At 34.3% G+C, this 57671-nt stretch carries 44 protein-coding genes (1 of these 44 running past the window's edge); 38 read left to right on the forward strand and 6 right to left on the reverse strand.

The annotated features are described in order from the left end of the window. Positions 1-42 precede the first annotated feature (42 nt). The 14 genes from GX308_08345 to GX308_08410 all read left to right on the forward strand — a co-directional run bounded on the left by GX308_08345 (position 43) and on the right by GX308_08410 (position 20218). Complete coding sequence (locus GX308_08345) at positions 43-567, forward strand: hypothetical protein (GenBank protein ID NLK22066.1); 525 nt, start codon at positions 43-45, stop codon at positions 565-567. 85 nt (positions 568-652) lie between these two features. After that, the gene (locus GX308_08350; GenBank protein ID NLK22067.1) at positions 653-1069 is read left to right on the forward strand and encodes an HIT family protein; all 417 of its coding nucleotides are present in this window, start codon (positions 653-655) and stop codon (positions 1067-1069) included. Positions 1070-1342: 273 nt separating this feature from the next. Next, entirely contained in the window at positions 1343-2518 is a 1176-nt protein-coding gene (locus GX308_08355; GenBank protein NLK22068.1) for an ROK family transcriptional regulator, read from the forward strand. Between the two features lie 85 nt (positions 2519-2603). Continuing rightward, a complete protein-coding gene (locus GX308_08360; GenBank protein ID NLK22069.1) occupies positions 2604-4187 on the forward strand; it encodes a response regulator in 1584 nt (527 codons plus the stop codon). Between the two features lie 10 nt (positions 4188-4197). Beyond that, positions 4198-6006: a histidine kinase gene (locus GX308_08365; GenBank protein ID NLK22070.1), complete on the forward strand. Its 1809-nt coding sequence runs from the start codon at positions 4198-4200 to the stop codon at positions 6004-6006. Next, the gene (locus GX308_08370; protein NLK22071.1) at positions 5999-7516 is read left to right on the forward strand and encodes a response regulator; all 1518 of its coding nucleotides are present in this window, start codon (positions 5999-6001) and stop codon (positions 7514-7516) included. The genes GX308_08365 and GX308_08370 overlap by 8 nt, the downstream gene beginning before the upstream one ends. Positions 7517-7648: 132 nt before the next feature. Beyond that, on the forward strand, positions 7649-9358 hold the full coding sequence (locus GX308_08375; GenBank protein ID NLK22072.1) for an extracellular solute-binding protein: 1710 nt from the start codon (positions 7649-7651) through the stop codon (positions 9356-9358). A 62-nt stretch (positions 9359-9420) separates the two neighbouring features. Next, positions 9421-10395: a sugar ABC transporter permease gene (locus GX308_08380; protein ID NLK22073.1), complete on the forward strand. Its 975-nt coding sequence runs from the start codon at positions 9421-9423 to the stop codon at positions 10393-10395. Positions 10396-10408: 13 nt separating this feature from the next. Then, complete coding sequence (locus GX308_08385; GenBank protein ID NLK22074.1) at positions 10409-11323, forward strand: carbohydrate ABC transporter permease; 915 nt, start codon at positions 10409-10411, stop codon at positions 11321-11323. Between the two features lie 121 nt (positions 11324-11444). Further along, positions 11445-12440, forward strand: a complete 996-nt coding sequence (locus GX308_08390; GenBank protein ID NLK22075.1) for an endo-1,4-beta-xylanase — start codon at positions 11445-11447, stop codon at positions 12438-12440. A gap of 50 nt (positions 12441-12490) precedes the next feature. Further along, positions 12491-14548: an alpha-glucuronidase gene (locus GX308_08395; protein ID NLK22076.1), complete on the forward strand. Its 2058-nt coding sequence runs from the start codon at positions 12491-12493 to the stop codon at positions 14546-14548. Positions 14549-14558: 10 nt separating this feature from the next. Continuing rightward, complete coding sequence (locus tag GX308_08400) at positions 14559-16121, forward strand: glycoside hydrolase family 43 protein (protein NLK22077.1); 1563 nt, start codon at positions 14559-14561, stop codon at positions 16119-16121. Positions 16122-16213: 92 nt separating this feature from the next. Then, positions 16214-17326 (forward strand): xylanase, encoded by a 1113-nt coding sequence (locus GX308_08405; protein ID NLK22078.1) that lies wholly within the window; start codon positions 16214-16216, stop codon positions 17324-17326. Between the two features lie 60 nt (positions 17327-17386). Next, complete coding sequence (locus GX308_08410) at positions 17387-20218, forward strand: glycosyl hydrolase (GenBank protein NLK22079.1); 2832 nt, start codon at positions 17387-17389, stop codon at positions 20216-20218. A gap of 8 nt (positions 20219-20226) precedes the next feature. Here the strand turns inward: GX308_08410 and asnB are convergent, their stop codons facing one another. Then, the gene (gene asnB / locus GX308_08415) at positions 20227-22062 is read right to left on the reverse strand and encodes an asparagine synthase (glutamine-hydrolyzing) (GenBank protein NLK22080.1); all 1836 of its coding nucleotides are present in this window, start codon (positions 22060-22062) and stop codon (positions 20227-20229) included. A 274-nt stretch (positions 22063-22336) separates the two neighbouring features. On the opposite strand from asnB, the gene GX308_08420 reads away from it, so the two are divergent. The 7 genes from GX308_08420 (at position 22337) to GX308_08450 (ending at position 30704) form a co-directional block, all read left to right on the forward strand. Further along, positions 22337-23491: an NADP-dependent malic enzyme gene (locus tag GX308_08420; protein ID NLK22081.1), complete on the forward strand. Its 1155-nt coding sequence runs from the start codon at positions 22337-22339 to the stop codon at positions 23489-23491. A gap of 55 nt (positions 23492-23546) precedes the next feature. Continuing rightward, positions 23547-24614, forward strand: a complete 1068-nt coding sequence (locus GX308_08425; GenBank protein NLK22082.1) for an undecaprenyldiphospho-muramoylpentapeptide beta-N-acetylglucosaminyltransferase — start codon at positions 23547-23549, stop codon at positions 24612-24614. Between the two features lie 90 nt (positions 24615-24704). Further along, positions 24705-25733 carry a LacI family transcriptional regulator gene (locus GX308_08430; GenBank protein ID NLK22083.1) on the forward strand — a complete coding sequence of 343 codons (1029 nt, stop codon included), beginning with the start codon at positions 24705-24707 and terminating at the stop codon, positions 25731-25733. A gap of 24 nt (positions 25734-25757) precedes the next feature. After that, positions 25758-26918: a galactokinase gene (locus tag GX308_08435; protein NLK22084.1), complete on the forward strand. Its 1161-nt coding sequence runs from the start codon at positions 25758-25760 to the stop codon at positions 26916-26918. A gap of 12 nt (positions 26919-26930) precedes the next feature. Next, a complete protein-coding gene (locus tag GX308_08440; protein ID NLK22085.1) occupies positions 26931-28499 on the forward strand; it encodes a UDP-glucose--hexose-1-phosphate uridylyltransferase in 1569 nt (522 codons plus the stop codon). Between the two features lie 104 nt (positions 28500-28603). After that, positions 28604-29344, forward strand: coding sequence for a peptidylprolyl isomerase (locus tag GX308_08445; GenBank protein ID NLK22086.1), 741 nt, complete (start codon positions 28604-28606; stop codon positions 29342-29344). 118 nt (positions 29345-29462) lie between these two features. Then, positions 29463-30704 (forward strand): MFS transporter, encoded by a 1242-nt coding sequence (locus GX308_08450; protein NLK22087.1) that lies wholly within the window; start codon positions 29463-29465, stop codon positions 30702-30704. On the opposite strand, the gene GX308_08455 is transcribed toward GX308_08450, so the two are convergent. Then, entirely contained in the window at positions 30693-30878 is a 186-nt protein-coding gene (locus GX308_08455) for a hypothetical protein (protein ID NLK22088.1), read from the reverse strand. The two genes, GX308_08450 and GX308_08455, sit on opposite strands and share 12 nt — an antisense overlap. Before the next feature lie 144 nt (positions 30879-31022). Between GX308_08455 and trxA the strand changes: the two genes are divergently transcribed. Further along, complete coding sequence (gene trxA / locus GX308_08460; protein ID NLK22089.1) at positions 31023-31340, forward strand: thioredoxin; 318 nt, start codon at positions 31023-31025, stop codon at positions 31338-31340. Positions 31341-31439: 99 nt separating this feature from the next. Here trxA and GX308_08465 read toward each other — a convergent pair whose 3' ends face one another. Further along, a complete protein-coding gene (locus GX308_08465) occupies positions 31440-32192 on the reverse strand; it encodes a copper amine oxidase N-terminal domain-containing protein (protein NLK22090.1) in 753 nt (250 codons plus the stop codon). Positions 32193-32522: 330 nt separating this feature from the next. Here GX308_08465 and GX308_08470 point away from each other — a divergent pair, with 330 nt between their 5' ends. The 5 genes from GX308_08470 (at position 32523) to GX308_08490 (ending at position 38468) form a co-directional block, all read left to right on the forward strand. Then, complete coding sequence (locus GX308_08470; protein ID NLK22091.1) at positions 32523-34739, forward strand: copper amine oxidase N-terminal domain-containing protein; 2217 nt, start codon at positions 32523-32525, stop codon at positions 34737-34739. Between the two features lie 74 nt (positions 34740-34813). Further along, positions 34814-35569, forward strand: a complete 756-nt coding sequence (locus GX308_08475; protein ID NLK22092.1) for a hypothetical protein — start codon at positions 34814-34816, stop codon at positions 35567-35569. Between the two features lie 19 nt (positions 35570-35588). Further along, positions 35589-37133: a TolC family protein gene (locus GX308_08480; protein NLK22093.1), complete on the forward strand. Its 1545-nt coding sequence runs from the start codon at positions 35589-35591 to the stop codon at positions 37131-37133. 83 nt (positions 37134-37216) lie between these two features. Continuing rightward, positions 37217-38053, forward strand: a complete 837-nt coding sequence (locus GX308_08485) for a hypothetical protein (protein ID NLK22094.1) — start codon at positions 37217-37219, stop codon at positions 38051-38053. Positions 38054-38132: 79 nt separating this feature from the next. Continuing rightward, on the forward strand, positions 38133-38468 hold the full coding sequence (locus tag GX308_08490) for a hypothetical protein (GenBank protein NLK22095.1): 336 nt from the start codon (positions 38133-38135) through the stop codon (positions 38466-38468). Positions 38469-38516: 48 nt separating this feature from the next. Here the strand turns inward: GX308_08490 and GX308_08495 are convergent, their stop codons facing one another. Continuing rightward, on the reverse strand, positions 38517-41645 hold the full coding sequence (locus GX308_08495; protein ID NLK22096.1) for an Ig-like domain-containing protein: 3129 nt from the start codon (positions 41643-41645) through the stop codon (positions 38517-38519). Positions 41646-42150: 505 nt separating this feature from the next. Here GX308_08495 and GX308_08500 point away from each other — a divergent pair. From GX308_08500 to rlmH, 10 genes are all read left to right on the forward strand, one after another. Next, complete coding sequence (locus GX308_08500) at positions 42151-44172, forward strand: S-layer homology domain-containing protein (GenBank protein ID NLK22097.1); 2022 nt, start codon at positions 42151-42153, stop codon at positions 44170-44172. Between the two features lie 295 nt (positions 44173-44467). Further along, a complete protein-coding gene (locus tag GX308_08505; GenBank protein ID NLK22098.1) occupies positions 44468-46903 on the forward strand; it encodes a glycosyl transferase in 2436 nt (811 codons plus the stop codon). A 157-nt stretch (positions 46904-47060) separates the two neighbouring features. Further along, positions 47061-48425: a peptidoglycan DD-metalloendopeptidase family protein gene (locus tag GX308_08510; GenBank protein ID NLK22099.1), complete on the forward strand. Its 1365-nt coding sequence runs from the start codon at positions 47061-47063 to the stop codon at positions 48423-48425. 108 nt (positions 48426-48533) lie between these two features. Further along, on the forward strand, positions 48534-49232 hold the full coding sequence (locus GX308_08515; protein ID NLK22100.1) for a response regulator transcription factor: 699 nt from the start codon (positions 48534-48536) through the stop codon (positions 49230-49232). Between the two features lie 5 nt (positions 49233-49237). Further along, positions 49238-50998 (forward strand): cell wall metabolism sensor histidine kinase WalK, encoded by a 1761-nt coding sequence (locus tag GX308_08520; GenBank protein NLK22101.1) that lies wholly within the window; start codon positions 49238-49240, stop codon positions 50996-50998. A gap of 100 nt (positions 50999-51098) precedes the next feature. Continuing rightward, on the forward strand, positions 51099-51578 hold the full coding sequence (locus GX308_08525; GenBank protein ID NLK22102.1) for a hypothetical protein: 480 nt from the start codon (positions 51099-51101) through the stop codon (positions 51576-51578). Between the two features lie 52 nt (positions 51579-51630). After that, positions 51631-53022 carry a hypothetical protein gene (locus GX308_08530; protein ID NLK22103.1) on the forward strand — a complete coding sequence of 464 codons (1392 nt, stop codon included), beginning with the start codon at positions 51631-51633 and terminating at the stop codon, positions 53020-53022. A 15-nt stretch (positions 53023-53037) separates the two neighbouring features. Then, positions 53038-53919 carry a hypothetical protein gene (locus tag GX308_08535; protein ID NLK22104.1) on the forward strand — a complete coding sequence of 294 codons (882 nt, stop codon included), beginning with the start codon at positions 53038-53040 and terminating at the stop codon, positions 53917-53919. A gap of 147 nt (positions 53920-54066) precedes the next feature. Continuing rightward, a complete protein-coding gene (locus GX308_08540; GenBank protein NLK22105.1) occupies positions 54067-55323 on the forward strand; it encodes a UDP-N-acetylglucosamine 1-carboxyvinyltransferase in 1257 nt (418 codons plus the stop codon). Positions 55324-55458: 135 nt separating this feature from the next. Beyond that, positions 55459-55938, forward strand: coding sequence for a 23S rRNA (pseudouridine(1915)-N(3))-methyltransferase RlmH (gene rlmH / locus GX308_08545; GenBank protein NLK22106.1), 480 nt, complete (start codon positions 55459-55461; stop codon positions 55936-55938). 128 nt (positions 55939-56066) lie between these two features. On the opposite strand, the gene GX308_08550 is transcribed toward rlmH, so the two are convergent. Together GX308_08550 and GX308_08555 are read right to left on the reverse strand one after the other, a co-directional pair. Then, complete coding sequence (locus GX308_08550) at positions 56067-56948, reverse strand: YihY/virulence factor BrkB family protein (protein NLK22107.1); 882 nt, start codon at positions 56946-56948, stop codon at positions 56067-56069. A gap of 109 nt (positions 56949-57057) precedes the next feature. Continuing rightward, a complete protein-coding gene (locus GX308_08555; protein NLK22108.1) occupies positions 57058-57441 on the reverse strand; it encodes a YdgA family protein in 384 nt (127 codons plus the stop codon). Between the two features lie 167 nt (positions 57442-57608). On the opposite strand from GX308_08555, the gene cls reads away from it, so the two are divergent. Further along, a protein-coding gene (cls, locus tag GX308_08560; protein NLK22109.1) for a cardiolipin synthase crosses the window boundary here: on the forward strand, positions 57609-57671 show its 5' portion. The gene runs 1359 nt beyond the window's last position; the window shows 63 of its 1422 coding nt (coding positions 1-63); it begins with the start codon at positions 57609-57611; its stop codon lies off the right edge, out of view.

Consider the following 57671-nt stretch of genomic DNA (forward strand, 5'->3'; position numbering starts at 1 on the left):
AAATAAGAACAAACAAGATAAAAAAGATAGGAGGTACATAATATGTATTTTCAGCAGCCCTTTCCTACATCCTCTCCATATATGTCTACCCAAAATCCTCAAAAAAATATTATGGGGCAAATGCCCCAGACAGAACAAATTCCTCAAATAAGACAAGATATCAAGGGAGCGGAATTAATTGAAGAAGCTATAAGAAGGGAAAAAAAGCTAGTTTATTATGATGAAGTCATTATGCAGGGCTTTGAAAAGGAACAGGATTCAAGAAGAATCCGCCATATTTCCTTTAATCAAAGAAAACATGAAAAGATGTTTGGTGAAATTTATCAGGGAATGACAGGAAAAAGGTCATCCTGTGACATAAAAGAACCAAGTTTTCAAAAATCTTTAAATGAAATTATAGAAGAAAGAATATTTTTAGGATTTGAATCTATTGAGCTATATCGAAAGATTTATTTTTCTGTTATTCCCGTAGAATGGAAGCAAATGATGTATGAAATAATTGGAGACGAGCAAAACGATATAATAAAGTATTTGCATTATTTAACAAAGTTTAAAAGTCAAAATTAAAGGGCATTTATAGATGCCCTTTAATTTTTTATAAGATGTGTTATAATACAGAATATGGAACCAATAATCTAAGGGAGGCAGTAACTTGAACTTTGATGAGTGCTTATTTTGTAAAATTGCCAACGGAAAAATGTCTTCGGCAACAATTTTTGAAAATGGAGAGTTTAGAGTCATTTTGGATAGATTTCCAGGGAATCGGGGCCATATCCTAATTATGCCCAAGGAACACATAGAAAATATTTATGAAATGGATCCGGATAAGGGAGGAAGACTATTTGCCTTAGCTATCCATATAGCAAAAGCATTAAAAAAAGAACTTAATATGGAGGGGCTAAATATTGTACAAAACAATGGAAAATTGGCAGGACAAACAATATTTCACTTTCACCTTCATATAATTCCTAGATATAAAGGCGATACAGTTAATATCGGATGGAAAGCAACGGAGCCTACAGAAAAGGAACTAGATAATTTAGCCGAAATCATATATAAATCCTTATAGGAGGCTTTTTAAAGAGAAATATAATAATAAGGGCATATATGGAAGGTTTCAAGGGTTTTCCCTATGAAAATGAAAACAGGTTTATTTCTTCATCCATCTGTTCCCTATTTTTTGTTTGATATACTTTTTAAACCCTCTTGAAAAAGTATTGTTATTATGTTATCTTTAAAGTATAATCTATTGAGCATACTATGTGTAAGGGCAGGCATGGAAACCTGCCCTACATATATAATATACTTTATAATAGGATATAAAAAATTGCAGGGTGATATAATGATAAAAATAGACATAGTAGACCAGGAAATCATAAAAGATTCCAATCGTAAAAAGATAGTGCAGCTTTTATATAAAAAAAAGGAACTTACCAAGCAAGATATTTCTAAGGAACTAGAAATAAGTATTCCAACCGTTACCAGCAATATAAATGCCTTAATTAAAGAAGGTATTGTTGAAGAAGCTGGGATGGCAGAATCTACAGGGGGGAGGAAGCCAATTATTATAAGATTTCTTCCTAATTCCAGATATGCCTTTGGAGTTGACTTTTCCTTAGAGATAATTCGTATAGCCTTAACAAACTTGAATTCAGAAATTATATATGAAACATCCATGGATATTAAGGGATTTTATAATATTGATGAAGCAATTAGAAAAATTGAAATGGAAATTAAACATATATTAAATGAAAAAAAGATTTCTATTGATAAAGTTCTAGGAATTGGTTTTTCCCTTCCAGGTACAGTTAATGAAGAAGACATGGTACTTGAAATGGCCCCGAATCTAAAAATCAAAAATATAGTCTTTAAAGAGTTTACAGATATCCTAAAGCTTCCAGTATATATTGAAAACGAGGCAAATGCTGCAGCCTTTGCAGAACTTACCTTAGGTATTGCTAAGGAGATGAGAAACTTAGCATATATTTCTATTACAGAGGGAATAGGAACAGGAATAGTTATCCAAGATTACTTATATAAAGGAAAAAATAAAAGAGCTGGGGAATTTGGTCATATGACCATAGTAGCCGATGGCAAACCCTGTAATTGTGGGAAAAAGGGTTGCTGGGAATTATATGCTTCCGATAGGGCTTTGATAGAGGGCTATTGTAGTAGAGCAAATCAAAAAAAAGTTTCATTAAAAGACTTTTTCTATAAATTAAAATGTGAGGATCCTATAGCAAAGGAAGCATGGGAAAGTTATTTGGATTATTTAGCCATAGGAATACAAAACATTATTCTGCTCTTAGATCCCCATTATGTGGTAATCGGAGGGAAAATAGGACAATACCCTGGAATCCTAGAATCCCTAAAGGAAAAGGTATTTATACAAAATACCTTTTACAATGAAAATGATATAAAAATATTAATATCGACCTTAAAAGAAAATGCATCAATCCTAGGGGCTGCCCTTTTGCCCATGCAAAAGTTGTTTTTTATTAAAAGAAAAATAATTTAAACTTTGGAATTGAAAATGTATAGACCGCATTGATATACTAAAACTATAATCAATAGCGGTTTTGTGCTTTTTAAAGGAGGTCACTATGTTTAAAGTTTTATTAGTGGACGATGAACCTTTGGTTCTTGAAGGATTAAAAACTATGATTGATTGGGAAAAATTTGATTTTAGCATATGTTTAGAAGCCACTAACGGTGAAGATGCCTTAGAAATTATAAGGGAGGTAAATCCTCATCTAGTTGTAACAGATATTAATATGCCGATTATTGATGGACTTAGGCTTATAAAGGAAGCAAACGAAATCCCTAACTTAAGAACGAAATTTGTCATTTTAAGCGGATATAGTGATTTTGAATATGCTAAAGCTGCCATGTATTATGGTGTGAACCATTATATTCTAAAACCTATTGATGTAGATGAAATAGAAGAAATTCTAGAAAAGTTAAATAATGAATTTAAATCCTATAGATTGACCCAAGAGGCCAATGAAGAGGCAATAGCATTTATCACTGAAAACACAATCAACCGAATTACCAATGGAGAAGGTAATGAAGGTTTATTTAAAAAAGCCGAGATTTTATTAAATATAAAAAAGGGTATCCATCTTAGATATATTTTATTGGAAATAGACGATTTTAATAAGTGGATGAATGATTTAGATGATAGAGAAATTAAACAAGGAAAAGATAAGATTAAAGGAATGATAAAAGAGATATATATGAAAAACTATGACTTTGGGGAGCTTTTGTATATATATGAAAAAGACATGGAACAATTAGGTATCATCATTTTAGATAAAACAAAAGATGATAGTGATTTAAAGAAATTCCTAAGGGAAATAAGGCAAAAACTTATGGATGTATATGGGATTAGTATTTTGTTCTTCATAAGTAATTTAGGAAAAGGCATAGAAACCTTAAGAAATATTTATAACGAGGCTAATGAAACAAGAAACTATCGTTTTTTTAATAGGACTAAAAGCATTCTATTTTACAAAGATATTAAAAAATCATATGGAGATTATGAGTTTAATAGGGAAGATTTGAATATTATACTAGAGTGCATCTATGACAATAAGAAAGAAGATATCAAAAATGGTGTAAGACATATTTTTAATAAATTTTATAATCAAAAAACAGATATAGGAATAATAGAATCTTATATCACATTCCTAAAGGTTGAAATGTTAAAAAAGATTTATGAGTACAACGGGGATGCAGAGGAATTTACTCAAAACCTTTTAAACATAAAAATAGACATAAAAAAAGATTGTTTTATAGATATCATAGAAATAACAATTAGGCTATGTCTCTATGGGGCAGAATATATTTCACATTCAAGGACTAAAGATTCATCCAATATAATTTATGAAATTAAAAAATATATTCAAGAAAATTACCCAAAAAACTTAAAGCTACGGGAGATATCAGAAAAGTTTTATATGAATCCTATGTATTTAGGACAATTGTTTAAAAAAAGCACGGGCATGTACTTTAATGAGTATCTCCACCATATAAGAATAAAAGAAGCAAAGCGGTTGTTACAAACAACTGATATGAAGATTTCAGATATTGCAAGGACCATCGGATACAAGGATGCAGAGTATTTTTCGAACAAGTTTAAAAGTTATACTCAGGTTGTACCCTCCGCGTATAAAAATCTGAAGTGAGTGATAATTAATGAAAAGACATAAAAAGATATTTGATGTTGTAAATAATATTCCCCTTAATAAGAAGCTTTTTCTAATATACATGGTTTGTGTGTTAATACCTATTATTATCACCAATGGCTTTTTCCTAAATTCCGTAAGAGCCTATGTACAGGAAAGAGAAAACCAAAACCTTAAAATCTCATTAAACAGATCCTCTAATGAGATAGAAGACATTTTAAGAGCAGGTATGGACATTAGCCAAACTATTTCCATGGATCAATCTTTACATGAGCTATTAAATAATAGATATGAAAGCGATACGGAATATTATCTTTCTTTCTATAGATATATGCGAGATAGGGTGGATTTATATATGCTTGTTAATAGGGATATAGAAGATATAAAAGTATACACTTTTAATCCAACTATTATCAGCGGAAGAAATTATTTTTATGTTAGTGAAGAAATAAGAAATGAAGAATGGTATAAAAAAATATATGAAGAAGATCAAGATATGTTTGTATATCCATACAAGTCCTCCTTACCTCAATACCCTAATAGTATTGCTTCTGCTATAAGTATTTTTAAGAAATTGAATATCTATTCCTTTTATTCGGAAGATAGAAACATAATACGACTGGACATCAATATGAATAGTATCCATGACATAATGGAGAGAGAAAGAGAATATATGGATTTAATCTTGGTCGATAATTTGGGTAGAATTATCTGCTCCACCGGAAAATATGAGGAGGACTTGGTAAACTTTAAAAACTTTGATGAAATTACCTTTGGTAAAGATAAACAACTTATGCGTAAAAGTTTTGAAAAGAATCTAGTAAGCGACTGGGAAATCATAGGAGTCATAGACACCACCATTTTAAATAAGGAAATTAACTCTGCCAGGGGGTACATATTTATTTTAATGATTATTACCACCTTGGTATCTAGTTCGCTTCTTATAATTCTTCTTAGATCTTATAACTATAGAGTTATGAATTTATCAAAGCATATGCTAAAAGTAAAGGAAAAACATTTTGATAATATCAAGACCATAGAAATAAATGAAGGAAAGGATGAGATAGGGGATTTAATCAGAAGTTTTAATGTTATGGCTTCGAAAATCAATTCCCTTATTAATGATGTTTATAAATTACAACTTCAAAAAAAGGATACTGACTTAGAGAGGGTTAAGGCAGAACTTAATTTCCTTCAGGGACAGATAAATCCCCATTTTCTCTTTAATACCTTAAATGCTATTATGGTTGTATGTGTAAAAAATAATTATACAAATGTAGTAGAAATTATAAAATATTTATCTAAAATAATTAGAAGACTCTTAAGCTGGAAAGAGGATATGATTACTATAGAAGAAGAGATAAATTTTACGGAGATGTATCTTAAAATAGAAAAATTTAGATTTGGGGAGCAGTTCGGATATGATTTTATCATAGAGGAACATACTATGGACTATAAGGTGCCTAAAATGAGCATCCAAACCATTGTAGAAAATGCCTGTAAACATGGTTTGCAGGCAATAAAGGGAAAAAGAAAAGTAACAGTAACAGTTAAAACAAATCCCGAGTATTTAATCATTGCAGTAAAGGACAATGGGCAAGGCATCGAAAGTTATCGATTAAAAGATATCATTGAAAATATGAAAAACAACAATTCTATTAACAATATAGGTATTTCTAATGTATACAGAAGATTAAAGCTTAGCTATGGTGAAGAAGCCGAACTAAAAATAGATAGTAGTTTAGAAGGGGGAACAAAGGTTTCTCTTATGATTCCTATTCCTAAACTATCCAGGGAAGGAGATAATATGGATGTATAAGGTTTTATTGGTAGATGATGAACCGGCAGCATTGGAAGGTATGGAAATAATGATTCCTTGGAAGGAATGGGGTTTTACGATTTGTGGTAGATGCAGCAACGGGAAAGAAGCAATAAATGAAATTAAAAAAACAGCCCCCCATGTAGTGGTTACGGATATAAAAATGCCTGTTATGGATGGATTAAAACTTATTGAATATATAAGGAAAAATATAAGTGACCCTATAGTAATTATTGTCATCAGCGCCTATAGTGAATTTGAGTATGCAAAAAAAGCCATGGAATACGGGGTTAAATATTATTTATTAAAGCCAATTATAGAAGAAGAAACACTTGGGATTCTAAAAGAAATAAATAAAGAATTAGAAAAAAGACTAGGGATAAAAGATATAGAAAAAGATTTTGATTATCAAATATCTGCAAATATCATTTCAAAACTTACCAAGGGGAAATATGTAGAGGAGGCTCTAAAAAACAAACTTCAACAAGAGTACAAGTCCAAGGCTTGGTATTATATCCATATAGAGACAGGGACAAAGAATATCTCTAAAATAATAGAAATAGCAGACAAGCAGAAAAAAACTAAAAAATATATATTCATCGTAAATATTGCTCCTACAAGTTTAGGTATTGTTATGGGGACAGAAAATAAGGAAGAGGTTTATACCTTTACAAAAAAACTCCTTAAAGATGTTTTAGATAAAGATAAATTTGGGGTATATATTAGTATTGGAAATGAAGTTTTAGATATATTAGAAATAAGGCGAGCCTATACCTTGGCTATGAAGGCTATAGAATTTAAACCTTTTATGAAAAGCTCAGGAATATTAACTTATGAAGAGATTAAAGATAAAATGATAACCTACGAATTTGAAAGAATCTTATATGTTGAAACCCTTTTTGAGGCCCTAAGAAACCTAGACTATGAAAAGGTAGATAGGATTATTAACAAGGTTGAAGAAGAATTCTATAATAAACTCATATCTCCAGAAATTTTCAAGATGTTTGTTATAAATGTCTTATATCAGGGAATGCGGTTAATGAGGGAGGATGAGGAAAATTATAAACTTTTCCTTAGCAAATATGATGTAGAGGGACTTTCAAAAAGTCATTTAACTATAAGGGAAATGAAACAGATTCTTATAGATTATTCTATAAATATTATGAATCATATGGATAACCTAAGAGACAAAAAAGCTAAAGGAGTACTATATGATATAGAAGGGTATATAAAGAGCCATTTTTATGAAAGAATAACCCTTAAAGAAATTGCTAAAAAATTCTACATTAACCCTGTTTATCTTGGGCAAGTTTTTTCGAAGACCTATGGCATGAGTTTTAATGAATACATTCATAAATTAAGAATAGAAGAAGCAAAACAGCTACTAGAAAATACAGATATGAAACTAAATGAGATAGCCCAACATCTAGGATACTCTAATTACAGTAGGTTTATCAATAAATTTGAGTCATACCTAAAAGTTAAACCTTCAGACTACAATGAAAGATAATATAATTTTTATAGGGGGTAAAACTTTAATATTGTAAATGGATTGTTCCTCTAATTATTGTACAATAATAATAGTTACAAAGATAAATTACATTTATTTTTGTAATAAATCATAAACTAAGGGGGAAGACCAATGAAGCTAAGTTTTAAAAAACTAGCTAGCCTAGCTTTAGTAGTTGTTATGAGCACAAGTGTTCTTTTATCTGGTTGTGGGAGTAAAAAGGTAGAACAACCTAAAGACACACAAAAAACTGAAAACAACGGAAAACAAACAGAAGAGAAACTAGAGCCGATAGAACTAGACGTTTATATTAATGCTCCAGGACAACAACCACCTAAAGATAATAAGATATACAAGCTTATTGAGGAAAAATTAGGGGTTAAATTTAACTTTGAATTCTTAGTAGGAGATAGCAAACAAAGATTTGGAGTTATGATTGCCAGTGGAGAATACCCTGATGTAATAAATGGAGGAACAGAATTAATCAATGCAGGGGCATTTATTCCTCTAGATGACCTCATTAAGGACAATGCTCCAAATCTTTACGAACATTACAAGCCATATTGGGAAAAGATTAAGGACCCAGATACCGGACAACTTTATATTATGCCAAACTATGGGGCATACAGTGGTGAATACAAACCAAGTTCACACTATGGACCGGCATTCTGGATTCAAAAAGAAGTATTGGCAGATGCAGGATATCCTGATATTACTACAATAGATACTCTTGATGAATACTTTGATCTTATCGAAAAATATGCTAAAAAATACCCAGAAATCGATGGGAAACCAACAATAGGATTTGAAATTATCTCCTATGACTGGAGAAACTTCGGACTTGTTAACCCACCTCAACACTTAGTAGGTAAACCTAATGAAGGTGGAGTGGTAGTAGACTATGATACAAATGTAGCAGAAATTTTCGCGGATAAAGATTATGCTAAAACTTATTACCAAAAATTAAATGAAATCAATGCCAAAGGATTATTAGACAGAGAAACCTTTACACAAAACTATGACCAATATCTTGCAAAACTATCCACAGGTCGTGTACTTGGAATGTTTGACCAAGGATGGAACTTTGGAGATGCTAAAAACTCTCTTATTGAACAAGGTTTAGATAATAGAACTTGGGTTCCTCTACCTGTTGTACTAGATGAAAGCTATGTAGGACAAGATTGGTATGCTGACAGAAGCGTTGTAAATGTTAACTCAGGATTTGGCATTTCTGTTAGTGCAAAAAATCCAGAAAGAATTATCAAAATGTTCGATACTTTGGTAACAGAAGAATGGCAAAAGCTACTTCAATGGGGAGTTGAAGAAGAAGACTATATGGTAGATGAAAATGGTAGATTCTACAGAACTCCTGAACAAAGAGCAAATGCAAAAGACCAAACCTGGATACTTCAAAACAAAGCCCAAGCAGTTTGGGAATCCTCTCCTAAACTAGAAGGACTATATAGTGATGGAAATGCTACAGGGGTTGGGGAACAACCTGAAGAATTCTTTGCTGGTTTATCCGAATATGATAAGGAATTCCTTGAAGCTTATGGTAAGAAGACATGGGGAGAATTCCTAAGAACACCACCAGAAAATCCAATTGCATATCCAGCATGGCAAATCAACATCATAGATGGTTCAGAAGCTAAGATTGCATCCACTAAATTAAATGATTTATCTATGAAATATTTACCAACTGCTATTTTGGCAGAGCCAGGCAAGTTTGATAATGCTTGGAGTGAATATGTAAATGAAATTAAAAAGCTTAACATTAAATCATACGAAGATAGAATCAATGAACAAATCCAGTGGAGATTAGAAAACTGGACCAGCAAATAAGAGTTAATAGCTGGGCGATGGAGGACCCATCGCCTAGTTTATTTTAGAAACGGAGGGGTTATATGGCTGAAGCAGCGGTGGTAGAAAAAAAGATAAGAAAAAAGACAAAGAAAGAGCCCATTAGGGATAAAATAACATTGAAAAATATAAAGGCTCAAAAGCAGCTAATATTTATGTCCTTTCCATTCCTACTTTATATTATTTTGTTTAATTATGTTCCTGCTATAGGATGGGTAATGGCATTTCAAGACTTTAAACCAGCAAAAGGATTATTTGATCAGACTTGGGTAGGATTTAAACATTTTAATTTTCTGTTTTCTGATTCATCTTTCCTTAGGGTTCTTAGAAATACTTTGGCTATGAGTTTTATAAACCTAATTTTAGGATTTGTTTCCGCAATTATTCTTGCTTTATTATTAAATGAAATTAAAAGTATGTTTTTCAAAAGAACTGTTCAAACGATTTCATACTTACCTCACTTCTTATCCTGGGTAATTGCTGCAGGGATTGTGGCAAATGTATTATCTACAGAAGATGGTATTATAAATGTGCTATTAATGAATTTTGGACTTATTGAAAGTCCTATATTATGGCTTGGTAAAGGTGAATATTTCTGGGGTATTGTAGGGGCCGCCGGAGTATGGAAATCTGTAGGATGGAATACAATCATATATCTTGCAGCCATGTCTGCTATAAATCCAGCCTTATATGAGGCGGCAGATATAGATGGTGCTAATCGCTATCATAAAATGTGGTATATTACATTACCAAGTATAAAATCAACCTTTGTAATACTTCTTATTATGAGTATAGGTAATATCTTAAATGCAGGTTTTGAGGTTCAGTATCTTCTTGGAAATGGAATGGTTATGGATTACTCGGAAACCATAGATATATTTGTACTGAAATATGGAATTAGTCAGTTTAACTTCTCTCTTGCTACGGCAGCCGGTATGTTTAAGACAGTTGTAAGTGTTATACTTATTTACTCAGCTAATCTAGTTGCTAAAAAACTTGGGGAAGAACAGCTTATCTAAAGGGGGTTAAAAGATGAAAGCAATAAAATGGGATAGGGTAGAAGAGTATGCCTTTAAAACTTTTAATACTATTTTCATGGTTTGTCTTGTTATAGTTACTTTATATCCCTTTTTAAATACAATAGCAGTATCCTTTAATGAAGGGCTTGACACCATTAGGGGTGGAATATTTTTGATGCCTAGAAAATTTACTTGGCAAAATTACCGGGCGGTATTTTCAACAGGGACGGTATACCATGCCTTTTATATATCCCTAGTTAAGACAGCACTGAATACAATTTTAGGGGTTTTCCTTTGCACTATGCTTGCATATCCTTTAAGTAGAAAAGAATATATATTTAGAAAACCGATTACAACTGTGCTGGTCCTTACTATGTATTTTAGTGCAGGATTAATACCAGGATATATGTTAATAAAATATTTACATCTAGTAAATAACTTTTGGGTTTATGTTATCCCTAGTTTAATCAGTGCCTTTAATGTTATTGTTATAAGGACTTATATAGGAACAATCCCAGAAAGCTTGGTAGAATCTGCAAGAATAGACGGAGCAGGAGAATTTAGGATATTTCTCCAAATAATATTTCCTTTATGCAAACCCGTTCTTGCAACTGTAGCATTGTTTATTGCAGTAGGTGCATGGAACTCTTGGTTTGATACATTTTTATATGCACCGTCAAAGCAAGAATTAAGTACTATACAATATGAGCTTATGAAACTTTTGGCTTCCACAACAGCAAATAATGCAGATCCAGGATTAAGAGCAGGGGTATCTGCTGGAGGAGAGGCAGTGGCTAAGGCAATGGTCACTCCAACTTCCATAAGGGCAGCCATTACCGTTGTTGCAGCTGCGCCTATTTTGATGGTATATCCATTTTTACAGAAATACTTTGTAGTGGGGCTTAACGTAGGTGGAGTAAAAGAATAAAAAATACATCTTTCGATGTGTTTTTTATTCTTTTTTATATAAATAGGAGCCAAATTATTCAAAATTGTAGGGAAGACTTTAACAATCTAATAAATGACAAAACCTATGAAGGAGAGATACCATGAGTAGTCAAAATCAATCACTTTTTATGGCATATAAAGACTATTTTCCTATCGGGGCAGCAGTGAATACCAAAACTATAAAAACCCATGGGGATATTTTAATTAAGCATTTCAATAGTATAACTGCTGAAAATGAGATGAAATTTGAATCTCTTCACCCTAAAGCTGGGGAATATAATTTTACAGATTCAGATTTGATATATGATTTTGCCCAAAGAAATAATATGAAATTAAGAGGACATACCCTTGTTTGGCATAATCAAACCCCTGCTTGGGTATTTGAAGATAATGAGGGAAAAGAGATATCTAAGGAGGCACTGCTTAAAACCTTAGACGAACATATTTATGTTTTAGCAAATAGATATGGTGATGGCATCTATTGCTGGGACGTGGCTAACGAAGTAATAGAAGACAAGGAAGAAGAATACCTAAGGGATAGTAAATGGCTTCGTATCATAGGAGAAGACTATATTATGAGGGCTTTTGAAATGACACATAAAAAACTACCTAATACCCTTTTGTTTTATAATGACTATAATGAGAGCACTCCCAAAAAACGCGAAAAAATTGTAAGGCTGGTATCATCATTAAAAGAAAGCGGTACTCCAATTCATGGGGTGGGCCTACAAGGCCACTGGAATATTTTTGAACCATCTTTTGATGAAATAAAAAGGAGCTTTGAAATATATGCATCCTTGGGGTTAAAGGTCCAAATAACCGAGATGGATATTTCAATGTTTGGCTTTGAAGATAAAAGGATGGATTTAACCAAACCAACAGCTGGGATGATAGAAAAACAAGCAATGATTTACGAAAAGGCATTTAGGATGTTTAGGGAGTATAAAGAAGTGATAAATGGTGTTACCCTATGGGGGATAGCCGATGACGAAAACTGGCTGGACAATTTTCCGGTAAGGGGCAGGAAAAACTGGCCTCTCCTATTTGATGAAAATCATGAACCTAAGGAAGCGTTTTATAGGATTCTCCAATTTTAGTAATACTATTATTATAAAAATACTATAAATTAAATCAAGGGAGGAAGATGATGAAAAACATAACTTATAACTGCTGGCTAAGATACAATAAGATTACTAATCAAAGACTTGTAAATACTTATGAAAAATATGCAAAGTATCTTTGGATAGAGGGTTCTTCAGAAATCCTTACTTCTGCGGTGGACGAACTTAAAAGGGGCATATTAGGGCTATTAGAAGTCAAAATGGACATTGAAAAAGAACCCCCATTGGAAGGCTTAATTTTAGGAAATTTTGATACCATTGAAAGAATTTTCAAAGTGCAGTTTAGCAAAGAAGAAAAGGAAAGCCTAGGGGAAGAGGGTTTTTTAATTAGAAAAATATTGAAAGATGAAAAGGATTTAATCATAATTTCATCCAACAATGACAAGGGGATATTACATGGGGTTTTTCATTTTCTAAGACATTTAAGTTTAGAAAGAGATATAAACAACATAGATATTAAAGAAACTCCCCAAAACCCTTTAAGATTTCTAAATGAATGGGATAACATGGACGGCAGTATCGAAAGAGGTTATGCTGGGGAATCTATTTTCTTTAAAAACAATGAAATAGGCCATGACCTTAAAAGGGTTAAAGATTATGCAAGACTCTTAGCTTCCATTGGAATTAATAGTATAGTTATTAATAATGTAAATGTAAGGGGAGAGGCTCCAAAACTTATAACTTCTAAATTTCTTCCTAAGGTTAGTAAGATTGCTAATATTTTTGGAGCATATGCAATCAAGACATATCTGAGCATTAATTTTGCAAGTCCTATGTATCTAGGAGGATTAAAAACCGCTGACCCCCTAGATAAAGAAGTAGAATCTTGGTGGAAGGAAAAAACAAAGGAAATATATGATTATATCCCTGATTTTGGAGGGTTTTTAGTTAAAGCAGATTCGGAGTTTAACCCAGGACCTTATGTATACAATAGAAACCATGCAGATGGGGCAAATATGTTAGGAAGAGCCTTGGCACCCTTTGGAGGAATTGTTATATGGAGGGCATTTGTGTATAACTGCCTACAGGATTGGAGAGATAAAAAGACTGATAGGGCAAGGGCAGCTTATGATAATTTTATGCCTTTGGATGGTGACTTTGATGAAAATGTAATCATTCAAATCAAAAACGGTCCCATGGATTTTCAGGTTAAGGAACCGGTATCCCCACTTCTAGGAGGAATGACTAAGACCAATCAACTTCTAGAACTACAGATAACCCAAGAATATACTGGGCAACAAAAACATTTATGTTACTTGGTTCCCATGTGGAAAGAGGTTATGGATTTTGATACCTATGCAAAAGGGAAGGGTTCAACCATAACAAAAGTAGCAAATGGTTCACTTTTTGGGCGAAGATATGCAGGGGTTGCTGCGGTATCTAACACTGGAAATGACACTAATTGGACAGGGCATACCTTAGCCCAGGCAAATTTTTACGGATACGGAAGACTCATATGGAATCCTGACCTAACGGCAGAAGAAATTGCAAGGGAATGGGTAATACTTACCTTTGGCAATCATCCTAAGGTGGTTAATGGGATTTGTGAAATGCTACTTTCATCCCTTCAAATTTATAGAAACTATAATGCCCCTTTAGGTATCGGGTGGATGGTAAATCCAAATCATCACTATGGGCCTAATGTAGATGGATATGAATACGATAAATGGGGAACTTATCATAGGGCTGATTATCAAGGAATAGGTGTAGATAGAACAAATAAAGGAACAGGGTATACTTCCCAATATTATAAGGAAAATAGGGATATATACGAATCTATAGATACCTGCCCTGAGGAGCTTTTATTATTCTTTCATCATGTACCCTATACCTACCTTCTAAAATCGGGGGAAACCATAATACAGTATATATATAATACCCATTTTGAAGGGGCAGAACAGGCAGCCAAGTTGCTGGATAAATGGATAAGTCTAGAAGAATATATGGATAAAGAGATTTTTGAGAGGGTGTTAGAGCGTCTAAAAATCCAAAAAGAGCATTCAAAAGAATGGAGAGATGTTATTAATACTTATTTTTATAGGAAAACAGGAATTGAAGATAAACTAAAAAGAAAAATATACTAAGGAGGCAGCTATGTCTAAAAGAAAATATAAAAACCCGATTATCCCAGGATTTTATCCGGACCCTTCCATATGTAGGGTAGGAGAAGATTATTACTTGGTTACATCAACATTTTCTTATTTCCCCGGGGTTCCCATATTCCATAGTAAGGATTTAGTAAATTGGGGGCAGATAGGAAATGTGTTAGATAGGAATTCTCAAGTAAACCTTGATGGGGGAGGCCACTCTGCAGGAATCTTTGCTCCCACCATCAGATATCATGAAGGTACATTTTATATGATTACAACTAATGTAAGTGGTGGAGGTAATTTTATAGTAACAGCAAAAGACCCCAAGGGGCCTTGGTCCGAACCCTATTTCTTGGAAGGGGCAGAAGGTATTGATCCCTCACTATTTTTCGACGACGATGGAAGAGCCTATTATGTAGGTACAAGGGAGAAAAAAGAAGGGGCAAAATATTACGGAGATAATGAAGTTTGGCTTCAAGAACTAGATTTAAATACAATGAAGTTAGTAGGGCAAATCCATATAATATGGGAAGGAGCCCTAGTTAATGCTGCTTGGCCAGAAGCGCCCCATATATATAAGAAGGATGGGTATTATTATATTATGATTGCCGAGGGGGGAACAGGACCTGATCATGCCGTGACCATAGGAAGAAGTAAAAAGATAAATGACTATTATGAAGGATATCCCTCTAATCCAATTTTAACCCATAGACATTTAGGACAAGAATATCCTATTGTTAATGTGGGTCATGGAGATTTAATAGAAACCAGCAATGGGGAATGGTTCATGGTAGTACTAGCTTCAAGGCCTTATGGGGGTTATTATAGAAATCTCGGCAGGGAAACCTTTATGGTTCCACTGATTTGGGAAAATGGATGGCCTGTAATAAATCCTGGAAAAGGAATAATAGAAGAAGAACATATTGCACCTACTTTACCACTCCATAAGCTATCAAAACCCTCCCCCTGTGATAATTTCGAAGGGAAGGAATTAGATTATAAATGGCTATTTATCAGAAATCCAAGGGAAGACTTTTATAGTTTGGAAGAAAGACATGGGTATATAAGGATAAAACTTCGTCCCCAAAAACTATCGGAATTGGTTAACCCTAGTTTTATAGGATTAAGACAGCAACATATGGATTTTGTTGCAGAAACTGCGATGGAGTTTAATCCCCAAAATGAAAAAGAATCTGCAGGGATTGCCATAGTCCAAAGTAATGAATTCTACCTAAGCATGGAATATACAAAGGAAGAGGGCCAAAACATATTAAAGCTTATAAGATGTCAAAAGGGGAAAGAAGAAGTTTTAGCAAAGTCTAGAGTTAATGCTAAAAGATTATATCTAAAAATAGAGGCCTGGGGCCAAGAACTTAGATTTTCCTATAGGAGTGTTTTAGATTCCAACCAGTCCATAATACTTGCAGATAATGTAGATGGAAGAATATTAAGTACCGATGTAGCAGGAGGCTTTGTAGGAAATACCATAGGAATGTATTGTACAAGTAACAACACCCCCAGTGAAAACTATGCAGATTTTGACTGGTTCCAGTACTACGAAAATTAGATATAAATACTTGTCATTTGAGCACTGTATACCAGAACTAACCTTTTACTTAATATGGCAGCTCACCACCCATAGCCCTAAGGAGGATAACAATGAAAAAAACAAATTATCGCAACCTATTCAAAGAATTAGGCTATACCGATATCCAAATCAAACAAAAAGTCGAAAATACCTTTAAGGATTTATTCTATGGCGATGAAAATACAAGGTTTTACTATCCCGTAGGAGATGATATGGGATATATGCTAGACACAGGAAACATAGATGTACGAACTGAGGGTATGTCCTACGGAATGATGATATGTGTTCAATTGGATAAGCAAGAAGAATTCGATCGCCTATGGAAATGGACCAAAACATATATGTGGCATAGAGAAGGGAAATATACAGGTTATTTTGCTTGGTCTTGTAATACCGATGGCACAAGGAGGGCCCAAGGGCCAGCTCCGGATGGAGAAGAATTTTTTGCTATGGCCTTATTCTTTGCATCAAATAGATGGGGAGATAAGGAAGAACCCTTTAACTACAGCCAACAGGCAAAAGATATCCTAAAGGCATGTATCCATAATGGGAAAGATGGAATAGGGGATCCCATGTGGGATTCCACCAATAAACTCATTAAATTCGTTCCAGAAACCCCATTTTCTGATCCATCCTATCATCTTCCCCATTTCTATGAATTATTTAGCCTATGGGCGAATAAGGAAGATAGACAGTTTTGGAGTGAGGCGGTGCTTGCTAGCAGGGAATATCTAAAAAAGACTTGCCACCCTGTTACGGGCTTAGCCCCAGAATATGCGGAATTTGACGGTACCCCTCGAAAAGAAGAAGGGCACGGTGATTTTTATAGCGATTCTTACCGAGTAGTTGCTAATATTGCCTTAGATTATGAATGGTTTAGGGAAGATAAATGGGCAGTAGAACAATGTAATAGAATCCAAGACTTTTTCATAGATAAAGACACCTCAGATTATCATAAATACCAAGTAGACGGTACCCCTTTTGAAGAAAGGGCTCTGCACCCCACAGGGCTTTTAGCTACCCTTGCTATGGCATCTCTAGCAGCTACAGGAGAAAATGCAAAGACCTTCGTTCATAGATTTTGGCACCTTCCTGTTCGAAAAGGGATAAGACGTTATTATGATAATTGCTTATACTTTTTTGCCCTATTAGCCTTAAGTGGAAATTATAAAATGTGGTATTAAAATAATAAATTTTATTCATATTTTATAGGGTATAAAATCCAAAGCACAGGAGGTAATAATATGTTCAATAAAAAATACATCACTAATATATATACTTCTGATGGATTTTTATTAGCTCATAATCAAAAAACCTCAGATATTTATGTATCTTCCCAAGACTATGAAGGAGTTATAAGGGCAGTTCATGATTTGAAATATGATATACACAGAGTTACATCTCTACTCCCGAAAATTAAAAATAAGGTCTCCTACTTATCTGGAAGTTCAGTCATAATAGGAACTATAGGAAAATCTCCCATCATAGATGCTCTGATTTCTGAAAACAAATTAGATGTTTCAAATATTACGGGAAAATGGGAAGCCTTTGTAATACAAACTATCACCAATCCACTACCTAATATCGAAAAAGCCCTAGTAATAGCAGGCAGTGATAAAAGAGGTACTATATTCGGAATATATGATTTATCTGAACAAATAGGAGTATCCCCATGGCATTATTGGGCAGATATAAAGGTTCCATATAAAAGTACTTTAGTTGTTGAAGATGGAACATATAAACAAGGAGAGCCCAGTGTAAAATATAGGGGAATATTTCTAAATGATGAGGGGCCTTCTCTTATGGCCTGGGTTAGGTCAAACTTCAGGGATTTTAGTCATGAATTTTATGAGAAAGTTTTTGAGCTAATCTTAAGGCTTAAGGCTAATTATCTTTGGCCTGCTATGTGGGATAATGCCTTTAATGAAGATGATCCTCTAAATCCGAAGATGGCAGATTATTACGGTATTATCATGGGTACCTCCCATCATGAACCTATGTTAAGATCTCAAAGAGAATGGAAAAACAATGGTCACGGTCCTTGGGATTATTCTGCAAATAAGGACTTTTTATATGAATTTTGGAAGTATGGAATAGAAAGAAATAAGGACTATGAAAGTATAATAACATTAGGTATGCGGGGAGATGGAGATGAGCCCATGGCTGAGGATATGGGTATTGAAGAAAAGATTGAATTACTTCAAGAAATAGTTAAAAATCAAAGGGAGATAATAAAAGATACAACTAATACAGATATAAGAAAAACACCTCAGCTTTGGGCCCTTTATAAAGAGGTTCAAGAGTATTATGAAAGAGGAATGAGGGTTGATGAAGATATAACTTTATTATGGTCGGATGATAATTATGGTAACTTAAGACGGGTACCCAGTAAAACAGAAAGAAAAAGAGTAGGGGGAGCAGGTATATATTATCATCTTGATTATGTAGGAGGACCTAGATCTTATAAATGGATAAATACAGTACCAATCCATAAGATATGGGAACAAATGCATAAAGCCTATGAATATGGAGCTGATAGGATATGGATTTTAAATGTAGGTGATCTTAAACCCATGGAATTTCCTATGGAATACTTTTTGCGTATGGCATGGGATATAAAGGCTTACACAAAGGATAATATAGAAGAATATAGTATACTTTGGGCAGAAAAACAATTTGGTCCTGAATATGCTAAAGAAATAGCATATATCATCAATATGTATTCAAAATTTAATGGAAGATTAAAACCTGAACTTCTTAATTCTGTAGAATTATACAGTATCACCAATTATAAAGAGGCAGAAAGGATTCTCCTTGACTTTGAAAAAATAGTGACAAAAGCAGAAAATATATATGAGAAGATTTCTAAGGATTTGAAAGATGCTTTTTATCAATTGGTTCTTTATCCTACAAAGGCTTCTTATAATATTAATAAGCTATATATTTATATTGAGAAAAATAGGCTTTATGGAAAACAAAAAAGGACAATAACTAATGATATAGCGAATTTGGCAGAGCTAGCATTTAAAGAGGATGAAGAACTTACTTATTATTACAATAATATAATGAGTAAAGGCAAATGGAACCATATGATGGATCAAACCCATATAGGATATACTTATTGGAATCAACCAGATAAAAATATATTTCCAGATGTTATAAGGATTATGCCAAAAGAAGGACCCTATATGGCAGTAGCTATAGAAGAGAGTACTGATACTTGGGATACTTCTGATAAAAAGTGTGTTTTACCACAGTTTAACCCGATTCTTAAAGAAAAGAGATATATAGAAATATTCAATAAAGGAAATAAACCTTTTGAATTTAATATATATCTTAATGTGAAATGGATCAAATTAAACAAGAATACGGGTATTATAGATAAACAAGAAAGAATATGGGTAGATATAGATTGGGATAGTATTCCTAAAGAAGAAAATCCTGAAGGAATATTAAAAATAGTAAGCTCATGTGGGCAAGAAGTTAAAGTTAATATTGAAGTGTTCAATCCTCAAGGTTTAGATATTGATTCCATAGATGGTTTTATAGAAACCAATGGCTATATCTCTATAGAAGCGGAACAATTTACTAATAAAACAGAAGTGGAAGATATTGGATGGGAAAAGATAGATAATTATGGGAGAACATTATCTTCCATGGCTATTTTTCCTGTAACAGCAGAAATAGCACACACACCTAAAAATTCCCCGTGTTTAGAATATAAGCTATATATCTTTAATCCAGGAGAAGTTGAAGTTAATGCCATTTTAGCCCCTTCCTTGGATTTTGTTCCAGAGGGAGGTCTTAGGATAGGGATATCCTTTGATGATGAACCCATACAGATTATAGATGTGGTTAAAAAACAAAAGGATGGAAGCTTTGATGAAGCTGATTGGGCAAGAAGTGTTATATATAATATAAGAGTAATCAAAAGTAATCATATTATAAAAACAAAGGGATATCATACTCTTAAGATATGGATGGTTGATCCCATAGTGGTATTACAAAAACTAGTAATCGATATGGGTGGATTAAAACCTAGTTATCTAGGTCCGCCATCACAAAAAAAGGCCTAGGATTTCCCCTAGGCCTTTTTTTCGTCTTCAAAATATTCCTTATACCAAAGCAAAAACATATATACAGTCCAAACCTTCCTGCTATTATCCTTTTTGCCATCATAATGTTCCTTGAGTATTGAAAGCAGCCTTTCCGTATTAAAATACATCTCTGCCGCAGGGGAAGAAAACTCCTCTTTAACTATTTGGTAATATTTTTCTTCCCTAAGCCAAATTCTAATAGGCACAGGAAAACCCAATTTCTTTTTATTAGCGACATTTTCAGGCATATTCTTCTTAGCTGCCAATCTTAGGGCATACTTTGTATTTTGTTTATTAACCCTATATTTAGTGGGTAATTTACTTGCTAAATTAAACACTTCCTTATCTAGGAAAGGAACCCTAAGTTCTAGGGAGTGAGCCATACTCATCTTATCTGCCTTTAGAAGAATATCCCCCCAAAGCCACATATGGATATCAATGTACTGCATTTTCGTAATATCATCTTTTAATTTGATTTTATCATAAAAAGGTTTAGTAAGTTCATAAGGGGAAGGGGCGGTAGTTTTGTTTTTAAGAAGCTCTTTCCTCTCTTTTTCGGTAAACATAAAGGCATTACCTATGAATCGCTCCTCTATGGACTTACTGCCGCGGATTAAAAAGTTCTTTCCTTTAATATTAAAAGGAATCATGGAAGCTAATCTCCCAAGAAATTTTCTGATAGGCATGGGGAGACTGGTTAGAATCTTTAAATCGAGGGGTTCTTTATATATATTATAGCCCCCAAATAGTTCATCAGCACCTTCCCCAGATAAAACCACCTTAACATGTTCACTGGCTAGTTCACTCACAAAATAAAGAGCAACCGCCGCAGGGTCAGCTAGGGGTTCGTCCATATAATATTGGACCATAGGGAGTATGTCCCAGTATTCCTTTGTAGAAATAAGCTTATGATAATTTTTGATACCTACTTTTTCAGAGAGGGCCTTAGCATAATCTATTTCATTGTATTTGTCATAATCAAACCCAACGGTAAAGGTTTTATCCCCTTTAAAACATGCTGCTACATAACTGGAATCAACCCCACTAGATAAAAACGAACCAACTTCAACATCACTTATTTTATGGGTTTTGATAGATTCTTTCATCCTGTTATCTATTTCTTCTACATAATTTTCTAGGGGCTTATTTTCAGATTCAAAAACAGGCTCCCAATACCTTTTTATATCTATATTGCCCCCCTGATATATAAAAAAGTGGGCAGGGGGAAGTCTATAGATATTCTTAAAGAATGTTTCTTCTAGAGCAGAATATTGGAAAGTAAGGTAAGTTTCTAAGGCATCAAGATTTAAGTCCTTTTTAACTGCGTTATGTTTTAAAATACTTTTTATTTCTGAAGAAAAAACCAAAGTGTCATTTTCCTTGTAATAGTAGAAGGGCTTAATGCCGAAGTAATCCCTAGCCCCAAATAAACTTTTGTTTTTATTGTCCCATATTACAAAAGAAAACATACCCCTTAGATGACTTAGCATTTCTGTCTTAAACTCTTCATAAGCATGAACCAAAACCTCAGAATCCGTGCGGGTCTTAAAAATATGTCCCTTTTCCTCTAAAACGCTACGGATGGACTGATAATTATAGATTTCTCCATTAAAGGCCAAAACCAAACTACCATCCTCATTATAAAGTGGTTGAGAACCATCCTCTAAGTCAATAATACTAAGCCTTCTAAACCCTAATGCAGCATTCTCATCTATATATTTACCATCACTATCAGGTCCTCTATGAATAATGGAATCCATCATATCCTTTAATATTTGTTCCTTATTATCTATTTGATCAATAAAACCACAAAAACCGCACATAGTGCTTTCTCCTTTCAAGAATAAAAAAATGTAGAAAAAACAAACATATGAAAACTTTATCACAACTTATTTTATAAATCAATAAAACTTTACCTAATATTATATCCAAAAAATCCTCCATCAATAATTGAAACTATCAAAAATCCCACACATCATTCTAAGTATGGTAAGGAATTTTACCCCCAAGGCCTTAGGTACAAAAATATAGACGGATTCTCTTTCCTTATGCTATAATTTACCTTAGAACAATAACAAAATCATAAAGGAGAACCTCATGGATATAGAAGAAAAGTCCCTAGATGCCCATAAAAAATGGAAAGGTAAATTAGAAATAACTTCAAAGTCAAAAGTAAAAACAAAGGAAGATTTATCCATAGCATATACCCCGGGAGTTGCAGAACCCTGTAGAAGGATTCATGAAAACCGAGATGAAGTATACATATATACTATAAAAGGCAATACCGTAGCAGTAGTGTCCGATGGTACAGCAGTTCTAGGATTAGGAGATATAGGTCCTGAAGCAGCTCTGCCAGTAATGGAGGGGAAAGCCGTTTTATTTAAGGAATTTGGAGGCATTAATGCTATTCCTATTTGCCTTGATACAAAGGATACAGAAGAAATAATAAAAACAATAAAAAACATTGCCCCTGTTTTTGGGGGAATTAACTTAGAAGATATAGCAGCCCCTAGATGCTTTGAAATAGAAGAAAGGCTAAAAAATGAGCTAGATATTCCTGTATTTCATGATGATCAACATGGTACAGCCATAGTGGTTTTAGCCGGAGTAATAAATGCCCTAAAAATAGTAAAAAAAGATAAAAAAACTATGAAGGTAGTCATAAACGGCGCAGGCTCAGCGGGCATAGCCATAACAAGGCTCCTTTTAAACTACGGTTTTGATAATATATTACTTTGCGATAAAAATGGAATACTACATAAAGATGCTAAGCAGATGAACTGGGCCCAGGGAGAAATAGCTAAAATCACGAACAAAGAAAATGTAAAAGGAAACCTAAAAGATGCCCTGAAAGGTTGTGACCTATTTATAGGAGTATCTGCCCCGGGTATAGTTACGGAAGAAATGGCATCTACCATGAATAAGGATTCAATCATATTTGCTATGGCAAATCCAATACCGGAAATAATGCCTGATTTAGCAAAAAGGGCAGGGGTTAGAATTATAGGAACAGGCCGTTCAGATTTCCCCAATCAAGTAAATAATGTATTAGTTTTCCCGGGGATTTTTAAAGGTGCCCTAGAGGCAAAAGCAAAACAAATTACTGAAGAAATGAAGCTGGCAGCAGCTAAGGCAATAGCTTCTATGATAAAAGAAGAAGATCTAAATGAAGAAAACCTACTCCCTAAACCATTTGACGAAGGAGTAGCAAAAAAGGTTGCCCAAGCCGTAATCAATACTTACAATATATAATCCTGAGGTAGTTTTATACTACCCCATAAATACACCATATAAAGGAGTGACCCCTTTGAAAAGAATCATCCTAACTGGCGGCGGTACCGCTGGTCATGTAACCCCTAATCTGGCCCTAATCCCAAGACTCCAAAAAGAGGGCTGGGATGTAAGATATATAGGCAGTAAAAACGGCATAGAAAAAGAACTAATAGAAGAACTAAAAATACCCTACTATCCCATATCTTCAGGAAAACTTAGAAGGTATAAAGATATAAAAAACCTAACGGATCCTTTTAAAGTTCTAGCAGGGGGGGCAGAAGCATTAAATCTTATTGCAAGACTAAAACCAAGCATAATATTTTCAAAAGGAGGCTATGTAACAGTCCCTGTAGCGGCAGCAGGATGGTTTTTAAGAGTCCCTATTATCATTCATGAATCCGATATAACTCCGGGACTTGCTAATAAACTGGTCTTTCCTTTTGCAAAAAAGATATGTGCAAACTTTCCAGAAACCCTAGAATATATCCCAACAAAGAGAGGAATTCTAACAGGAACACCAATAAGAGAAGAATTATTTTTAGGAAATGCCCAAACAGGACGTAAAATATGCGGATTCGATAATAATAAACCCGTTATAATGATGATGGGAGGGAGTTTAGGCTCAGTTATTATGAACTCTATACTCCGCAAATTAGTCCCTATACTAACGGAACCATTTAATATCATACATATTTGTGGAAAATATAATAAAAAAGATTCCTTAGAGGGTACTAAAGGATACAAACAATTTGAATATGTAAAGGAAGAACTACCCCACCTATTTGCAGCAGCAGACCTTATCATATCGAGGGCAGGGGCAAATTCCATATCGGAGATACTAAGTCTGAAAAAACCAAATATCCTAATTCCTTTATCTGAAAAAGCCAGTAGGGGCGACCAAATTTTAAATGCCCGTTCCTTCTACAAACAGGGATTTAGTGAACGATTAGAAGAACAAGAACTAACAGAAGAAAGTTTATTTCAAACCATAATGGAGTTATATAGGAACCGCCAAAAGTATATAACTGCCATGGAAAAAAGTGATACCGTAAATGGAATTGAAAAAATAATGGAATTAATCCGTACCCACGGAAAAAAGTAATAATTAAAATACCCGAATATTTTATTGCAAAGAAAAATCGGGTATGTTATGCTGAATTTAGAAAAGGCTTTCTATAAAGGAGGTATATACTTGGAAGTCCCTACCATACTAGATGTAGCAAAACAGGCGGGAGTTTCTATAACTACCGTATCTAGGGTAATCAATAATAATTATCCTGTGAAAAAGGAAACAAGAAAAAAAGTAGAAACAGCTATAAAAAACCTGAACTTTAAACCAAACCACCTAGCTAGAAGCCTAATTAATAAAAGTACGAATACACTGGGAGTAGTGATTCCTAGTATTACCAATCTCTTTTTCCCCATAGTAGTAAAGGGAATTGAAAATATATGTAATAAAAAAGAATATACTCTTTTTCTATGCGATACCGATAGCAACGAAGATTCCGAAAAGAACCAAGTCAAAAACCTAATGGACAAGCAGGTGGACGGAATCCTAGTTATAGATCCCCAGTATAAAAATATAGAAAACGGTTTCTATGAAGATATAGCCCTAAAGGTACCCCTAGTATTAATCAATGGCTACCATAGGGGGATTAAAGCCAACTTTGTCCTAAATGATCAAGAAATGGGGGCATTACAAGCTATAGAATATTTAATAAATTTAGGCCATAAAGAGATAGCTTTTCTTAGGGGTAAAAAAAGTTACTCCTATGACCTAAAAGAAGAAGTATATTATGAAACCCTAAAAAAGCATCAAATCCCCGTAAAAAAAGAAAACATATTAGTAATAAACGATGGTAATGGCATAGAGACTGTGGAACTAAGTATTAATAAAGTTCAAAAGAGACTAAGAGAAGGTCAGCCCCCAACAGCAATTTTTGCCTGCAATGACTGGATGGGGGTAGGAGCAATTCAAGCTGCAAAAAAACTGAATAGGAAAATCCCAAGGGATATTTCAATAATAGGATACGACAATATCGTAATCACTGAACTCAGTGAACCAAAGCTTACAACCGTAGACCAAAACATGTATACCCTAGGGGAAGTAGCAGCAAACCTACTTTTAAAAACAATAGAAAATCCTCAAAAAGGTTTTAAAAAAGTAATCCTAGATACCAACCTAATTATCCGGAATTCTTGCACCACTCTGCATCCTTAAAAAATAAAAAAAGGAGGACCCAAAATGAATAATGAGCAATTAAAAACCCATTTCACCAAAACCTTTGGTGAAGGGCCACGCCCATCCCTATTTTTTGCTCCAGGGCGTATCAACCTAATAGGGGAGCATATCGACTACAACGGGGGTCATGTATTCCCCTGTGCCTTAGACTTTGGAACCTTTGCCCTAGCTAGAAAACGAAATGACAATAAGATAAAACTAGCATCCCTAAATCTGCCACTAGAAGTCACTGTAGATTTGGATAACATCCAATACGATGAAAAAGATGATTGGGCAAACTATCCTAAGGGAGTAGTGCATGAATTCCTCAAAGAAGGCTTTAAACTAGGGGGATTTGAAGTCTTATATTATGGGAATATCCCCAACGGTGCAGGACTTTCTTCCTCAGCTTCTATAGAAGTACTTACAGCAGTTTTTCTTAAAGATTTTTTCACCTGTGATATTGAACCAATAGAAATGGTAAGGCTTTCACAGAGGGCAGAAAATCAATTCGTAGGTGTCAACTGCGGAATTATGGATCAATTTGCCATAGGCATGGGCAAAAAAGATATGGCAATGTATTTAAATTGTGACACTTTAGAATATACTTATGTACCAGTAGTTTTAAAGCAAATGAAATTAATAATATCTAATACTAATAAAAGAAGGGAATTGGCAGATTCCAAATACAACGAAAGGCGAAAAGAATGTGAGATAGCTCTAAAAGCTCTTAAAACCTGTCTTAATGTAGATAATCTTGCAGCTATCACCCCAGAAGAATTTGAAGAAAATAAACTTACAATAACCGATGCAGTTATAAGAAAAAGAGCAGAGCATGTCATATATGAAAATACCCGAGTAAAAGAGGCTGTAAAAAAACTCAAAAAAGGGGATATCACAGCTTTTGGAAAACTCCTAAACCAATCCCATGAATCCCTGAGGGATTTATATGAAGTAACGGGTGACGAACTAGATGCCATGGTAGAAGAGGCATGGAAAGTAGAAGGGGTCCTAGGCTCCCGTATGACAGGAGCAGGTTTTGGAGGATGTACTATATCCATAGTTAAGGAAGAAGCAGTAAATAAATTTATACGGCAGGTAGGAGAAAACTATAAAAGAATAACTGGTTTAAATCCAGAATTTTACATAGCCAATATCAAAGATGGAGCAAGAAAAATTGATTAGAAAGGAGCACCCATGGAAAACCTTTACCCACAAAAGGATATAGAAAATCTCATACAATATGCCCTAGATAAAGAACTTATAACAAAATACGATACTATTCCTATAAGGAATGCTCTGATGGAAGTGTTAAAAATTAAGGAACCTTATGGCGCTAAGGGATTATCAAATAAGGGGAGTGAAAATGTCACCTCTCCTAAAAACTACGATATATATCATATACTAGATAATCTCTTAGACTACGCCTACCAAAGGGGAATCATAAAGGAAAACACCATTACCCATCGGGATTTATTTGACACCAAAATTATGGGTATACTAACCCCTAGGCAAGGAGAGGTAATAAAAGATTTCGAGTATCTAGAAAAAGAAGAAGGCATAAAAAAAGCCACAAATAAGTTTTATGACTTTTCCAAGAATACCACATATATCCGTATGAACCGTATAAACAAAAACCTATACTGGAATATCCCTACAGAATATGGAAGGATGGAAATGACAGTTAACCTATCAAAACCAGAAAAAGATCCAAAAGAAATAGTAGCAGCAAAAAGCTCCCCTCAAAGTAGCTACCCAAAATGTCTTTTATGCATAGAAAACATAGGATACTCGGGAAGAGTAAATCATCCCGCAAGACAGAATCACAGGGTAATACCCCTGAATCTAGGAGGGGGAAACTGGTATTTTCAATACTCCCCCTATGTATATTATAATGAACACTGTATCGTTTTTAATGGAAACCACACTCCTATGAAGCTAACAAACCAGAGTTTTATCAGGATGTTTGATTTTATTGAGAGATTCCCCCATTACTTTGTAGGCTCCAATGCAGATCTTCCCATAGTGGGAGGCTCAATTCTAACTCACGATCATTATCAGGGGGGAAGACATAGATTTCCTATGGAAATGGCGGAAACTATAAAAAGCTTTACCCATCCTGAGTACAAAAACGTAAAAGCTGGAATTATTAAATGGCCCCTATCTGCCATAAGATTAAATAGTTCTAACAGGGTTGAGCTTGAGGATTTGTCATTTTATATTCTAGAAACCTGGAGAAATTATACTGATAAAGAAGCAGGCATCATAGCCCATACTGATATGCCTCATAACACCATAACACCTATAGTGCGCAAAAATAAAACAGGAAATTGGGAAATAGATTTAGTACTTAGAAACAATAGAACCAGTGACCAATACCCAGATGGTATATACCACCCCCATAGGGAAGTCCATCATATAAAAAAAGAAAACATAGGCTTGATAGAAGTTATGGGTCTTGCAGTACTTCCAGGCCGCCTAAGCCTAGAGCTTAATTTGATAAAAGAGATATTAACAGGGAGGGTATCCTTAGAAAACCAATTGTTACTTAATCCAAAACTAAATCAGCATATTCCTTGGATAAAAGAATTAACATTTATTTATGGTATATCGAATTCCCAAACAGAAGCCAAAACCATTCTAGAAAAAGAAACTGCCCTAAAATTTAAAACGGCCCTAGAACACGCAGGGGTTTACAAACAAACTAAAGAAGGGCAGCAATCCTTCCAAAGGTTTCTAAGCCATATGAATTTTAGACAATCATAATACTGTGGGGCCTATATACTGCCAAAGATAACAAGCCCTTTTCTTCCCTTTATTTCCCTAAAAACTGCACTACCTATTTTCTCTATTTATGCTATAATAACTAGATGATAATCAACAAATTAAAACAAGAAGAAGGGAAGAAAAGCATGAAAAAATCACTATGGCTCCTATGTATACTTATCATAGCCCTTACAGGGTGTTCAACTAAGCAATCTGAAGATAAAAATGACAATCAGCCTAAGCAAATTATCCAGTTTGATACCCCACAGGTAGGGGAAGAAATAGCTATAATGACTACCAGCATGGGGATAATAAAAATCCGTCTTTTCCCGGAATATGTCCCTAAGGCAGTAGAAAACTTTACAACTCATGTAAGGGATGGCTACTATGATGGTCTAACCTTCCATAGGGTAATTGAAAATTTCATGATACAAGGAGGAGACCCAAATGGCGACGGCACAGGGGGTAAAAGCATATGGGGGGAACCCTTTGAAGATGAATTTAACCCCTATATCCTTAACTTTAGGGGTGCTCTTTCTATGGCAAATGCAGGACCCAACACTAATGGTAGTCAATTTTTCATAGTTCAAAATAACTTCCTTGAAAAAGAATACCTAGAACAATTAGAGCAAGCAGGGTATCCACAGGAATTAGTAAAAATATACGAAGAAAAAGGGGGAACTCCCCATCTTGATTTTAGGCATACCGTATTCGGACAAGTATTTGAAGGAATGGATGTGGTAGATGCCATCGCAGCCGTAGAGGTGACAGAACCGGGAATAAAAGATGCACCAAAAGATTCGGTAATCATTGAAAAAATAGAAATAACCAAGTTCGAAAAATAGTCGAAGAATATCAAAAAGCTTAAGTTATATTCATCCTTAGTCAATGAAGGATCTTAAAAGTCATAACTAAAAGGGCCACTACGGACTTCCTATAATCTAAAATAAGTTGGGGGATGTTATGGATATAATAAAAAACCAAGGTTTTGTAGAAAAGCATTTAAACAAAAATATGTACTTATCCATCATGGATGGAGTATTGTTTGCTTTTGGAGCAGGGATGGCACCTCTTACTACTACCATAATATTTTTTATAAGTCAGTATGTGCAAAATAATATACTAATAGGGCTTTTGACAACCATGTCAACAGTTTTAGTTAATTTTCCACAGATATTTATGGCTAAGATTATAGAATCAAAGCCCAACAACCTAAGAATACTAAAATGGATTGCCCTATCACAGCGTCTTATGTGGTTTTTTATGGGCATATCCGTACTTTTTATAAAAAGTTCCGCATGGATGATAGCTGGTGTCTATATAAGCTATGGTCTATATTCCCTTTTAACGGGGCTAATTAACGTTACCTGGACGGACATGATAGCTAAAGTAGTACCGTCAAGATTAAGGGGAAGGTTTTTTGGCATTAGAACGGCAATCACCAGCGGTGCGGAATTTTTAGGTGCCTTATTTTGTGTAGTGGCCCTTGGGTTTTTATCATTTCCATTTAATTATGGATTAATCTTTATATTAGTAGGTGTTTTTACCACATTATCTTACATTGTACTTATGCAAATGAAAGAGCCGGATTTTGTAAGAAACACCAATAGGGAATCCTTTTTAAAATATGCAAAAAACCTATTAACAATTCTTAAGGAAGACAAAAACTTTACCTTTGCCATATGTTCTATAGGTCTTGCCATAATAGGTAATGCCGCAGCAAACTTTAGAATCGTATATGCTAAGGAAATTTTGTCCATTACCCCCAAGGAAGTTGCCTTATTGACCTCCCTATGGCTAATTAGTAGAAGTATTTTCTCGGTTATATGGGGTATAATCAATGATAAAAAAGGGTTTAAATTCGCCATGATAGCAGGGCATTTCATATATCTTTTAAGCTATCTCCTAATGGGTAATATAAGAGGTATAGGCTTGTTATACTTTATCTTCATACTCCATGGAATAGCAGAAAGTGTTGTACTAGTAACCCAATCAAATTTCATAATATCCTTGGGGGGAGAAGAAAAAAGAGCCACTTATCTTGGGCTTTCTGCTATCCTATTTACCCCCTTATCTGCCATAGGACCAATACTTATGGGGTTAATCATAGAAGGGATAAACTATCAAGTGGCATTCTTAAGTGCAGGGGCAATGATGGCAGGGATGATGCTCATAATGTATAAAAAAGTAGAACTAGTCAAGTAGTCCTTCTCTTTTGGCTTCGTCCTCCATAGCCACAACTAAACTATAAAGCTCCTCTGTGGAATCCGCCTCGATGGTAAAGACATGGCCATCCTTAAGCTGCATCACTGTAAAAAACGGTTTTTGGGGAATTCCCGTACTAGAGATTTCTTGAATTAAGTCTTCATAAGATTTCATAAAAAATACCTCCATCTTTCTTGCATATTAACTTTAAAATTACTATACTCTATATAGTATAACATCAAATCATATTTTTATTATATTTTATTCCTATAAGGGCAGGCTTTTATGTCTGTTCGCAACCACGAAAGGAGAACAATAATGGCAAAAGAACTAACATCTCAAGAATTTCAAACAGAAGTACTTAACTCAACCGAACCGGTCCTAGTAGACTTTTTCGCTACTTGGTGCGGACCATGCAAAATGATGGCACCTATCATCGATCAACTTTCAGAAGAAATGAGTGGCAAAGCAAAAGTATACAAAATAGATGTAGATCAGGCCAGGGACTTAGCAGCCCAGTATTCAATTATGAGTGTCCCAACCCTAGTATTTTTCAAAGACGGTGAGGTAGTAGATCAAATGGTAGGAGCAGCACCTAAAGATAAACTCATAGATAAACTAAATACCCTAATGTAAAAATAAAACCTATCTTCGTTAAAGAAGATAGGTTTTATTTTTTATATTTACCTACATAGAGAACAATAATTCAGTGAAGATGGCCTTTACTCCACCCTCTTAATTTTCCGATAACCTCAAATCTACGAATCCAATATTTGCTTTGGCGCCTTTTTCAAAAGAACTTGCTTTAATCTCTATTTTTAGATTCTTAACATTATCAATAGCTACATTAAGATTGATGGGATTCATATTTCCCCTAATGAAATCACTTTGATAAAGAATATTATCATTTTCATCATAAAGAATTAGTTGCGCATGGATATCTTCAGTATTATTTCCACCGCTGAGAAATCCAAATTTCCCCACTAGGTGTTTAAACACTTTATCTGATTTAGTTGAATCCTTTGACTTAGAGAAATTTTCTAGTTTATAAGATACTGTAGAGGAAGCAGTACTATTCCTATACTTATCGGGCTGTATCCCTTCTAAATAAAATAGTTTCTTACCATTGTCATCTTTAACAACTAACTTACCTGCTGCACTGAAGTCTTCATATGAAAAGCCATTTACATAAGTATCTTCACCGATAGCTCCATTACTAGTTATATATACTGTAGAAGTTTTAGAATCCCATTTAGTTTGCATATCTAGTGCTTCTGCAATATATGCTAAGGGGACGTAAATTCTTCCTTCATACATAAAGGGTTTAAAAGAAGTAGGGGTCTTATCAGCCCCATTAACAATAATTCTTTTTACTGCATCCACAGCTACTTGTATAGGCTTATACTGTGCAGCATACGATAAGCTGCCACTAAGCATAGTACAAGTTAAGAATCCAACTAAAAATGATTTTAAACTAAATTTTCTCATGAAATCCTCCTTATTTATATAAAGTGTAAATTGAGGATATTATATCAAAATTACAAAAAAACTTCAATACAATATTACGTCTGTATTACAAAAACAAAAACCCCTTGCAAAGAAAATAATTCCATATTATAATAATTTCCGCAGGCATATTCCACCAGTTTTCAGATTTGTTATAAACTGTGGACAATATTACAGTATTGTTACATATCTATCAAATTTGTTGACTGGTAAAATTTGCAGTGTTATAATCTATTTTGTAAAGCAGAGATTAGCAGGATTTGACATATCTCTGAAAAAACAAAACAAAACAAAATCAAGGGAGGAAAAGAAATGTTAAAAAGAAAGCTAGCAGCTTTATTAGCTGGAGTAATGGTTATTGCATCATTACCAATGGTATCCTTTGCGGCTTCTGATAACCGTATTGACAAAGTACCAACAATTAAGAAAGACACAGAACTAAACGACACAAATTTAATTATTAATCCTAAGGCAGGAGATGATGTTAATTTAGGTGAAAAGTTCACTTTAACATTTGAAAATGCTGAATGGAGATCTGATGCAGGAGCTACAGGTGAAATAGTAGGACAATTTGCTTACAAAGTAATCACAAAGAAGATGGTAGAGTTTACATTAAAAAGAGCAGTTACAAATGGTGAGGATGAACTTCGTGTTCCTATGTTTGTAAAAGTAACAGATGCAGGTGAAGCGAAAGTAACTATTGATCCAATGGCAACAAATATTTCTGCAGGTTCATATGTAATTGCAAACGCAGGAGACGGTTCTACTAAAACAACTGTTTTAGGAACACCAGATTTCCCAAATTCACTTAAATTGGACACAATTATGATTGAAGAATTAAAACCAGGTTCAATCGAAAAAGTGAACACAGAAGATAGAGAAATTAAATTAACTGCACCAGCAGGATTCGAATGGGTAGATGGATTAGCAAATGTAACCTTAGAAGCAGCTGGCGGATTTGATACAATAACCCCGTGCAGCTCAGAATATGAAAAGTACGGAAGATGTAATCAAAACGATAATAAAGAAATTCTTATCATCAAATACAGAGCTACCCGTACAGCTCAAAATACAAATGGAAGAATCATTATTAAAGATCTTCAATTAAAATCTACATTAGATGCTGAATTCGGTGATGTTAATGTTAAATTCGCAGGAAGCAACATTACTGAAGAAACTCTTAAAGTAGGTAAATACATCGAATATGGTGTAACAGTAAAAGCTGACGGAGATCCAAACGAATTATTCTCTGGTAAATGGGAAATGAATGATCTAGAAAATGATCCAGAAAATGCTGAAAAAGGTGACCATGAACTTCAAAAGTTAGTAATTGAAGAAAACACTGTTAACTCTTGGGCATCTGAAAGAAGAACAGTAATTGAATATCCAGAATGGTTCAAAATCACAAGAGTAAAAGTAGACGATGCTAGCGAAATTGCAGGAGCACCTTTCAAAGGCGTTGATGAATCTGATTCAAGAATCACCGTGAATGCTGATAGAAATATCATTATCTTAAGTGACATTGAAGTTAACTCTGGTAAAAAGGGTAAAGTTGTTCTTAAGGTTTGGGGTTCTATCGAAGGTGGAGTTGAAGGAGACCTTGTTGCGGAAGTATCAGGTCAGGCATTACCAGAGGCATTTGAAGTTACATTAGCAAAAGTTGTACCAGTTGTAAAAGCTGCTATCAAAACAGCAGAAGTACAACTTGGATATAGAGAAGTAGCAGTTAATGATGTTACAATCACTGAAACAAAAGCAGGAGCTTTCAAAAGAGGAAAGGTACTTTCTTTCAGAGCAGAAAGCATGGGCTTCAATAAGAACTACAAGCCAGTTGTAGAAGTTACAGGTGACTTAGTACTTGGTGATGCAAGAGTAGCAAATGGAATGGTGTCTATGGAAGTTAAACGTGAAAGTAAAGAAGCAAGTACAATCGTAGTTAAAGGTTTAACCGTAGATATTAGCCGTTCATTACCAGAAGGTTCCTATTCATTATTAATCGGTGGAAACCGTTTAGATGATGCAGTAGTAGCTAACTTTAAAGAAGTAGATGGTCCAATTAATGATGAATACCAATTTAACGTTGATGCAATAGAAGTAGAAGATTTCATTAAAATCATTACACCAGCTCCTCATAAAGGAGAAGTTTCTGGTTCATTATCAAAAGTTTCCTTTACAGTAGGCGCTACAGAGTATACAGTTGGAGAAGATGTTGCTGTAGCTGATGCAGCTCCATATATCAAAGACGGACGTACAATGCTTCCTGTAAAATATGTTGCATATGCATTAGGTATTGAACCACAAAACATTAAGTGGGATCAAGCTACTAAGACAGCTACAATCCTTGGAGATCGTGTAATCCAAGTTAAAGTTGGAAGCAAAGAATTAGTAGTAAACGGTGCAGTTCTTCAAATGGATACAGCAGCAGAAGTTGTAGATGGAAGAACATTCCTTCCTATCGCTTGGGTTGCTAGTGCATTAAATGTTCCATATACTTGGGAAGATGCAACTAAGACAGTTACATTTAACTAAAAATAACTAACCCTATACAAAAGAGAGACCCCCTAGGGGGTCTCTCTTTTAAATATAATTTATAGGAGGCTATTATGTTAAAAAAGAAAATAGGATATATAATAATTGGAACAGTAATGGGTAGTATTTTAACTATGTCGACGGGAGTATTAGCACAGAGTTCAAAGTTAATATCAGCATATCTAGGAAATCATATTAGATTTGAATTCAATGGAGAAGAAAAAAAACCACCACAGGATAAACCGGCAATTATTTATAAGGATTCAGTATATGTGCCTATACGCTTTATAGCTGAGGGAAGCAATATGCCCATAAACTGGAATGCCCAAACTCAAAAAGTAGAGATTAAAACTCCAGAGCCTGAAGTAATTGAGAAAATAATTTACAAGGAAATGCCCAAGGAAGACGATGATAAAGAAATAGAGGATGTAAAAGAAGTAGAAGAAAAAGATACAAGAATTTATCAGACTTATCCGATTTTAAAAACGTATATTGATATGGATGTAACAGTACAAACTGTCTTAAAAAGTGATAATGAAACAAAAATATTTGTAGCTATTAAAAACAAGGAATTTACCCCGTTACAACTGATTCAAAGTGAGACTATAATTGAGGTAGACGGAACCACCTATAATATATCCGATATCACAAGTGCAAGGTGGGATGAGAGTTGGTATCACGATGTACGAAAGGATCAAATAAAAGAGGGTTTCATAATATTTAAAAACATCCCAGAAGATTCAAAAGGAATTCATCTAGTCTTAAAAGTTCTAAAGAATGATGGTAGCGGAAAATATGCAGAAGTTCCTTTTGATATAAAATTAAACTAATAAAGAAAGGAAAATGCAAGTGAAAAAACCCCTTAAAAAAATAACATCTATAGTTTTAGCCATGGCAATGATTTCCTCTGTAGCCCCTGTCTATGGAGCTAATATCCCTACCCTTCAGGTGAATGGTATTTCCCAGCCACTTCAAGTATCACCAATTATTGAAGACAATACTAGATTGGTCGGATTAAGGGAAATATTCGAAGCGTTGGGGACAACAGTTAGTTGGAATAAGGATACAGGTGCTATTGTGGCAAAAAATATAGATACAGAAATTAAACTAATACCAGGAAGAAAAATAGCATATAAAAATGGGACACAAGTTGAATTGACTGCTGCACCAAAACGGGTGGATGGGAATATCATGGTTCCCCTATGCTTTGTTGGGGAACTATTTGGAGCAGAAGTGATATGGGATTCAGATAATAATATAATTCAAATTGATACCACCCCTGAAAAGCCAGTAGAAGAAGTAAAGCTAGTGGAGTATCCGGTTCTTACTATAAATGAAATAGGAACGAAGATAACCTATAGACAGGCAATAGATAAAGCCCTAAAAAACAACGTATCCCTAAAAATTTTGGAAGAACAAGCAAAGACAATTGAAGAACAACAGAAAAATGCAAGAAATGCAGTTATTATAAATGCTCTTCCATCAGATGGAGTGAATGCAATACCAGAACAAATGATACAAGAGAATCTAGCGCATCTTGGTGCAATCAGTGCTTTAGTTCAAACAGACTATGGTGTAGAAGCACAAAAATATCAAAGGGAAATTACAGAAGGAGCCATAAAATATCAAGTGAAGGTATATTTTGACTCTATCAAATCACTTAAAAAGGCAATAGAATTATCAAGTAAAGCACTAGAACTGGATAAAACTAACTTAGATATCACAAAGAAAAAAGCAGAATTAGGGCAAGAAAGCGGATATAATAAAATAAAGGCGGAGCAAGATTATTCAAAGAAGCAAAGAGAATTAGAGCTTCTTAAAAAGAATCTTGATGATCTTTATATATATTTAAATCGACTTATCGGAGCAAATGAAAAAGAGAGATTCGTATTAGATTACAATGCTGAATATACCCCTATGGATATGGATGAAATTCAATTAAATGCTTTTATCGAAAGAGCATTAGTAAGAGATCCATCAATTATGTTACAAAAAGAAAATGTAAAAGTTGCAGAATTCAATCTCAATAGCTATGTCAATATTACAGGACAGGTAAGTGTGAATGATTCTTGGAATATGAGAAATAATGCCTTAGCCAAGACAAAGCTTGAAGAAACCCAAGCAAAGCAAAACCTTCGCGATAACTTAAACACTACCTATAATGAAATTAAAAGACTTGAGGAGAAATATGAAGTAAATGCTTTAGCATTAAAACAGGCTAAAGCTCAATACGATATACTAAAAGCTCAATACGACCTTGGCATGATAATTGAAGCTAATTTAAAAGAAGGGGAACTAGCAATTCTCATGGCCCAAATAGAATTAGAAGAAACTATAGCTAATCATGCTCAAAAACTATATACTTTCAACAATTCATTTCTTCTCACCCGCTAACTAAATAACTGATGAACCAGCTTCATCAGTTATTGTATATTTCATTACCTCTTGGCAATAATGCAGCTAGGAGGTGATTTTTTATGGCATATAAGTGGAGAATTCAACGAATAGGCGGAGTTTATCATATAATTCAAAGGGGAAATAATAAGAGTAGTATTTTTAGGGAAGAAGTTGATAGAGGTTATTTTATAAAACTTCTAAAAAAATATAAGAAGGGGCTTGGATATAAGGTATATGCCTTTGTATTGATGGATAATCACTACCATCTTATCTTACAAACCTTAGGAGCAAAGCTTCAGGATGTTATGCATAGGATAAATTTACAATACAGTAGATTCTTTAATAGTAAGTATGAAAGAATAGGACACGTATTTCAAGGTCCATATAAATCAATATTAGTGCAAGATGAAAAGTATTTATTTTCACTTATAAGATACATTCATCAAAATCCCATAAAGGCACATATATGCACCAGGGTAGAAGATTATAAATGGAGTAGTGATTATTTCTATAGAACTAATTATAATGGGCTTGTAGATATAGATTTAATTCTTAATATGATATCCCAGAACAGAAAACACGCAATAGCTACATACAAGGATTTTATTAGTAAAAGAATTATAAATAGTGAAGATTCCATAGAAGAAATTACTTGTATTAGGGAAGGTGCACAGGAAGAAATCAAAAAAGCTGCAACAGAAAAGACAACAAGACCATCCCTTGATGACATACTAAAAATGATAATTCCAGATGGAGATATAATACAAGACATTAAAGACGGAAAAAGATATAGAAATTTAAAAAAATATAAAGTCCAATATATTAACAAAGCCTTAGAGTGGGAATATACACAACAAGAAATAGCAAACAATATTTCACTCAAACAAACCGCCATAAATTATCTAATAAATAACTGATGAAGCTGGTTCATCAGTTATTTATCTGTTGAAAAGTTCACATTAGGGATATATAATATTATATGAGAGGAGTGATGATGTGGATAAAGACATAAAACAAATACTTGAAATCATCATGGGTCGTTTTGATAAAATGGATCAGCGACTAGATAAAGTGGACCAGCGATTAGATAAAATGGACCAGAGACTAGATAAAATGGATCAGCGACTAGATAAGATGGACCAACGATTAGATAAAGTGGATAAACGATTAGATAATTTAGAGAAAGAATTGTATGAATTTAGAGTAGAGATGAAAGAGGAAATTAGAGGAATAGATATCAAAATTGATTTAATTTATAATAAATTGGACTCAGAAATTAAAGAAATAAAAAGTAAACCGGAACCAAGATTTAAAATTATCCGTGAACAATAAATTGAAATAAAAAACTAGGGGATCTTAATGGTCCCCTAGTTTTATTTCTTAGTTAATGTTTTCAACAGACACTTCCATATTAAGGTTTTCTAAGATATTTCCATTAGTATCTGTGATAGAGTATGCTGTATTGTCTAATGCGTTAAATGTTACATCCAATTTTTGTCCATTCCAGTTTTCATTACCATCGTTGATTACAAGAACTATTTTTGTTCCATTTACGATTTGGATTTTCTCGATTGCAAGTTTCTTACTACCCTTCTTAACTGTAAAGCGGCTGATTAATAAGTCATTAGCTGCAGTACCTTTTGCAAGGGTTACAGTAGTTACATCATTTACTGTTTCAGAAGTTGTTTCAAGAGATACATCTCCACCAAATCCAAATTGAACAGTTTCTCCAATTTCAAATACGATTTCTGTTTTATTTCCGTATACTGCTTTTTCTACAGTTGCTTCTGGTGCATATTTATCGATTGCATCGATATGGGATACGCTTCCTAGTAATCCTAGGGTAGTGCCATAGATGTTTTCTGTGGATACACTTTGAGCAAGTTCTAATTTTAATAAAGCAGCATCGAATTTACCGTTTTGTTCTAAGTCTTCTCTTACATGAAGAATTAGTTTGTATTCATCATTGGCATCTTTGTATTCTATGCTAAAGATGGATAGTGCTTGGTTGTTTCCTTTTTCTCTGATGATGAAGTCCCTTCTATCAAGGGTGCTTTCATTGATTGGGTGATTTAATTTTAATTCAAGAGCATTTTTGCCTATTACGGATACTTCTTCTACTACTGGAGCCTGTGCTGCTAGGTCTAATCCACCGTCAGTAGTTAAATCAAGAGCAACAGTGTAGATTTCATTTCCCGCTAGGTCAGTCACATTTTGTACTTGAAGTGCTATGATATCGTCATAGTTATCTGATAGAGTGTAGTTGTTGCCATTTACAGACCATTCAGATGGGAATTTGATTTCTACTGTTTTTCTATCGCTTAGTAATGTGATTTCTGCATCGCTTGGAAGGTTGTAGAATAATCCACCTATACGATATTTGTAGCTGTTACTGTTTAATGCTGTAGCTTTATCTACTTCCTCAGAGTATTTAATGAGGATTCTCATATCTTCCCCTGTTCCTACTATATTGTAAGAATCAATAGATACTCTTTCTAAGTCGTTGATTGTTATTTCTTCTAGTGTAGGAAGAAGTTCGTTTTCTAAAGCAGAAAGGTCAGTTACACCACTGATTTCTAAGGTATAGTCCCCTGCCGCTACAGAAGAGAAGGTTACTTTGATTCTGTTTTTCTTAGTTGGATCTGCATATCTCATATCAGCTGCAGCTTTTTCTTTGTTGTCTTTATCGATTAATGTATATACACCATTGGTATTTACATCTTTATCGAATGTTACATAAAGAATGTTTTGACTGTTATCGTCAGTTTCGATATTTACTACTTCAGGTCTTGCAAGATCGATTTCTGGAATTACGTCTAATTTAATTTCTTTTGCAACATTACCGGAAAAATCTTCTACATTTTTAACGATAAGAGTTGCTCCGTTTAATGGTAGGTAGTTACCGTTGCTAAAGTTAATTGCATAGCGAAGGTTGTTGTCGCTATCTTGAGTAACTTCGGATGCATTACCTGTTTTGCTTCCGGATTTCCATGTTACCTTTGATGGAGCTAATCCTTTGATTTCTTCGCTAAATTCTATTACTACTTTATTTTGAGTAGCGCTAATGATTTCAGCTTCTGGTGCATCTTCATCTTTTTCTACTGTGAAGTCCATTTCTACAGCTTTTAGATTGAAGCCTGCAGCATCTTCTATATCGCTACTGATAGAAAGGGTATGGTCCCCGTCCTTAAGAGCATTTCTAAAGGTAATAGTAAATACTGTGTTTTTGCTATTAGCTTCGATAGAACCACGAACCAAAGCATCATCTACTTTGTAAGATGCAAGGGTATCAGCATTTTTTACAGGTTCACTGAATGTGATTGTGATAGATTGGTTTCCTTTTACAGTTAAGTCTTCAACTTCAGGAAGTTCGTTGTCAAATACATTTACAGTAATACTTGTTTTTTCGATTTTATTTCCTTTAGTATCTTTGATGTCTTTGATGGTGTATTTGGTATCAGTTGTTTGACGAAGAGCAGTGTCTAGTGTTACCAATACAGATTTACCATCTTTGGAAATTTCGAAGATATCTTCTGCTCCAAGGCCTAAACGCGCATTGGTTACGGTATCTTTATCTAATTCCTTAGAAAATTGGATAGTAAATTGTTTTAAGTTATGTCCTATAACCTTAAGAACTTTAAGATCTTTATATTCTCTAAGGACTTTAACTGTTTTTTCTACTTTTATACCTTTGGCATCAACAGCAACTACTTTAATTGTGTTTTCCCCTAGTTCTAAGGATACCTCAGCGGAGAATTTATTATCTTTTATTGTAGCTTGTTTGCCGTTTACTGTTATGGTTGCAGCAGTATTTAAGGAACCAGAAATAATAATGGTTTCTTTTTCGGTAATACCTTCTACCTTATCTAGATTTAATTCAAGAGAAGCCACGTTTAAACCTAGGTTTTCAGCTAGAGTTTTATCACTGCCTACGGGTTTAGAAAGCAATGCTTCGTATGTGAAATCTGCAATTTGGAGCACTTGAATATTTGATGCTTCTACTTCAGATACGGATTCAATTAAACCTTTAGATTGTGCAAACAAAGGAATAGATACCCATGTAAAATCTACATTTTCAACGTATCCAAGGCGAACTAACATCATTTTCATGTACTCACGAGCACTTACAGTTCCCATTGGATTTAAGTTTCCGAGGTGATCCCCTGCGATACCGATTTCAGGGTGTGCTTTTAAGTACGCTGCCAACTTACGAATAAATTGACTGTGACTTCCATTAACATCCTTAAATGTTGTTTTACCTTCCCAGGCAAAGTTATTCATTTCTTCATATTTGCCCATCATTTTAAGTTGCATTACGAAGGCACGATATCTTGTCATTGTTTGAGTTCCAACAACACCATTGCCTTCTCCTGTGATGATTCCAAGATCTGTTAAGGTATCTAACTTATCTTGTTTAGATAAGCTTCCTGCAAAAGCCATACTTGTGGAAGATAGAACCACAGAGGTTGCCAATGCAAAGGATAATATTTTCTTTTTGAGATTGTTCATTAAGCTTTCCTCCTTATTTGTTTTGCTTTGAACACTACATTATGTTGATGACTTATGTCGACCAACTACAAAGTTATTATAGTTGATGTGGTTAACATAATCAAGGGTTTTCTTGTTGCCAAAATTATCATCAGTTTACAGAAAACTGATTTTGAAAGCATTAGAAGTGCCTGTATTTACCCGAAAGGGGTTACGCTTCATGGTCAAGAGAGAATGGTAATAATAGAAATGACTAGAGCACATTGATTATGTTTGCGACTTATGTCTATCAACTACAAGATTATTGTATCTAACTGATAGGATTCAAGCAATATAAAAAAAATGGCAAATTCCCGTAAAGGTATCTTTTATATCGATATATAAGGTAGATAGCTTTTATATAGGATATTTGATGGGTTTTTGTATGGAAATACTTGCATATAATCCTCTTTTAACATAAAATAATAGTAGAAATATAGTAGGTTATGTAAAAATACATAGAATAAATGATATAAGGAGGATATATATGAAACCCATTGGGAAAATAGGACTTGCCCTAACGATAGCTTTTAGTATTTCAACTTCTGCCTTTGCCCAGGTGCAATATACAGATGTAGCCCAAGTCCATTGGGCTTACGAATCCATACAAAAGGTATCAGATAAAAAGTGGATGACAGGAAATTTGCAAAATGAATTCAAACCCAATAAGATAGTGGATTATTTTGAGTTTTCCCAAATAGCAGCAAAGGTGGCAGGATATAAGGATCCTTTAATAGAGGAGGTTACGGCGGAGCAAAAACAATTACAAGAACAAGCCTATAAGGAAAATGAAAACATATTAACAAACTATACTAATCGCTTTACAAGATGGGAGAAACAATACAAAAACTATAACCAGCAAATTGCCTATCTCCTTTATAAAGGGATTCTAAAAGAAACGGACCTAGCTAAATTTATAATAGAACAAGAAAGTGGTACAGAGGTAGTTCGTTCTCTTAAAAGAGAAGACATGGCAGCATTTGTTGTAAGATTAATAGGAAAAGAATCAGAAGCCCTAAAAAATACTTTAACAACAGGATTTGATGATGAGAGCCTTATCAGCTCATCTATAAGGCCTCATGCAGCCTATCTAAGACAGGCGGGAATTTTTCAGGGTTCCGAATTTAACCCAAAAGGAGAAGTGACAAAAGCTGTTTTAGCAAAAGTTCTAGTTGAATCTATGACTCTTAATTCAACAGATAAGGGTAAAGTGAAAGAGGATAAGGATTTGACCGATGAAAAGGAAATCTATATTCACGGTACAGTAACATATATAGGAAATGGTTATATAGGTATACAAGATGGGAATAATAAAACTTCCTATTACTCCATAAAAGAAGGTGCAAGGTTTTATATTGGAAGTAAAGAGACTAATATAGAAAGCATTGAAAAAGGAAACAAGGTATTGATACAGCCAATAAAGGAAAACAATGTGGATTATATTTCTAAGATTATAGTACAAGAAGATAAAAAATCTCCTGAAGAGGTTAAGCCCGTAGTCCCAAATCCAGGCCCGAATACCAATGCAGACAATACAAATACCAATACCAATACAGAAACAACCCCTGTTTCTACTAGGAGGCTAGAAGGAGTAGTTGAGGCGGTAGGGAACACCAGTATAAACATTATGGTAAAATACATAGGATATCAAGGTGAGATAAGGCAGGAAGTTGAACTTTATAATATCAACCCTAATACCATAATCACAAAAGGAAATAAAACCATCTTGCCGATAGATATTACAAAAGGAAACATTATTATAGCAGAAGTCAAAGGAAATCTTCTTTACAAGGCAGTTATTATGGACAAACAAAGGGAAGTTATAGGTAGCTTAGTGGAGAAAAAACGAATAAAGAGTTTAAATAGTATGATTATAAAGGTTGATCAGGAGACATTAGAGTACCAAATTCCAACAGACATCAAAATAGCCAAGAAGGGCTTGGAAAATGCAGCGTGGAATGATTTAAGAATAGGGGATAAGATTACCCTAGATTTGGAATATGATAAGGTAGTGGGGATTAATGCCGAAGGCTTTGCCTCAGAGGTTGAGGGAATCATTGAAGAAGTATTAATATCTGCCACCCAATCAAAAATAACTATAAGACTTAATGATAATAGTGTAAAGACCTATCCTCTTATTTACGGGGCAAGGATTGCAAGGGGAAATAGGAATGAAAACCTTACCCTATATGATGTACGTTTAGGTCAAAAGGTAAAGGCTTATTTAGATAGCCTAGAAATTGAAGAAATGGCACTGGGTAACCAAACACAGGTGACTACGGTTCAAGGATATATTGATGGGATAGATTTTATTAATAACTATTTAGACCTTAGAACTAATTCCGACTTTACTGGGATTAAGCGTATACGCCTTGAAAAAGAGGTAGAGGTCTTTAGAGGGGATAAAAGATTAAATAGAAGGGATTTAGAAGAAGAGATGCTTATAGTTATCACCTTAAAAAGTTATGGCAGTGACCAAGCAAGTACAATTAATATAATAGCCAAATAAGGTGCGGGATTTCCTGCCCCTTATTTTTTATGCATTCTTCAAAGGCAAGAGCACCAATTATGAACGCGTTCTCAAAAAAACACCTTAATAAAAATTATTTAGTAGATTTTACTTGATTATTTCCTGAAATCCTAGTAATCTATATGTAGAGAGATAAAAATGAAATCGGTGACGTATTGCCTGTGCTATCAAAGATAAAAGAGTGTATTGCGCTTTAAAATGAGAGCGCGTTCAATCTTTCGTTTTTGCTAAAACAGGATTCAAATACCTAATAAAATTTTTGAGGAGGGAGCTTATGAAGTTTGGATATTTTGATGATAAAAACAAGGAATATGTGATTAATACCCCTAAGACACCATATCCATGGATCAACTACTTAGGCAACGAAGATTTTTTTGGACTTATTTCTAACACGGGGGGTGGGTATTGTTTTTATAAGGATGCTAGACTAAGAAGAATCACTAGATATCGATATAATAACATACCCATCGATAATGGAGGACGGTATTTTTATGTTCACGATAATGGCGACTACTGGACACCAGGGTGGATGCCCGTTAAAAAGGATTTAGATTTTTATGAATGCAGACATGGGCTAGGATATACATCTTTAACTGGAGAAAGAAAAGGTATAAGGCTTAATGTGACATCTTTTGTTCCCCTAAAATACAATGGAGAAGTCCATAAAGTTACTATAAGGAATAATTCTGATAAAAATAAAAACATATCCCTATTTTCTTTTGTAGAATTTTGCCTTTGGGATGCTTATGATGATATGACCAATTATCAAAGAAATTTAAACACAGGGGAAGTAGAGATAGAAGGTAGCGCGATTTATCATAAGACCGAATATAGAGAAAGAAGAAATCACTATGCTTTTTACTGGGTGAATTCAGAAATAGATGGATACGATACGGACAGAGACTCCTTCCTAGGAGCATATAATAATTTAGATACTCCACAGGTAGTAGCTGCAGGTAAATCTTCTAATTCTACTGCTAGCGGCTGGCACCCTATTGCATCCCATGGATTAGATATTTCCCTTCAACCTGAGGAAGAAAAGAGTTTTGTATTTGTCCTAGGTTATGTAGAAAATGATCCCGAAGAAAAATGGATAGACCTAAATGTTATCAATAAGGAAAAGGCATATAAAATGCAGGAAATGTTCAAAGATGGGGTAGCCGTAGATAATGCCCTTGATGAGCTAAAAGAGTATTGGAATCAACTTCTTTCTGTTTATACTTTAGATAGCCAAGATGAAAAGTTAAATCGCATGGTTAATATATGGAATCCGTATCAGTGTATGGTTACCTTTAATATGTCAAGGAGTGCCTCTTATTTCGAATCAGGAGTAGGAAGAGGTATGGGCTTTAGAGATTCAAACCAGGACTTACTAGGCTTTGTTCATCAAATCCCCGATAGGGCAAGGGAAAGAATACTTGATATTGCAGCAACCCAATTTGAGGACGGAAGTGCATACCATCAATATCAACCTTTGACCAAAAAAGGAAACCATGATATAGGCGGTGGATTTAATGATGATCCATTGTGGTTAATATTGGGAACTAGTGCCTATATTAAAGAAACAGGGGATTTTGCCATATTAGACGAAAAAGTACCCTATGATTCCAATCCAGATAATACAGGCTCACTTTTTGATCATTTAACCGCATCCTTCTACCATGTAATTAATAATTTAGGTCCCCATGGGCTTCCATTAATTGGACGGGCAGATTGGAATGATTGTCTAAACCTTAACTGTTTCTCAAAAGAACCAGGAGAATCCTTCCAAACCTTTGGGGATCCAGATGGAAGAGTTGCTGAGTCCATATTTATTGCAGGAATGTTTGTATTAATAGGGCGGGAATATGTTGAGTTATGTAAAAGAAGAGGTCTGGATGATGATGCCAAAATAGCTGAGGAACATATCGAAACTATGAGAAAGACTACGCTAGAACATGGTTATGATGGAGAATGGTTCCTTCGTGCCTATGATGCCTTTGGAGGCAAGGTTGGTAGTAAAGAAAATAAAGAAGGGCAGATTTTTATTGAGCCACAAGGTTTCTGTGTTATGGCAGGAATCGGAGTAGAAGAAGGACTGGCCAAAAAAGCTCTAGATTCTGTAAAGGAAAGACTAGAGACCCCTTATGGTATCGTTCTTAATCAACCACCATATACCGCCTACGATTATAAATTGGGGGAAATAACTAGTTATCCGCCAGGATATAAAGAAAACGCAGGGATATTCTGTCATAATAACCCTTGGATTGCCTGCGCAGAAACAGTGATTGGCAGAGGGGATAGGGCCTTTGAAATATATTCAAGGATTGCCCCGGCATATCTTGAGGAAATTAGTGAAATACACAAGTTAGAGCCCTATGTATATGCCCAGATGATAGCAGGTAAAGATGCAGTAAATGAAGGACAGGCGAAGAACTCTTGGCTTACAGGAACTGCGGCATGGAACTTTATTACCATATCCCAATGGATATTAGGAATTAAACCTGATTATGACGGACTTAAAATTGACCCCTGCATTCCAGAGGCATGGGATGGATATAAAGTAACAAGAGAGTTTAGAGGAACTATATACAATATAGAAATACAAAATAAGGACCATGTTTCAAAAGGGATTAAGAAAGTATTTTTAGATGGGAAAGAATTAAAATCTAATATTATTCCTGTTTTATCCGATAATAAAGAACACGAAGTCATAGTTCAAATGGGATAATCAAGTTCAAATCGCCTCTTTAGGCGATTTTTTTTGCTTTTTTTAATAATACCCTTTACAAATGGTTATGGATTTGTTAAAATATGATTGTATTTTTTACAAAAGTATTACGTATTTATTAAAGAAAAAATAATAATCTCAATCTGGAGGAAAAAATATGATTAACCTACAGAAAATACAATCACTAAATGGAGTAAGATACTTCAGGTTATTTGTTTTAGCTATTGTTGTGACCACCGTATTTTATCTAGGATTTCAGATTTCTACCCAGCCTAATGCCTATGCAGTTTCTTTAAATGAACAACAACTGGGGATCATAGAAGAAGAACAATTGGCAAAAGATGCATATAAAGAAGCAGAGCTGGTTATACAAGAGCAAATAGGAAATTTTATTAACATTCATGAAGAAATATCCCTAGAGCCTGTTCACGCCTCTAAGAAGGATTTAATAACTAAAGAAGATTTAACTACGAAAGTACAAGATAATATTACATATGATATACAAGCATGCGTAATAAAGGTAGACGGGGAAATACAAGCAATACTAAAAGATAAGGAGCAAGCCCAAGAAATCTTAGAAGAAATTAAAAAGACATATACTGTAGAAGGGGTAAATATGGAACACACCGAATTTGTAGAGAAGGTTACGATAGAACCCCAATACATTAAATCCTTAGAGGAAACCATATCCAAAGAGAAAGCAATTTCTTTATTAACTAAGAGTACAGTAGCTCAAAAAACTTATAATATCCGAGAAGGGGATAGTCTTTGGGGCATCGCCAAAAAATACGATATGAGTATAGAAGACGTTTTAAAGGCAAATCCAGATTTAGAAGAGGAAAGTCTACTACAGATTGGTCAGGAGATAGGATTAAACTTGCCAAAACCTATGGTTTCTGTAGTTACAAAGGAAAGATTCATATACAAAGAACCTATTGAAAAGCCAGTTAAATATGAAGAAGACGATACACAGCTTAAGACCTATATGAAGGTAATAGAAGCAGGTGAAGAAGGGGAAAAGGAAATCACCGCCTATAGGATAAGGATTAATGGTTATGAAGAAAGTACACAGACTATATCCGAAGAGGTTATAAAAGAGCCAAAGGAAGCAGTGATCATCGTTGGAACCAAAACGCCCCCTCCAAAAAGCGCTACAGGTACATTTAGAATGCCGGTATCAGGAAAATTGTCCTCAGGCTTTGGTTCGAGATGGGGGACCTTCCATGCGGGTATAGATTTGGCAGCACCCCAGGGAACACCCATATATGCATCCGATGGTGGAGTAGTAACAGAGGCAGGATGGCATGGAGGATATGGATACTTAGTTAAGGTTAACCATGGAAATGGATTTGAAACTTACTACGCCCATACAAGTAAAATATATGTTACTGTAGGTCAGAAGGTTGCCAAAGGTGAAAAGATAGCTGCAGTGGGAAGTACAGGAAATAGTACAGGGTATCACCTTCACTTTGAAGTTAGATTAAATGGTGATCCAAGAAACCCATATAATTATTTGAAATAGTATCAAATAGGCGACATTGGTCGCCTGTTTTTTGTATTATTATATTTTACAGATGCCTTTATTTTTGATACAATTAAGTAAGGTTAATAAATGAAAAGAGGTGGGGCTATGGGTCAAAGAGTTTTAGTAGTAGATGATGAAAAAAGTATTGCAGATATCATAACCTTTAACTTAAAGAGAGAGGGTTATGAGGTTTTAAATGCTTACGATGGTGAGGAGGCCCTAGGTTTAATATTTGATAAAGATCCTGATTTGATTCTTTTAGATATTATGATGCCGAAGTTAGATGGATTTCAGGTATGCAGGAAGGTGAGGGAGAAAAAGGATACCCCTATTGTAATGTTGACTGCTAGAGCCGAAGAAGTGGATAAGGTACTGGGCTTAGAACTAGGGGCCGACGATTATGTAACTAAGCCTTTTAGTGTAAGAGAGTTGATGGCAAGGGTTAAGGCAAATCTTAGAAGAATGGCAGCAGTAGAAAAGGAGATAGAAAAAGAGCATACTAAGAATGTTTTTACATACGATAATCTAACCATTAATACAGATAAATATGAAGTAATTAAAAAAGGAGAAATAATAGAACTCACCCTTAGGGAATTTGAACTTCTTAAATTTCTAGCTATGCAAAAAGGTCAGATTTTTTCAAGGGAAACTCTTCTTGAGAAGGTTTGGGGATACGAATACTACGGCGATATCCGCACAGTAGATGTGACTGTAAGACGTTTAAGAGAAAAGGTAGAAGACGATCCAAGCCGTGCAGAATACATATTAACAAAAAGAGGGGTAGGGTACTACTTTAAGGGGTAGCATATATGAAAAGTATTCAGTGGAGGCTGGTAGTTATCTACCTTACCTTAGTTTTAATCGTAATGATTTCTAGTGGAACATTTATTCTTTGGCAAATACAAGAGTATGAGTATATCAAAATACATAATGAGTTAAAGTATACCGCCGATTTAATCAGAGAAAATATAGAGCCAAAGGGCAATTCTTCACAAATAAGATTAGAAGAATTAAACTTTCTCATTGCAAATGGGGTATATTTAGGAAATCAAAGGATATATATTCTAGATATTGATGGAAACATAATCATTCCCGATGTAGAAACAAATGAAAAAAACCAATGGAATAAAAGAGCCGTATATGAGGCGAAAGTTGAAAAAAGACCAGTAATGGGAAAGCCTGTGCAAATACTAGAAGGAGGCTATGCAAGGGAATACGTTGATTATTCGTATCCGCTTTTAGTAGATGGGAATGTTGAGTACATCATATATATCCGCGCCTCTGCCCAGGAGGTTTCAGAAAATATTGCAAAGATAACGAATATAATACTAGTGGCATCTATCGGAGCTTTATTCATTACCATGATTTTTGGCATTTATTTTGCCAAGACCCTAACGGGTCCAATTAAGGTGTTAACCGTCAAGGCAAAGGAAATGGCAGAAGGATTTTTAGATCATAAGATAGAGGTAAAATCTAATGATGAAATTGGACAGTTAACGGGAAGCTTTAACCATATGGCAGAAGAATTAAGTCAGATGCTTTTAACTATATCAAGTGAAAAAAATAAGTTAGAAACTGTGATTACCCATATGGCAGACGGAGTTCTAGCCTTTGACAGGAAGGGGATGCTAATTCATGCTAATCCTGCTGCCTATAAGATGATTAAAATTACTGATACGGAAAAATATTTTTATGACATTTTCAAAAACAATGATATAGATTTAAGATTCAGTGACTTTTTACAGATGAAACCGAATTCCATAAGTCAACATCTTATGATTGTGGGGGATAAGTATATTAATGGGTGCTTTGCAGCTTACGGTAGGAAATTGGGAGATACGGAAGGTATTATCATTGTACTTCAGGACGTAACAGAACAAAAAGAACTGGAGGAAATGCGGAAGGAATTTGTGGCCAATGTATCCCATGAACTAAGGACCCCCCTAACAACGGTAAAGAGCTATGCAGAGACTCTACTAGACGGGGCATTGGACGAAAAGGATTTGGCTTTATCCTTCCTTAAGGTAATCAATAATGAGGCTGATAGAATGACTGCCTTGGTTCAAGATTTGCTTGAGCTATCAAGGCTTGATAATAAACAGGTACGGTTTCATTTGAAATCCATCAATATTGTCCATTTGGTTGCTGAGAGTGTAGAACACCATCAAATCCATGCCCAAAAAAAGAACCAAACTATGGATTGTTATATAGATATCCCAGGAGCAGTTATTAAAATTGACCCCGATAGGGTGAGACAAGTTTTAAGTAATGTATTAAGCAATGCTATAAAGTACAGTCCCGAAAAGGCAGAGATTAAGATTAGGCTATGGGAAAATGGAGAACATATTAATGTAAGTATATCAGATACAGGAATCGGAATTCCCGAAAAAAATATTTCAAGGATTTTTGAAAGGTTTTATAGGGTAGATAAGGCAAGATCTAGGGAAATGGGAGGGACAGGACTTGGTCTAGCCATTGCAAAGGAAATCATGGAAATCCATGGAGGGAGAATTTGGGCAAAAAGTGAACAGGGAAAAGGAACAACCATTACCTTAGAGTTTAATAAGTAGCAGGATGTAATTTAAAATTAAGCTAGGTGTAATCATTTTGTAACATAAGTTTTGTATAATAATAGAAGATATTATAGACTGATATGAAAGGGGGGGCATAATGCGAAAATATTTATATTTCATAGTTTTTACCTTTATGATATTATTTTGTACTTCAGAGGCTAGAGCCAATACGACAAATGCAAAGGAATATAGTATTGTGGAAGAAGATGGAACGCTAGACTTAGAAGTAATCAAAATCACTGCAGGGATTACTAAGGATAAGGAAGTTACTTTTGATGAAGTAAGAAATATATCTGGTAAATCCAAAGAAGGTACAATAATTACTTTTTCTGTTTATAAAAATGAGAGTGATGAAGAAAAGGTTGTCTTTTCGCAGAGTGTTGGTGCCTCCGAATTATTTAATCAGTTAGTAGAACTTAAAGAAGGTAGAAATTATATCAAGATTACCGTAAGGCAAGAAGATAAGGTAGAAGTATTTATTTTCCAAATAGATCGTAAAAACAAAGAAATTAAAAAGAAACTAGAAGACATAAAAATCAATAATATACTTTCAAATGATATAAATCCTGTTTTTTAAAGACAGTCTTTAAGATTTTAGAAAGTCTATTAAGATAAAAGTGGTGGTTTGAATGGATAAGGGAAAACTAAAAACCTTTTTTTTAGCCGGTTTAATCCTTTTTAGTGTTTTTCAGACGGGAGAGTTATGGTTTGGCAGTTTGTCGAGCCATAACTTTTTTTATAATTTATGGGCAAAAAGTGATTATACCAACATAGTCTACTCGGGGGAACCCGTACACCTACTTCAACCTACAGAAATTATAATTAATTTTGGAGTTGAGGGGGGGAAATATAACATACTCAAAAATACAAAGGAAGAATTTAAAATAGCCCAGAAGGAAATGGCAGATATTTTGGGAAAAACCTTTTCTAGCGGTGAATTTATAAGTCAGCAAGAATTAAGCTGGAGAGATATCCTTTCTCAAAGATCGATTTTATATAAATATCCGGGTACTATCCCAATGAAGGGATTAGTAGATTCCCAAAATAAAATAGCGGCAAAAATACCTGGATTTGATCAAATTCTTGTAGTGCCAGGTAGGACCATTAATCAAAAAATCAATTGTTTCTTTATTGATGAATCAAGTGATTATGTATATGTAGTTGCTGTAAAACATGATGTATTAGTCCTACACGAGGTAATAGATAACCTTAGGGATGATATCGCTAAGATTTCATATATATCCACAAAACAGGTAAATATGAATCAATTTGAAAATAATGTGTTTTTGCCTACATTTAACACACACCCTGTATATCAAAAAATAGAAATCAAAGACGAAATTAAAGAGAATGGGGAAGTGAATGAGGAAAAACTAGAAAGGCTTATTAACCCCTTATTTATTAATCCCACATTAAAGAGAAAACAGCAAACCCAGGACGGAACGATTTATTATATCGAGGGAAACACAATGGTTAAATATTTTACGACCGGCGTTATAGAATATCTGGATCAGTCTAGAACCAAGAAAGATGATAGCCTAAGTTTCATAGAAGCTTATCAGGTTGCCAAAAGTTTTTTAGATAAGCATAAGATGGGTTTAAATCAAGACGACCTAAAGGGTGACTTGCTTTATTTGTCGGGACAAAAGCAAACAAATAGCGGATGGGAGTTTTGCTTTGACTTTAAGTTCAAAGACATTCCTTACGATTTTTCCCGGGAAATAACAAATAAAACTGGTATGAAACATGCAGTTGAAATAGTAATCCAAGATAAAAAGATAAAAGAATACAAGAGGGTGACCTGGATAGGTTATTTATTAGATGAAGAAGCTGAGGTTAACTTAACCTATCCCGAAGCCCTAGGGGAAGTAGTTAAAAGGCTAAATGATGAAGAGGCAAATAATATAAAGATTAAGGATATGTACTGGGCATATTATCAAAAGGAAATAGATAAGCCTGCAGAAGTATATTGGATGATTAAAGCAGGAAATAAGATTTATCCCATTAAAGCAAGTCGATAAGAAAAGAGGTCAAAAATGAATTGGAAAAAAGTTAAAAATGTACTAATTATCATTTTTCTTATTATAAATGGGATTCTAGGGTATATGAACTATCAAAGAAAAGTACAAGCCTTTACCCTAACAAGTCACCAAGAAAACAATATAAAAAGGCTGCTATATAGCAATAATATTATGCTTTACACACTCTTACCTCAAAAATATCCATCTATGAAGAAGTTAATCCTTGAACCAAAATCCGTTAGTGGAGAAGAAGAAAAAAAGATTCTTAAACTGATTTTTGGGGATGTTGAGGATATCACTGTATATCTAGAAAGTATTAGTAAAAACAGAATGCAGACGGTATACTCAAAAGGCGCTAGAAAGCTTAGTTTTTCAGAGGGTAGGATTGTTTACGAGGAAGATATAAATTCAAAGCCAAAAACCATTGGTTCAAAAGAAGAATCCAAAAATCTAGCAGACAAGTTTTTGAAAAGTCTAGGATATCAGTTATCAGAATTAGAATGGGATTTTAAAGATGAAGGAAATGGACAATATAAATATCTTTATTATGAAGTATATAAGGGAAATCTAATCTATGATAGTTATATCGAATTTGTAATTAAACCTCAAGGGATTGAAAAAGTAGATATATATAGAATGAAACCTGTAAGGTATATAGAATTATCAAGAAGTATTTATGCCCCAGATGAAATTTTATTTGGGTTTATGAATCAGGTAAAAAGGGAAACTAATCCAGGTGATATAATCATTATACAAAAAGTTGATATCGGGTATCTTATCAGCCCTAAAGGGGAAGGGGTTAAGGAAGAGGAAGCTATTCCACATTATCGCATTACCTTAGCTGATGGGAGATATTACCACATAAATGCCTATAACAATGAAATCTTCTTAAATTAAGGATATATTAATAGTTACAAAGGTTTTTCGATAAAAGGGCTTTCTTATATTATACTTTAATGATATAATTGTTGGGGAATATTGAGTATGGTAAAATTCTATAATATTCTACAAGATATAACAAATCCAATTTAAGAGGTGTTAGAGTTGGAACAATTGATTGTACGAGGTAGAACAAGATTGCAGGGAGAAGTCCATGTAAATGGAGCAAAGAATGCAGCGGTGGCAATAATTCCTGCGGCAATATTATCAAATGATGTTTGTGTGATTGAAAATTTACCTTATATTGATGATGTAATTAGCTTATCAGAGACATTAAACGAAATGGGAGTTGAATGTAAATTTGTTGATTCCCATACATTAAAAATCGATAGTAAAAATCTTAATAATTTTTGTGCAACCTACGATGCAGTTAAAAAAATTCGTGCTTCTTACTATTTGTTAGGGGCTCTTTTAGGACGTTATAAAAAAGCTGAGGTAGCTTTTCCAGGGGGATGCAACTTTGGCACTAGACCCATTGACCAGCATATAAAAGGTTTTAGGGCCTTGGGCGCTGAGGTCATAGTAGAACACGGAATGATAAAGGCTTATGCAGATAAACTTGTAGGGGCTTCAGTTTACCTAGATGTGGTTAGTGTAGGTGCCACTATCAACATTATGTTGGCGGCAGTTTTAGCCGAAGGAACGACAGTAATCGAAAACGCAGCAAAAGAACCCCATGTTGTTGATACGGCGAACTTTTTAAATAGTATGGGTGCCAATGTAAAAGGTGCAGGAACCGATATAATTCGTATAGTTGGGGTTAAAGAGTTATCGGGTACTAACTATATGATTATCCCTGATCAGATTGAAGCAGGAACATTTATGATGGCATCGGCAATTACAGGGGGGGATGTAATCGTACGGAATTTGATTCCAAAGCATATGGAATCAATATCTGCAAAACTTTTGGAAATGAATATAGAAATAGAAGAAGGCGATGATTATATAAGAGTGAATGCTCCAAAACCCCTTAGAGCTATCAATGTAAAGACATTGCCCTATCCTGGATTTCCAACGGATTTGCAGCCACAAATGTCGGCGCTACTTAGTATAGCTGATGGAACTAGTATCATTACGGAAAGTGTTTGGGATAATCGCTTCCAATACATAGATGAACTTAAACGCTTAGGGGCAGAGGTGAAGGTGGAAGGAAGAGTGGCAGTAATAAGGGGTATAAAAAGATTATCGGGAGCCCAAGTTTGTGCAACGGACCTTAGGGCAGGGGCGGGACTTGTATTGGCAGCCCTAGCAGCAGAAGGGAAAACAACAATAACAAACCTCCAATATATAGATAGAGGCTATGAGACCATAGAAGTTAAATTAAATGCCATGGGTGCGGATATAAAAAGAGTTAAAAGATAATGACAAGGGAACCCCACCCTTGTCATTATTTTATCCATGGATATATACCATACTATATAAGCATAGGGTAGAAGCCCCTATACTATAAAAATATATAGGGGCGGCTCTGCACTGGCCCGTAGATAGGCGGTAAACATGAAAATAGCAATAATAACTGTAGGAAAACTAAAGGAAAAATATCTCCGAATGGGTATAGACGAATATGCAAAACGGCTATCTAGATACTGCAAATTAGAAATTATAGAAGTCCAAGATGAAAAAGTTCCAGAAAACATGAGTAGAATGGAAGAAGATGAAGTTAAAAACAAAGAAGGGAAAAAAATAATACAAAATATCAAAAATAATCCCTATGTAATAGCCCTAGCTATAGAAGGAAGGCAATATTCTTCCAAAGAAATGGCCCTAAAATTAGAAACCTTAGGTGTACAGGGAAGAAGTCATATAGCATTTATAATAGGTGGATCTATTGGCCTTTCAAAAGGGGTTTTAAATCGTGCTGATGAATACATTAGTTTTTCAAAAATGACCTTTCCCCATCAGCTTATGAGGTTGATTTTATTAGAACAAATATACAGGTCATTTAGAATAATAAAAGCAGAACCCTATCATAAATAAATTACTGGGAACAAGATAGATTTGTCGAAAAGATTAACATAAAGTTTTGATATACGTGGCTAATAATTTGACATTTTGAAATAAAATGTCCATAATAAGGGCAAATACTGTGGAGTTTAAATAAAAGATTAGGGTTTGGAGGAAGTAAAGAATGGAAGACCCCCGAAATTTTTACATCTTGGTTTAGATTTACCCTCTTTTAAGAATAGCAAGACTGCATTGAGTTCGCCACCAAGGAGGATAACTATACTGCTTATATACATCCAGAGCAGTAGTATTATTATACCTCCAATACTTCCATACATTATATTAAACTTTCCAAAGTGGTTAATATATTTAGAAAAAAGAATAGATAGTAGAATCCAAAAAAAAGTAGAAAAGATTGTTCCGGGTAATACTTCTTTAAATGTAAGCTGGCGGTTTGGCATGTGTTTGTACAAAAAAATAAAAACTATAAGGATAGTAATAATCATAATAAAATATCTAAAAATGCTCCATGAAATACCAAACCAAGGGCTAATACCTATGATAGAAAATAGATAAAAGCCAAGTATCTCACCGAAAACAAGAAAACTTAAAGAAAATGCAATGGAAGTAGTAAGGGCAATGGTAAAAAATAAAGATATTCCTCTAAGCACTAAAAAGGAACGGGTTTCTTCTTCATCATAGGCTTTATTAAGACCTCTTATAATAGAATTAACCCCGTTGGATGCACTCCAGAGGGTAGTTATCATACCGAAGGACAGTAGGGTAGTATTTCTAACTTTTAATATTTCTTTTATGGTTTTATGTACTATTAGGTAAGCTTCCCTAGGGAGCAAATGGGATAAATCTAGGAGAAAAGCATCGGAATTAATGGGGGTATAACTTAATATGGTAAAAAGAAATATTAAAAAAGGGAAAAAGGATAAAATAATATAAAAGGTGAGTTGTGCACCTAAGGCAGGGACCTCATCGTCTTGGAATCGGCAATATAATTCTTTCATAATTTGGGGTATGATTGGTTTCAAGGCTGATTCTCCTTTGAGTTGCTCTTTATAAGAGTATGGCTACTGGAACATTATTTTAAACCCTAAAGCCACAATTAAAATCCCTCCAACTAGGAGGGTTTTTAAGAATTTATTTTTTAATTGATTTTATGGATACAATATAAAGACCAGCAACATCAACTCTAACTACTTTTTTAGTAGGAAGCTTCTTAAATACCTTGTCATCGCATATAAAAGTAGTGATTTGGGGACCAACTTTTGCCTTAACTAAAGGCATTTTTTTAAAGCGGTACCACTTAGGGAATTGGTCAACTACCATTTTTGGAAAGTTTGCATTGGTTATTTTGTCTTTTTTCTTATCGATTACAAGAATTGATGTGGTCATTTTGTGTTGATTAATTAAACTTTGCTGATTATCCATTTTAGACTGCATCTTTTTACCTAGGAAATACAATCCTACAAGTATTACAGCTAAAACAGCAAGGATAATTAAAAGGATTTTCCAAATTTCCACTTGTTGTCCTCCTTCATTTCTAGATTATGTATTATCTTTTATTTTAATATTGTACCATTGATTTGCCAAATATGAAATAGCAATTTAGGTGAAAATATAACTGGATTGTATAATAGGTCAGAGTTAGGAGGGGAAGTATGGGTATATCAGACACAGTGCTATGGCTTATGAATCATATATTGTTTATAAATATATTACTTGCCATTTTGATTGTATTTTTTGAAAGACGA

The sequence above is a fragment of the Candidatus Epulonipiscium sp. genome (assembly GCA_012519205.1).
Lineage (GTDB): Bacteria > Bacillota > Clostridia > Lachnospirales > Defluviitaleaceae > JAAYQR01.

Excerpts from the sequence above, each read along its gene's own strand:
- GX308_08345 (NLK22066.1), top strand. The coding sequence starts at position 43 with ATGTATTTTCAGCAGCCCTTTCCTACATCCTCTCCATATATGTCTACC.
- GX308_08355 (NLK22068.1), top strand. The coding sequence starts at position 1,343 with ATGATAAAAATAGACATAGTAGACCAGGAAATCATAAAAGATTCCAAT.
- GX308_08360 (NLK22069.1), top strand. The coding sequence starts at position 2,604 with ATGTTTAAAGTTTTATTAGTGGACGATGAACCTTTGGTTCTTGAAGGA.
- GX308_08365 (NLK22070.1), top strand. The coding sequence starts at position 4,198 with ATGAAAAGACATAAAAAGATATTTGATGTTGTAAATAATATTCCCCTT.
- GX308_08370 (NLK22071.1), top strand. The coding sequence starts at position 5,999 with ATGTATAAGGTTTTATTGGTAGATGATGAACCGGCAGCATTGGAAGGT.
- GX308_08375 (NLK22072.1), top strand. The coding sequence starts at position 7,649 with ATGAAGCTAAGTTTTAAAAAACTAGCTAGCCTAGCTTTAGTAGTTGTT.
- GX308_08380 (NLK22073.1), top strand. The coding sequence starts at position 9,421 with ATGGCTGAAGCAGCGGTGGTAGAAAAAAAGATAAGAAAAAAGACAAAG.
- GX308_08385 (NLK22074.1), top strand. The coding sequence starts at position 10,409 with ATGAAAGCAATAAAATGGGATAGGGTAGAAGAGTATGCCTTTAAAACT.
- GX308_08390 (NLK22075.1), top strand. The coding sequence starts at position 11,445 with ATGAGTAGTCAAAATCAATCACTTTTTATGGCATATAAAGACTATTTT.
- GX308_08395 (NLK22076.1), top strand. The coding sequence starts at position 12,491 with ATGAAAAACATAACTTATAACTGCTGGCTAAGATACAATAAGATTACT.
- GX308_08400 (NLK22077.1), top strand. The coding sequence starts at position 14,559 with ATGTCTAAAAGAAAATATAAAAACCCGATTATCCCAGGATTTTATCCG.
- GX308_08405 (NLK22078.1), top strand. The coding sequence starts at position 16,214 with ATGAAAAAAACAAATTATCGCAACCTATTCAAAGAATTAGGCTATACC.
- GX308_08410 (NLK22079.1), top strand. The coding sequence starts at position 17,387 with ATGTTCAATAAAAAATACATCACTAATATATATACTTCTGATGGATTT.
- asnB (NLK22080.1), bottom strand. The coding sequence starts at position 22,062 with ATGTGCGGTTTTTGTGGTTTTATTGATCAAATAGATAATAAGGAACAA.
- GX308_08420 (NLK22081.1), top strand. The coding sequence starts at position 22,337 with ATGGATATAGAAGAAAAGTCCCTAGATGCCCATAAAAAATGGAAAGGT.
- GX308_08435 (NLK22084.1), top strand. The coding sequence starts at position 25,758 with ATGAATAATGAGCAATTAAAAACCCATTTCACCAAAACCTTTGGTGAA.
- GX308_08440 (NLK22085.1), top strand. The coding sequence starts at position 26,931 with ATGGAAAACCTTTACCCACAAAAGGATATAGAAAATCTCATACAATAT.
- GX308_08445 (NLK22086.1), top strand. The coding sequence starts at position 28,604 with ATGATAATCAACAAATTAAAACAAGAAGAAGGGAAGAAAAGCATGAAA.
- GX308_08450 (NLK22087.1), top strand. The coding sequence starts at position 29,463 with ATGGATATAATAAAAAACCAAGGTTTTGTAGAAAAGCATTTAAACAAA.
- GX308_08455 (NLK22088.1), bottom strand. The coding sequence starts at position 30,878 with ATGAAATCTTATGAAGACTTAATTCAAGAAATCTCTAGTACGGGAATT.
- trxA (NLK22089.1), top strand. The coding sequence starts at position 31,023 with ATGGCAAAAGAACTAACATCTCAAGAATTTCAAACAGAAGTACTTAAC.
- GX308_08465 (NLK22090.1), bottom strand. The coding sequence starts at position 32,192 with ATGAGAAAATTTAGTTTAAAATCATTTTTAGTTGGATTCTTAACTTGT.
- GX308_08470 (NLK22091.1), top strand. The coding sequence starts at position 32,523 with ATGTTAAAAAGAAAGCTAGCAGCTTTATTAGCTGGAGTAATGGTTATT.
- GX308_08475 (NLK22092.1), top strand. The coding sequence starts at position 34,814 with ATGTTAAAAAAGAAAATAGGATATATAATAATTGGAACAGTAATGGGT.
- GX308_08485 (NLK22094.1), top strand. The coding sequence starts at position 37,217 with ATGGCATATAAGTGGAGAATTCAACGAATAGGCGGAGTTTATCATATA.
- GX308_08495 (NLK22096.1), bottom strand. The coding sequence starts at position 41,645 with ATGAACAATCTCAAAAAGAAAATATTATCCTTTGCATTGGCAACCTCT.
- GX308_08500 (NLK22097.1), top strand. The coding sequence starts at position 42,151 with ATGAAACCCATTGGGAAAATAGGACTTGCCCTAACGATAGCTTTTAGT.
- GX308_08505 (NLK22098.1), top strand. The coding sequence starts at position 44,468 with ATGAAGTTTGGATATTTTGATGATAAAAACAAGGAATATGTGATTAAT.
- GX308_08510 (NLK22099.1), top strand. The coding sequence starts at position 47,061 with ATGATTAACCTACAGAAAATACAATCACTAAATGGAGTAAGATACTTC.
- GX308_08515 (NLK22100.1), top strand. The coding sequence starts at position 48,534 with ATGGGTCAAAGAGTTTTAGTAGTAGATGATGAAAAAAGTATTGCAGAT.
- GX308_08520 (NLK22101.1), top strand. The coding sequence starts at position 49,238 with ATGAAAAGTATTCAGTGGAGGCTGGTAGTTATCTACCTTACCTTAGTT.
- GX308_08525 (NLK22102.1), top strand. The coding sequence starts at position 51,099 with ATGCGAAAATATTTATATTTCATAGTTTTTACCTTTATGATATTATTT.
- GX308_08530 (NLK22103.1), top strand. The coding sequence starts at position 51,631 with ATGGATAAGGGAAAACTAAAAACCTTTTTTTTAGCCGGTTTAATCCTT.
- GX308_08535 (NLK22104.1), top strand. The coding sequence starts at position 53,038 with ATGAATTGGAAAAAAGTTAAAAATGTACTAATTATCATTTTTCTTATT.
- rlmH (NLK22106.1), top strand. The coding sequence starts at position 55,459 with ATGAAAATAGCAATAATAACTGTAGGAAAACTAAAGGAAAAATATCTC.